The 57,288-nt window shown below is 54.5% G+C and carries 55 protein-coding genes, 1 other RNA gene and 2 pseudogenes (2 of these 58 running past the window's edge); 28 read left to right on the top strand and 30 right to left on the bottom strand.

Annotated features, from left to right (window positions below):
* On the bottom strand, positions 1-139 hold the 5' portion of the coding sequence (locus NM96_11905; protein ID AVR79934.1) for a YggS family pyridoxal phosphate-dependent enzyme. 569 nt of this gene lie to the left of the window's left edge; only the first 139 of its 708 coding nucleotides appear in the window; its start codon is at positions 137-139; its stop codon lies beyond the left edge, outside the window.
* A 179-nt stretch (positions 140-318) separates the two neighbouring features.
* Between NM96_11905 and NM96_11900 the strand changes: the two genes are divergently transcribed.
* On the top strand, positions 319-1,365 hold the full coding sequence (locus tag NM96_11900; protein ID AVR79933.1) for a type IV pili twitching motility protein PilT: 1,047 nt from the start codon (positions 319-321) through the stop codon (positions 1,363-1,365).
* 171 nt (positions 1,366-1,536) lie between these two features.
* A complete protein-coding gene (locus NM96_11895) occupies positions 1,537-2,769 on the top strand; it encodes a type IV pili twitching motility protein PilT (GenBank protein AVR79932.1) in 1,233 nt (410 codons plus the stop codon).
* On the opposite strand, the gene NM96_11890 is transcribed toward NM96_11895, so the two are convergent.
* Positions 2,733-2,957 carry a hypothetical protein gene (locus NM96_11890; protein AVR79931.1) on the bottom strand — a complete coding sequence of 75 codons (225 nt, stop codon included), beginning with the start codon at positions 2,955-2,957 and terminating at the stop codon, positions 2,733-2,735. The genes NM96_11895 and NM96_11890 overlap by 37 nt on opposite strands.
* A 223-nt stretch (positions 2,958-3,180) precedes the next feature.
* Here NM96_11890 and NM96_11885 point away from each other — a divergent pair, with 223 nt between their 5' ends.
* Complete coding sequence (locus NM96_11885) at positions 3,181-3,717, top strand: porin family protein (GenBank protein AVR79930.1); 537 nt, start codon at positions 3,181-3,183, stop codon at positions 3,715-3,717.
* Between the two features lie 381 nt (positions 3,718-4,098).
* Here the strand turns inward: NM96_11885 and NM96_11880 are convergent, their stop codons facing one another.
* The 3 genes from NM96_11880 to arsC all read right to left on the bottom strand — a co-directional run bounded on the left by NM96_11880 (position 4,099) and on the right by arsC (position 5,781).
* Positions 4,099-4,635 (bottom strand): peptidoglycan endopeptidase, encoded by a 537-nt coding sequence (locus NM96_11880; GenBank protein AVR79929.1) that lies wholly within the window; start codon positions 4,633-4,635, stop codon positions 4,099-4,101.
* A 92-nt stretch (positions 4,636-4,727) separates the two neighbouring features.
* A complete protein-coding gene (locus tag NM96_11875; protein AVR79928.1) occupies positions 4,728-5,399 on the bottom strand; it encodes a YdcF family protein in 672 nt (223 codons plus the stop codon).
* Between the two features lie 22 nt (positions 5,400-5,421).
* Entirely contained in the window at positions 5,422-5,781 is a 360-nt protein-coding gene (arsC, locus tag NM96_11870) for an arsenate reductase (glutaredoxin) (protein ID AVR79927.1), read from the bottom strand.
* 189 nt (positions 5,782-5,970) lie between these two features.
* Here arsC and NM96_11865 point away from each other — a divergent pair, with 189 nt between their 5' ends.
* Complete coding sequence (locus tag NM96_11865; protein AVR79926.1) at positions 5,971-6,453, top strand: TlpA family protein disulfide reductase; 483 nt, start codon at positions 5,971-5,973, stop codon at positions 6,451-6,453.
* On the opposite strand, the gene NM96_11860 is transcribed toward NM96_11865, so the two are convergent.
* On the bottom strand, positions 6,434-6,691 hold the full coding sequence (locus NM96_11860; GenBank protein ID AVR79925.1) for a hypothetical protein: 258 nt from the start codon (positions 6,689-6,691) through the stop codon (positions 6,434-6,436). The genes NM96_11865 and NM96_11860 overlap by 20 nt on opposite strands.
* Before the next feature lie 95 nt (positions 6,692-6,786).
* On the opposite strand from NM96_11860, the gene ftsE reads away from it, so the two are divergent.
* The 3 genes from ftsE (at position 6,787) to mutS (ending at position 11,079) form a co-directional block, all read left to right on the top strand.
* A complete protein-coding gene (ftsE, locus tag NM96_11855; protein AVR79924.1) occupies positions 6,787-7,437 on the top strand; it encodes a cell division ATP-binding protein FtsE in 651 nt (216 codons plus the stop codon).
* Positions 7,434-8,351, top strand: coding sequence for a cell division protein FtsX (ftsX, locus tag NM96_11850; GenBank protein AVR79923.1), 918 nt, complete (start codon positions 7,434-7,436; stop codon positions 8,349-8,351). Before ftsE ends, ftsX begins: the two co-directional genes overlap by 4 nt.
* A 106-nt stretch (positions 8,352-8,457) precedes the next feature.
* Entirely contained in the window at positions 8,458-11,079 is a 2,622-nt protein-coding gene (gene mutS, locus NM96_11845) for a DNA mismatch repair protein MutS (protein ID AVR79922.1), read from the top strand.
* Positions 11,080-11,561: 482 nt separating this feature from the next.
* On the opposite strand, the gene NM96_11840 is transcribed toward mutS, so the two are convergent.
* The 3 genes from NM96_11840 to NM96_11830 all read right to left on the bottom strand — a co-directional run bounded on the left by NM96_11840 (position 11,562) and on the right by NM96_11830 (position 13,302).
* Positions 11,562-12,146, bottom strand: a complete 585-nt coding sequence (locus NM96_11840) for a Holliday junction branch migration protein RuvA (protein ID AVR79921.1) — start codon at positions 12,144-12,146, stop codon at positions 11,562-11,564.
* A 201-nt stretch (positions 12,147-12,347) separates the two neighbouring features.
* Entirely contained in the window at positions 12,348-12,815 is a 468-nt protein-coding gene (locus NM96_11835) for a damage-inducible protein CinA (GenBank protein ID AVR79920.1), read from the bottom strand.
* Positions 12,816-12,939: 124 nt separating this feature from the next.
* On the bottom strand, positions 12,940-13,302 hold the full coding sequence (locus NM96_11830; GenBank protein AVR79919.1) for a cupin: 363 nt from the start codon (positions 13,300-13,302) through the stop codon (positions 12,940-12,942).
* 569 nt (positions 13,303-13,871) lie between these two features.
* On the opposite strand from NM96_11830, the gene NM96_11825 reads away from it, so the two are divergent.
* Entirely contained in the window at positions 13,872-14,111 is a 240-nt protein-coding gene (locus NM96_11825; protein ID AVR79918.1) for a hypothetical protein, read from the top strand.
* A gap of 508 nt (positions 14,112-14,619) precedes the next feature.
* Here the strand turns inward: NM96_11825 and NM96_11820 are convergent.
* Together NM96_11820 and NM96_11815 are read right to left on the bottom strand one after the other, a co-directional pair.
* A complete protein-coding gene (locus NM96_11820) occupies positions 14,620-16,797 on the bottom strand; it encodes a TonB-dependent siderophore receptor (protein ID AVR79917.1) in 2,178 nt (725 codons plus the stop codon).
* A gap of 83 nt (positions 16,798-16,880) precedes the next feature.
* Positions 16,881-17,204: a cupin domain-containing protein gene (locus NM96_11815; protein ID AVR79916.1), complete on the bottom strand. Its 324-nt coding sequence runs from the start codon at positions 17,202-17,204 to the stop codon at positions 16,881-16,883.
* Here NM96_11815 and NM96_11810 point away from each other — a divergent pair.
* Positions 17,199-17,399, top strand: a complete 201-nt coding sequence (locus tag NM96_11810) for a hypothetical protein (GenBank protein ID AVR79915.1) — start codon at positions 17,199-17,201, stop codon at positions 17,397-17,399. The two genes, NM96_11815 and NM96_11810, sit on opposite strands and share 6 nt — an antisense overlap.
* A gap of 494 nt (positions 17,400-17,893) precedes the next feature.
* Here the strand turns inward: NM96_11810 and NM96_11805 are convergent.
* Positions 17,894-18,087 (bottom strand): annotated as a pseudogene (locus NM96_11805) (hypothetical protein).
* An 81-nt stretch (positions 18,088-18,168) separates the two neighbouring features.
* Entirely contained in the window at positions 18,169-19,146 is a 978-nt protein-coding gene (locus NM96_11800; protein AVR79914.1) for an iron ABC transporter substrate-binding protein, read from the bottom strand.
* A 238-nt stretch (positions 19,147-19,384) separates the two neighbouring features.
* Here NM96_11800 and NM96_11795 point away from each other — a divergent pair, with 238 nt between their 5' ends.
* Positions 19,385-20,341 (top strand): AraC family transcriptional regulator, encoded by a 957-nt coding sequence (locus NM96_11795; protein AVR79913.1) that lies wholly within the window; start codon positions 19,385-19,387, stop codon positions 20,339-20,341.
* 113 nt (positions 20,342-20,454) lie between these two features.
* Here the strand turns inward: NM96_11795 and NM96_11790 are convergent, their stop codons facing one another.
* Positions 20,455-22,470, bottom strand: a complete 2,016-nt coding sequence (locus tag NM96_11790) for a S9 family peptidase (GenBank protein ID AVR79912.1) — start codon at positions 22,468-22,470, stop codon at positions 20,455-20,457.
* A gap of 62 nt (positions 22,471-22,532) precedes the next feature.
* Here NM96_11790 and NM96_11785 point away from each other — a divergent pair.
* Positions 22,533-22,610: pseudogene (locus tag NM96_11785) on the top strand (pilus assembly protein PilS).
* Between the two features lie 83 nt (positions 22,611-22,693).
* Here the strand turns inward: NM96_11785 and NM96_11780 are convergent.
* Positions 22,694-23,794: a UDP-N-acetylglucosamine-peptide N-acetylglucosaminyltransferase gene (locus tag NM96_11780; GenBank protein ID AVR80341.1), complete on the bottom strand. Its 1,101-nt coding sequence runs from the start codon at positions 23,792-23,794 to the stop codon at positions 22,694-22,696.
* Between the two features lie 619 nt (positions 23,795-24,413).
* On the bottom strand, positions 24,414-25,232 hold the full coding sequence (locus NM96_11775; protein AVR79911.1) for a DNA ligase: 819 nt from the start codon (positions 25,230-25,232) through the stop codon (positions 24,414-24,416).
* Positions 25,233-25,373: 141 nt separating this feature from the next.
* Here NM96_11775 and NM96_11770 point away from each other — a divergent pair, with 141 nt between their 5' ends.
* The 5 genes from NM96_11770 (at position 25,374) to NM96_11750 (ending at position 27,973) form a co-directional block, all read left to right on the top strand.
* Positions 25,374-26,006, top strand: a complete 633-nt coding sequence (locus tag NM96_11770; protein ID AVR79910.1) for a hypothetical protein — start codon at positions 25,374-25,376, stop codon at positions 26,004-26,006.
* Positions 26,007-26,342: 336 nt separating this feature from the next.
* Positions 26,343-26,873 carry an outer membrane protein assembly factor BamE gene (locus tag NM96_11765; GenBank protein ID AVR79909.1) on the top strand — a complete coding sequence of 177 codons (531 nt, stop codon included), beginning with the start codon at positions 26,343-26,345 and terminating at the stop codon, positions 26,871-26,873.
* A gap of 9 nt (positions 26,874-26,882) precedes the next feature.
* Positions 26,883-27,314, top strand: a complete 432-nt coding sequence (locus NM96_11760; GenBank protein AVR79908.1) for a L,D-transpeptidase — start codon at positions 26,883-26,885, stop codon at positions 27,312-27,314.
* A 163-nt stretch (positions 27,315-27,477) separates the two neighbouring features.
* Positions 27,478-27,600, top strand: coding sequence for a superoxide dismutase (locus NM96_11755; protein ID AVR80340.1), 123 nt, complete (start codon positions 27,478-27,480; stop codon positions 27,598-27,600).
* Between the two features lie 244 nt (positions 27,601-27,844).
* Positions 27,845-27,973 carry a superoxide dismutase gene (locus tag NM96_11750; protein ID AVR79907.1) on the top strand — a complete coding sequence of 43 codons (129 nt, stop codon included), beginning with the start codon at positions 27,845-27,847 and terminating at the stop codon, positions 27,971-27,973.
* A gap of 132 nt (positions 27,974-28,105) precedes the next feature.
* Here NM96_11750 and NM96_11745 read toward each other — a convergent pair whose 3' ends face one another.
* Positions 28,106-30,130, bottom strand: a complete 2,025-nt coding sequence (locus NM96_11745; protein AVR79906.1) for an oligopeptide transporter, OPT family — start codon at positions 30,128-30,130, stop codon at positions 28,106-28,108.
* Positions 30,131-30,613: 483 nt separating this feature from the next.
* Here NM96_11745 and NM96_11740 point away from each other — a divergent pair, with 483 nt between their 5' ends.
* Positions 30,614-31,978, top strand: a complete 1,365-nt coding sequence (locus NM96_11740; protein ID AVR79905.1) for a tRNA uridine-5-carboxymethylaminomethyl(34) synthesis GTPase MnmE — start codon at positions 30,614-30,616, stop codon at positions 31,976-31,978.
* 89 nt (positions 31,979-32,067) lie between these two features.
* Here the strand turns inward: NM96_11740 and NM96_11735 are convergent, their stop codons facing one another.
* Entirely contained in the window at positions 32,068-33,525 is a 1,458-nt protein-coding gene (locus NM96_11735; protein AVR79904.1) for an MFS transporter, read from the bottom strand.
* A 203-nt stretch (positions 33,526-33,728) separates the two neighbouring features.
* Positions 33,729-34,090, bottom strand: an RNA gene (rnpB, locus tag NM96_11730) — RNase P RNA component class A.
* Positions 34,091-34,305: 215 nt separating this feature from the next.
* Here rnpB and NM96_11725 point away from each other — a divergent pair.
* The 4 genes from NM96_11725 to NM96_11710 all read left to right on the top strand — a co-directional run bounded on the left by NM96_11725 (position 34,306) and on the right by NM96_11710 (position 37,946).
* Positions 34,306-36,261: a hypothetical protein gene (locus NM96_11725; GenBank protein ID AVR79903.1), complete on the top strand. Its 1,956-nt coding sequence runs from the start codon at positions 34,306-34,308 to the stop codon at positions 36,259-36,261.
* 133 nt (positions 36,262-36,394) lie between these two features.
* Positions 36,395-36,622 carry an exodeoxyribonuclease VII small subunit gene (locus NM96_11720; protein AVR79902.1) on the top strand — a complete coding sequence of 76 codons (228 nt, stop codon included), beginning with the start codon at positions 36,395-36,397 and terminating at the stop codon, positions 36,620-36,622.
* Positions 36,606-37,502 carry a geranyl transferase gene (locus NM96_11715; GenBank protein ID AVR79901.1) on the top strand — a complete coding sequence of 299 codons (897 nt, stop codon included), beginning with the start codon at positions 36,606-36,608 and terminating at the stop codon, positions 37,500-37,502. Before NM96_11720 ends, NM96_11715 begins: the two co-directional genes overlap by 17 nt.
* 27 nt (positions 37,503-37,529) lie before the next feature.
* Positions 37,530-37,946, top strand: coding sequence for a nuclear transport factor 2 family protein (locus NM96_11710; protein AVR79900.1), 417 nt, complete (start codon positions 37,530-37,532; stop codon positions 37,944-37,946).
* 76 nt (positions 37,947-38,022) lie between these two features.
* Here the strand turns inward: NM96_11710 and pgk are convergent, their stop codons facing one another.
* Positions 38,023-39,201 carry a phosphoglycerate kinase gene (gene pgk / locus NM96_11705; GenBank protein AVR79899.1) on the bottom strand — a complete coding sequence of 393 codons (1,179 nt, stop codon included), beginning with the start codon at positions 39,199-39,201 and terminating at the stop codon, positions 38,023-38,025.
* Between the two features lie 237 nt (positions 39,202-39,438).
* Between pgk and NM96_11700 the strand changes: the two genes are divergently transcribed.
* From NM96_11700 to NM96_11685, 4 genes are all read left to right on the top strand, one after another.
* On the top strand, positions 39,439-41,496 hold the full coding sequence (locus NM96_11700; GenBank protein ID AVR79898.1) for a methionine--tRNA ligase: 2,058 nt from the start codon (positions 39,439-39,441) through the stop codon (positions 41,494-41,496).
* A 57-nt stretch (positions 41,497-41,553) separates the two neighbouring features.
* Positions 41,554-42,018 (top strand): N-acetyltransferase, encoded by a 465-nt coding sequence (locus NM96_11695; GenBank protein AVR79897.1) that lies wholly within the window; start codon positions 41,554-41,556, stop codon positions 42,016-42,018.
* Positions 42,019-42,221: 203 nt separating this feature from the next.
* Entirely contained in the window at positions 42,222-43,475 is a 1,254-nt protein-coding gene (gene murA / locus NM96_11690; protein AVR79896.1) for a UDP-N-acetylglucosamine 1-carboxyvinyltransferase, read from the top strand.
* Between the two features lie 125 nt (positions 43,476-43,600).
* A complete protein-coding gene (locus NM96_11685; protein ID AVR79895.1) occupies positions 43,601-44,704 on the top strand; it encodes a peptide chain release factor 2 in 1,104 nt (367 codons plus the stop codon).
* A 300-nt stretch (positions 44,705-45,004) separates the two neighbouring features.
* Here NM96_11685 and NM96_11680 read toward each other — a convergent pair whose 3' ends face one another.
* Positions 45,005-45,895: a DegV family EDD domain-containing protein gene (locus NM96_11680; GenBank protein AVR79894.1), complete on the bottom strand. Its 891-nt coding sequence runs from the start codon at positions 45,893-45,895 to the stop codon at positions 45,005-45,007.
* Positions 45,896-46,104: 209 nt separating this feature from the next.
* Between NM96_11680 and NM96_11675 the strand changes: the two genes are divergently transcribed.
* Positions 46,105-46,590, top strand: coding sequence for a dihydrofolate reductase (locus NM96_11675; protein AVR79893.1), 486 nt, complete (start codon positions 46,105-46,107; stop codon positions 46,588-46,590).
* Between the two features lie 94 nt (positions 46,591-46,684).
* On the opposite strand, the gene NM96_11670 is transcribed toward NM96_11675, so the two are convergent.
* The 3 genes from NM96_11670 to NM96_11660 all read right to left on the bottom strand — a co-directional run bounded on the left by NM96_11670 (position 46,685) and on the right by NM96_11660 (position 49,786).
* Complete coding sequence (locus NM96_11670) at positions 46,685-48,097, bottom strand: transporter (GenBank protein ID AVR79892.1); 1,413 nt, start codon at positions 48,095-48,097, stop codon at positions 46,685-46,687.
* Between the two features lie 300 nt (positions 48,098-48,397).
* Positions 48,398-48,856 (bottom strand): aspartate carbamoyltransferase regulatory subunit, encoded by a 459-nt coding sequence (locus NM96_11665; protein ID AVR79891.1) that lies wholly within the window; start codon positions 48,854-48,856, stop codon positions 48,398-48,400.
* Between the two features lie 9 nt (positions 48,857-48,865).
* Positions 48,866-49,786 (bottom strand): aspartate carbamoyltransferase, encoded by a 921-nt coding sequence (locus NM96_11660; protein ID AVR79890.1) that lies wholly within the window; start codon positions 49,784-49,786, stop codon positions 48,866-48,868.
* On the opposite strand from NM96_11660, the gene NM96_11655 reads away from it, so the two are divergent.
* Complete coding sequence (locus NM96_11655; GenBank protein AVR80339.1) at positions 49,709-49,927, top strand: methionine aminopeptidase; 219 nt, start codon at positions 49,709-49,711, stop codon at positions 49,925-49,927. The two genes, NM96_11660 and NM96_11655, sit on opposite strands and share 78 nt — an antisense overlap.
* A 193-nt stretch (positions 49,928-50,120) precedes the next feature.
* Positions 50,121-52,268, top strand: coding sequence for a TIGR01666 family membrane protein (gene yccS / locus NM96_11650; GenBank protein ID AVR79889.1), 2,148 nt, complete (start codon positions 50,121-50,123; stop codon positions 52,266-52,268).
* Positions 52,269-52,360: 92 nt separating this feature from the next.
* Here yccS and NM96_11645 read toward each other — a convergent pair whose 3' ends face one another.
* The 6 genes from NM96_11645 to NM96_11620 form a co-directional block, all read right to left on the bottom strand.
* Positions 52,361-52,897: a suppressor of fused family protein gene (locus NM96_11645; GenBank protein AVR79888.1), complete on the bottom strand. Its 537-nt coding sequence runs from the start codon at positions 52,895-52,897 to the stop codon at positions 52,361-52,363.
* 69 nt (positions 52,898-52,966) lie between these two features.
* Entirely contained in the window at positions 52,967-53,356 is a 390-nt protein-coding gene (locus NM96_11640; GenBank protein AVR79887.1) for a hypothetical protein, read from the bottom strand.
* Between the two features lie 2 nt (positions 53,357-53,358).
* Positions 53,359-54,945 carry an adhesin gene (locus NM96_11635; protein ID AVR79886.1) on the bottom strand — a complete coding sequence of 529 codons (1,587 nt, stop codon included), beginning with the start codon at positions 54,943-54,945 and terminating at the stop codon, positions 53,359-53,361.
* 3 nt (positions 54,946-54,948) lie between these two features.
* On the bottom strand, positions 54,949-55,899 hold the full coding sequence (locus tag NM96_11630; protein AVR79885.1) for an adhesin: 951 nt from the start codon (positions 55,897-55,899) through the stop codon (positions 54,949-54,951).
* A 168-nt stretch (positions 55,900-56,067) separates the two neighbouring features.
* Positions 56,068-56,316, bottom strand: a complete 249-nt coding sequence (locus tag NM96_11625) for a methionine-binding protein (protein AVR79884.1) — start codon at positions 56,314-56,316, stop codon at positions 56,068-56,070.
* 97 nt (positions 56,317-56,413) lie between these two features.
* On the bottom strand, positions 56,414-57,288 hold the 3' portion of the coding sequence (locus NM96_11620; GenBank protein AVR79883.1) for a thiamine ABC transporter substrate-binding protein. It continues 127 nt past the right edge of the window; 875 of the gene's 1,002 nt are visible here — the last part of the coding sequence; its start codon lies beyond the right edge, outside the window; it ends in the stop codon at positions 56,414-56,416.

Below are 57,288 nucleotides of genomic sequence, written 5' to 3'. Positions count from 1 at the left end.
ATACCTCGCGGATGTCGTCTGAAGGGAAGGTTTTGCTGACGGCAATCAGACCCACTTCACCCGCCTGCCTGCCCGCCTTTTGCTCGGCTTCGGCAATGCGGCGGCACACCTCCGCATAATTTTGTTGCAATACCGACATGATTTCTTCCTTTATTACATCAATTACAGCGATTTTGAAAATTTTACTTGGTCTGAACGGTTTATGTATTTAAAATAATACAATTTATCGGAACCTGAACAGGGAAATGCCCGGCATTCCGCGTCCGCATTTTAAATCGGGTTCCGCCTCATTATTCTAAACTAAAACAAGGCCACATTATGCAGATTACCGACTTACTCGCTTTCGGCGTCAAAAACAAAGCTTCCGACCTTCACTTAAGCGCCGGAATGTCCCCCATGATCCGCGTTCACGGCGATATCCGCCGCATCAACCTGCCCGAAATGTCCGCCGAAGAAGTCGGCAACATGGTCACTTCGGTCATGAACGACCATCAGCGCAAACTGTTCCAACAAGATTTGGAAGTGGACTTCTCCTTCGAGCTGCCCAACGTCGCCCGTTTCCGTGTCAACGCCTTTACCTCCAACCGCGGCCCTGCCGCCGTCTTCCGTACCATTCCGAGTACCGTATTGACACTGGAAGACCTGCGCGCCCCGCGTATTTTCCAAAAAATCGCCGACAACCCGCGCGGCTTGGTATTGGTAACCGGCCCGACCGGTTCCGGTAAATCCACCACGCTGGCGGCGATGATCAACTACATCAACGAAACCCAACCCGCACACATCCTCACCATCGAAGACCCGATCGAGTTCGTCCACCAAAGTAAAAAAGCCCTCGTCAACCAGCGCGAGCTGCACCAACACACCCACAGCTTCGCCAACGCCCTGCGTTCCGCATTGCGTGAAGACCCCGACGTAATCCTCGTAGGCGAGATGCGCGACCCCGAAACCATCGGCCTCGCGCTGACTGCCGCCGAAACCGGCCACTTGGTATTCGGCACGCTGCACACCACCGGCGCCGCCAAAACCGTGGACCGTATCGTTGACGTATTCCCTGCCGGCGAAAAAGAAATGGTACGTTCGATGCTGTCCGAATCCCTGCGCGCGGTCATTTCACAAACCCTGCTGAAAACCCGCGACGGCAACGGCCGTGTCGCCGCACACGAAATCCTCATTTCCACCCCCGCAGTGCGCAACCTGATCCGCGAAAACAAAATCGCCCAAATCAACTCCGCGCTGCAAACTGGCCAATCACACGGCATGCAGACCCTCGACCAGGCGCTGCAAACCCTCGTCCGCCAAGGTACCATCAGCCCCGACGTAGCCCGCAGCAAAGCGCAAAACAGCGACAGCATGACCATCGTCTGATAAATACATTCCATTATCGGGAACAGACCAGGTCGTCTGAAAACGTAGTTTACACAACAAGGAAACCCGTTTCCCGTTTTCAGACGACCTCTGTAAGGCAGGCACAACACCCAATAACAAACAAACCGCCGCCGGTCTCAATATTCACTTACTTAATAAAGAGTACACAAAATGAGCGAAACAACTCCTTTACACGACTTACTCAGCGAAATGGTGCAAGCCTACTCGCAAAAAAACCAACCGCCACACATCCCCACCCCCGCTGAAATCGGCACACACCTCCATCCCCTGCTCGACCGCATGTGCGTCGAAGCAGAAAAACGCGGCGCATCCGACATCTTCATCAGCGCAGGCTTCCCGCCTGCCGTCAAAGTCAGCGGTACCCTGACCCCCGTCCCGCACAAAGCCCTGACCGGCGAAGACACAGCCGCCATCGTCGAATCCACCATGAACCCCGAGCAGCTTGAGACCTTCAACCGCGAATGGGAACTCAACTACTCCGTCCAATCCCGCAGCAACACCCGTTACCGTGTCAACGCCTACCACGAACAAGGCCGCGTCGGCATGGTCTTGCGCCGCATCAACCAAGAAATCCCCGAAATGGAGAGCCTCGGCCTGCCCGCCAAACTCAAAGACCTCTCCCTTTCCCCGCGCGGCCTGCTGATCCTTGCCGGTCCGACCGGTTCCGGTAAATCGACCACCATGGCATCCATGCTCGACTACCGCAACCACAAAATGCCCGGCCATATCGTCACCATCGAAGACCCGATCGAATTCATCTACAAACCCCGCCGCAGCATCTTCACCCAGCGCGAAGTCGGCATCGACACCAACGACTGGAAAATCGCCGTCCAAAGCGCGATGCGTCAAGCGCCCGACGTCGTCTGTATCGGCGAGGTGCGCAGCGAAGCCAGTATGGAATACGCCCTCCAGCTTGCCCAAACCGGCCACTTGTGCGTCTTCACCATCCACGCCAACACCGCCGCCCAAACCATCGAGCGTATCATCAACTTTTACCAAGAAGACCGACGCAAACAAGTCCTCATGGATTTGGCGCTCAACCTGACCGGCATTATCGGCCAACGCCTCGCCATCAAGAAAAACCGCAGCCAGCGTACCGCCGTCGTCGACCTTCTGCTCAACACACCCGCCATGCAGGATTTGATTTTCAAAGGCGAACTCATGGAAATCCGCGAACTCATGATGCGCTCCGGCACAGACGGCATGCAGACCTTCGACCAACACCTGTTCGAACTCTACATACAAGGTCAAATCGAATACGACGAAGCCCTGCGCCAAGCCGTTTCCACCAACGACCTGCGCCTGCGCATCCAAATGCACGAAGAAGGCAACGACCCCGACCGCCTCTACGACCGCATCAGCGATTTGAACCTGATTTCGTAAACACCCAATTTCAGGCAAAACAAAGGTCGTCTGAAAACCCCAAAAAACCCGGTTTTCAGACGACCTTTGTCGCGCTTATGGCAATAAAGCCACACCAACCAATGTAAACCGCCATTTAAGCCTTTATCATTTTCTCCGCACTCCGCCTCCGCTGCCAAACGCACCCCTCTCCACACAGCAAGGTTCATAAATCTTCATACTTTTCATCGCACTTTACGCAAATTATAAATCGCGCACCTCGATATTTCGGACGATACAAATTCAGCCGTTTCAATGAATTACAAACGTTAAGCACTTGAGAAGATGGGTAACGCCTCGGCAAAGGCGGTTGCGGCTCATCCGCAAGCATCCGATACTGGATTCGTCGGAAGCAGAAACACGCTTCCTGTTTATCCGTGAAGGAGCATTATCATGAAAAAAACCTTACTGACTGTTTTATTGGCTACCGCTTCCGCCATCACTTTCGCTGACGGTTCTTTTACCGGCGCAGGCTTGGAAGTCGGCGCGGGCGCAACCAAAAGTGATGTGCGCAACGTTAATCTAAACGAAAAAACCAAAGGCGACGTTGCCGTACGCGGCAGCTACAACACACAATTCGGACAAAGCAACTGGATTGGCGGCGTTGAAGCCGGTGTCAAACCGCTGCACCGCAAAATCGCGGGCAATGCGAAACAAAAAGTCGATGCCAACGTTTCCTACGTCCAAGGCTACCGCCTGACCGACAATGCGCTGGCTTACGGTAAGGTAGGCTACCACTACGGCCGCTTCGACAATTTGGGCGCGAAACGCAACAATATGAACGGCCTCGGCTACGGCGTGGGCGCGAAATACGCCGTTGCACCGAATGTCGAAGTCGGCGCCGAATGGGAGCAAACCCGTTATAAAAAAGACAATTTGAAAGTCCACAACAACAGCTACATGGCTACTGTCGGCTACCGCTTCAAATAATCTTTTTTAAACAGACAAAGGTCGTCTGAAACCGTAAATCTGGTTTCAGACGACCTTTTTTATCAGCATTTCCGATTTGGATTGACGATATAGCCGACTGCTTAGTTCATCATTCGTACGCGGGAATGACCGAGATAATAGATACCGTGAGATCTTTGCAATAACATGAGTTATTAAAATTTTATGTTCAATACCATTTTCAAAATGAAGAACCTCCCTGATTGCTTCTACTTTTTTCTCAATATCAAAAAGGTTTTAGCCAATTGAAAATTTTTTAGCACATTTTTATGCGTCAAATTTTGTTAACAGACTATTTTTGCAAAGGTCTCACCGTATCAAAAACCAAACGGATCTTTATACCGATTGCTGATTTGCTGTTTTTCAGTCGGTAAAGAAGGTATGCGCGCCCAAATAATTCTTCGCGTAAAACGGGCTGGAAAGTTTTTCGGTTTTAATGGTTTTGCCGCTGCTTGGCGCATGGATGAATTCACCGTTGCCGATGTATAGGCCGACGTGCGAATATTTGTTCGCGCCGCCTGTGTTGAAGAAAACGAGATCGCCTGCCTTAAGGCGGCTGTCGGGGATTTTACGGCTGGCCGCCGCCATATCGCGGGCGGTGCGCGGCAGGCTGACACCGAGGGCGTTTTTATAGACAAATTGAATCATGCCGCTGCAATCAAAACCGGTAGAAGTAGTGCTGCCGCCCCATTTGTACGGCGTACCGATAAGGCCCATGCTGTGCAACATCAGCTCTTGCGAACCTTGGGTGTGATCGATATTGCTGATGCGGACGAGTTGGACTTTTCGGGCAGAAGCGTGGGTTTTGGCCGTCGGACGGTGTTTGCCTGTTGAGAAGCCGCATGAGGCAAGAAAAGGGATTAAGGCGGCGGTCAGGATAGTTTGAAATATGTGTTTCATGATGGTTAACCTTTATGAGTAACACTGATTGTAGTCTTTTTGAGGTCGTCTGAAACCTGAATTTCAACGGTTTTCAGACGACTCTTTTTCATTTATTCGTCTTCTGTTTTACTCATTGTCAGCCAGTCCCAAAAGTTTTCGCTCCATTTGCCGATGCGGTAGAGGAAGAGGGCGTAGCTTTCTTGAAGCAGGAATTTGTTTTTTTCCTTGCTTTGATCGAACCGCGTGGTCGGCGTGGCGGAGATGTAGGCTTCGATGTCGAGGTCGGAGGCGATTTCGAGGGCGCGGGCGAGGTGGTAGGGGTCGCTGACGATGATGATGCTTCCGATGCCTTCGGCGCGCAGTATTGGGCGGATGTTGCGGATATTTTCGTAGGTGTTGCGCGAGGTGTTTTCAAAGAGGATGTTGTGCGCAGGTATGCCTTGTTTGAGGGCGTAGCGCCGACCGACTTCGGCTTCAGTCATGTAGCCTTTTTTGGGTGTTCCGCCGGTGAAAACGATTTTTTCGACACGGTGGCTTTGGTAGAGGGTGATGGCGTGGTTGATGCGTTCGCGGAAGATGGGCGAAGGCCGTTTGTCCCACGCGGCGGCGCCGAGCACGAGGGCGGCATCGGCGCGGATATGACCGGGCAGGGGCTGCGAGCCGGTGTGGTACACCTGCCATGCGCCCTCGCCGAATATGCCGAGTACCAACAGGATACTCAGGCCTATGCCGCGAAAGAGGTAGTAGCGCAAGCCGTTGCGGCTGCGGAACAGGGAAATCATGTAGGGACAGCCTTCCCGCGCTTCAGTCCAACAAGGCTTCGATGTTTTCGAGCGGTCTGCCGATGGCGGCTTTGTCCCGTGTGGTCAGGATGGGGCGTTCGAGCAGGGCAGGGTGGGCGGCGATGGCTTCGAGCAGGGCTTGGTTGTCGAGGTCGGGCTTGTCCAAACCGAGTTCTTTGTACAAGTCGTCTTTGACGCGCATCATGCCGCGTACGGACTCTAAGCCCAGCTTGGCGAAAATGTCTTTCAGTGTCGCCAAGTCGGGCGGGGTGTCGAGGTATTTGACGACTTCGGCTTTGATGCCGCGCGCTTCGAGCAGGTCGAAAGCGGCGCGCGATTTGCTGCAACGGGGATTGTGGTAGAGCGTGAATTCAGACGACATAGAGTTCTCCGATGTTTATAGATTTTGCTGATGGGCTTTATTATCGGCTGCATTGGAAATTTCCTCAACTTATCACCCGATAATCGTCATTTTTTACCGCTAAAATCCAACATCTTCATTTTCTCCATAGACAGCACGCTGAAAGGGGTTACAATGCCATCAATCTGATTGATGCAAAGGATGGAACTTATGAAAAAATTATTGCTTGCCTCTGTTTTGATGACTGCAGCCCTGTCTGCCCCTGCGTTTGCCGCCGATCCGCTGGCGGGCTGGAACGACAACAAGCCGCAAAGCCTGCAATCGCTCAAAGCTCCCGTGCGCGTGGTGAATCTGTGGGCGACCTGGTGCGGTCCGTGCCGTAAGGAAATGCCCGCCATGTCCGCTTGGTACAAAGCGCAGAAAAAAGGCAGCGTCGATATGGTCGGCATCGCGTTGGATACTTCCGACAACATCGGCAAATTCCTGAAACAAACCCCCGTCAGCTATCATGTTTGGCGCTATACCGGCGCGGACAGCCGCAATTTCATGAAGTCTTACGGCAACAACGTCGGCGTATTGCCGTTCACCGTCGTCGAAGCGCCGAAATGCGGCTACAAACAAACCATCACTGGCGAAGTCAACGAAAAAAGCCTGACCGCCGCCGTCAATGCGGCTAAAGAAAAATGTAAATAAGTCGGGCTGAAACCGATGTGGAAGGTCGTCTGAAAACGGATACGGCGGGTTTAATTGAAACGCCGAAATCCTTTTCAGACGACTTTTCGACATGTGGATAAGTATTTAAGCATTTTGCAAACGCGACAATCACACTTGTAATATTGTGTTGTAAAGCCGTCAGTCCGACGCTTTGCCTACCGCCGTCCATATCTGAGCAAACTATCAAAAAAACGCCGAAATCTTTATAATTCGGCACATATCCTATTTTTCAGACGACCTATCTCCGATAGCGCATCCTTTTGTGGATTAACTGTGGATAAGTTTGTCCTGACCCCTTTCCAGGAATACCTTATGATCCGTTTCGAACAAGTTTCCAAAACCTATCCAGGCGGTTTTGAAGCCCTGAAAAACGTCAGCTTCCAAATCAAAAAAGGCGAAATGATATTTATCGCCGGCCATTCCGGCTCCGGCAAGTCCACTATCCTCAAGCTGATTTCCGGTATTACCAAACCCAGCAAAGGCAAAGTGTGGTTCAACAACCAAGACTTGGGCGAATTGAGCGACAACCAAATCGGCTTCATGCGCCAGCATATCGGCATCGTGTTCCAAGACCATAAAATCCTCTATGACCGCAACGTCCTGCAAAACGTCATCCTGCCGCTGCGGATTATCGGTTATCAGCCGCGCAAAGCCGAAGAACGCGCCCGCATCGCCATTGAAAAAGTCGGCTTGAAAGGCCGCGAATTGGACGATCCCGTAACCCTCTCAGGCGGCGAACAGCAACGCCTGTGTATCGCCCGCGCCGTCGTCCACCAACCCAGCCTCCTGATTGCCGACGAACCCTCCGCCAACCTCGACCGCGCCTACGCGCTCGACATCATGGAATTGTTCAAAACCTTCCACGAAGCAGGAACCACCGTCATCGTCGCCGCCCATGACGAAACCCTCATGGCAGACTACGGCCACCGCATTCTGCGCCTCTCGAAAGGACGACTCGCATGAGCATCATCCACTACGTCTCGCTGCACGTCGAATCCGCGCGCACTGCGCTCAAACAGCTCCTGCGCCAACCCGTCGGCACGCTGCTCACCCTCCTGATGCTCGCCGTTGCCATGACCCTGCCGCTTTTCATGTATTTGGGCATCCAAAGCGGACAAAGCGTTTTAGGCAAGCTCAACGAGTCGCCGCAAATCACGCTCTATATGGAAACCGACGCATCCAAAGCCGACAGCGATACCGTCCGCAACCTGTTGGAACGCGATGCCCGCCTCAACAAAATCCGTTTCATCAGCAAGCAGGAAGGCTTGGAAGAGCTGCAATCCAACCTCGATCAAAACCTCGTTTCCATGCTCGACGGCAACCCCTTGCCCGACGCATTTATCGTCACGCCCGATCCCGCTACACCGCCCGCACAAATGCAGGCGATTTATCAGGATATGGTCAAGCTGCCCATGGTCGAATCCGCCACCATGGACACCGAATGGGTGCAAACGCTGTATCAAATCAACGAGTTCATCCGTAAAATTTTATGGTTTCTTTCACTGACGCTGGGTATGGCGTTCGTCCTTGTCGCGCACAATACCATCCGTCTGCAAATCCTCAGCCGCAAAGAAGAAATCGAAATCACCAAGCTGCTCGGCGCGCCCGCATCGTTCATCCGCCGCCCCTTCCTCTATCAAGCCATGTGGCAGAGTATCTTCTCCGCCGCCGTCAGCTTGGGACTGTGCGGCTGGCTGCTCTCCGCCGTGCGCCCGTTGGTAGATGCCATCTTCAAGCCCTACGGGCTCAACATCGGCTGGCGTTTCTTCCATTTCAGCGAAGTTTCGCTGGTGTTCGGCTTCGTCATCGCCCTAGGCGTCTTCGGCGCATGGCTTGCCACCACGCAACATCTTTTGGGCTTTAGAGCCAAGAAATAAAATCATTGGATTGAAGCAAAGGCAAAAAGGTCGTCTGAAACCTTGTTTTAGGGTTTCAGACGACCTTTTGCTACAATAAGGCTTTTCCGTTTTGCAAGGCATTCCCATGAGCAAATCCGCCGTTTCCCCGATGATGCAGCAGTATCTCGCCATCAAATCGCAGCACGCCGACAAGCTGGTGTTTTACCGCATGGGCGATTTTTACGAGCTGTTTTTGGATGACGCGGTGGAAGCGGCGAAGCTGTTGGACATCACCCTGACCACGCGCGGGCAGATGGACGGCGTGCCGATTAAGATGGCGGGCGTGCCGTTTCACGCGGCGGAGCAGTATCTGGCGCGGTTGGTGAAGATGGGCAAAAGCGTGGCGATGTGCGAGCAGGTGGGCGAAGTCGGCGCGGGCAAAGGGCCGGTAGAGCGCAAAGTCGTGCGCATCGTTACGCCCGGCACGCTGACCGACGCGGCGTTTTTGGAAGACAAGGAAACCAACCGCATCGCGGCGGTGAACGCGGATAAAAAACACGTCGCCATCGCGTGGGCATCTTTGCAAAGCGGCGAATTCAAAACCAAGCTGACGACGGCAGACAAACTCGCCGACGAGCTGGCGCGTTTGCAGGCGGCGGAAATCCTGTTGCCCGAAGGCAAAAGCCTGCCTAATGGTTTTCAGACGACCTCCGCCAACATCACGCGCCTGAACTCGTGGCAGTTTGCCGCCGACGCCGGCGCGAAATTGTTGACCGAATACTTCGGCTGTCAGGACCTGCACGGCTTCGGTTTGGACGGCAAGGAACACGAAGCCGCCGTCGGCGCGGCGGGCGCGCTGCTGAACTACATCCGCCTGACGCAAAACCTGATGCCGCAGCACCTCGACGGCATTTCGCTCGAAACCGACAGCCAATATATCGGCATGGACGCCGCCACGCGCCGCAATCTCGAAATCACGCAAACCCTCTCCGGCAAAAAATCGCCGACCCTGTTTTCCATACTCGACGGCTGCGCCACCCACATGGGCAGCCGCCTCTTGGCACTCTGGCTGCACCACCCCTTACGCAGCCGCGCCCACATCCGCGCCCGCCAAGAAGCCGTTGCCGCGCTGGGTTCGCAATACGAAACCCTGCAAGGTCGTCTGAAAAACATCGCGGACATCGAACGCATCGCCGCCCGCATCGCTGTCGGCAACGCCCGCCCGCGCGACCTCGCCGCCCTGCGCGACAGCCTGTTTGCCCTGTCCGAAATCGAATTGTCCGCCGAGGGCAGCAGCCTCTTAGAAACCCTCAAAGCCGTTTTCCCCGAAACCCTGCCCGTCGCCGAAACCCTCAAAGCCGCCGTGATGCCCGAACCCGCCGTCTGGCTCAAAGACGGCGGCGTCATCAACCAAGGCTATTCGGCAGAACTCGACGAGTTGCGCCACATCCAAAACCACGGCGACGAATTCCTGCTCGACCTCGAAGCGCGCGAACGCGAACGCACCGGCCTCTCCACCCTCAAAGTCGAGTTCAACCGCGTCCACGGCTTCTACATCGAGCTATCCAAAGTCCAAGCCGAACAAGCCCCCGCCGACTACCAACGCCGCCAGACCCTGAAAAACGCCGAACGCTTCATCACCCCCGAACTCAAAACCTTCGAAGACAAAGTCCTGACCGCGCAAGAACAAGCATTGGCATTGGAAAAACGCCTGTTTGAAGCCCTCCTCAAAGACATTCAGACGACCCTTCCCCAGCTTCAAAAAGCCGCCAAAGCCGCCGCCGCACTGGACGTACTTTCCACCTTCGCCGCCACCGCCGCCGAACGCGGCTTCGTCTGCCCCGAGTTCGCCGACTACCCCGTCATCCATATCGAAAACGGCCGCCATCCCGTCGTCGAACAACAAGTGCGCCACTTCACCGCCAACCACACCCGCCTCGACCACAAACACCGCCTCATGCTCCTGACCGGCCCCAACATGGGCGGCAAATCCACCTACATGCGCCAAGTTGCCCACATCGTCCTCATGGCGCACACCGGCAGCTTCGTCCCCGCCGATGCCGCCCAAATCGGCCCCATCGACCAAATCTTCACCCGCATCGGCGCCTCCGACGACCTCGCCTCCAACCGCTCCACCTTCATGGTCGAAATGAGCGAAACCGCCTACATCCTCCACCACGCCACCGACCAATCCCTTGTCCTCATGGACGAAGTCGGACGCGGCACCTCCACCTTCGACGGCCTCGCCCTCGCGCACGCCATCGCCGAACACCTGCTGCAAAAAAACAAATCCTTCAGCCTCTTCGCCACCCATTATTTCGAACTGACCAAACTGCCCGAAGCCCACGCAACGGCAGTCAACATGCACCTCTCCGCACTCGAACAAGGACAAGACATCGTCTTCCTCCACCACATCGAACCCGGCCCCGCCAGCAAAAGCTACGGCATCGCCGTCGCCAAACTCGCCGGCCTGCCCAACCGCGCCCTCAAAGCCGCCCAAAAACATCTGGACGAACTCGAAGCCCAAGCCGCCGCCGTCCGCCCGCAATTGGACATCTTCAGCACCCTGTCGTCTGAAAACGAATACAGCGGGTTTAGTCCAGACGAAACGGCGGATATAGAATCCCAAACCGCCGCCAGCCAAGAAAACCCTGCCCACAACTCACTCGCCGAGGCCCTAAACCAAATCCGCCCCGACGACCTCACCCCCCGCGAAGCCCTAGACGCACTGTACCGCCTCAAACAGATTGTTGAAGGCGGGGAGTAAGCGCGTTGGTTTATATAAAACAAGGTCGTCTGAAAAATTTCAGGCGACCTTAATTTGTATCCGAACCTGCCCCTCTCCCGTAGCGTGGGCTTTGCCCACTAAATAAATAACAGACACAGTTCCCGATTCAACAACCTGCCCCCTCTCCCGTCCAGCGGGAGAGGGCCGGGGAGAGGGTGGCTTTATGGACTAAACGAATCCGATTTTACCTAAACCCACAAAGCCACCCCCATCCTAACCTTCCCCTGCCGGATGGGGGAAGGAACAAGCTGCCTTACAGTCACCCGTAGCGTGGGCTTTGCCCACGAAAGGAAAACAAATTAGATTGTTGTCCAACAATGGATGGTTAGACGGCAGATTTCGTGGGCAAAGCCCACGCTACTTGAGTTATCCCAAACCCGCGTTAATTGAATAAAAGGTCGTCTGAAAACGAGTATGAACGAGTTTCTCTAAAAACCTTGATCTCAAAGTTTTCAGACGACCTATTTCAACAGGTTTTTTAAAGCCAAGCGCACGCCTTCGCCGACTTCCGTGCCTTTTGGAATGCCTTTGATGGCGGCTTTTGCCTCGCGTTCGTTGTAACCCAACGCAATCAGGGTGTTGACGATGTCGTCCGTTTCGTCGGCAGCAGGCGCGGCGGTGAAAAGCCCGTCGGCAGCGGTATGGGAAACCAGTTTGCCGCGCAGTTCCAAAACCATGCGTTCGGCGGTCTTTTTGCCGATGCCCGGGGCGAAGGAGAGGCGTTTGATGTCTTCGTCGGCAACCGCGCGGGCAAGCTCGTCGGCGGACATGGCGGAGAGTATGCCCAGCGCGGTTTTTGCGCCGATGCCGCTGACTTTGACCAACTGGCGGAACGTCGCCCGTTCGTCGGCAGTCGCAAAACCGAACAATAAATGCGCGTCTTCACGGACGACAAGCTGGGTGTAAAGCTGCACGGTTTCGCCCAAGGCGGGCAGGTTGTAGAAGGTCTGCATGGATACGTCGGCTTCGTAGCCGACGCCGTTGACGTCGATGACGATTTGCGGCGGGTTTTTCTCGATGAGCCTGCCGGTCAGTCTGCTGATCATGGGGGTTCCGTTAGGGAGTTGGGTAAAAAGGTCGTCTGAAACCTAGATGCCGACTGGCAACAGGGCTTCAGACGACCGTGATTGTAGCAGTTTCTCAAGGGCGTATCGGCCAAACTGCTTTGCGGCAAAGGTCGTCTGAAACCTGAATCTTGGTTTTCAGACTTGCATGAACGCGGTTTGCCGTTCTTGCGTTGGGAACCGTCAAACCAAATGTTCCGCCAAAAATTCAAGGGCGAAGGCGACGGCCTGATTTCTGACGGCCTCTCGGTCGCCGCTGAAGATTTTCATTTGCTCCAGCGATTCGGTCGGCGTGGACAACCCGAACCACACCGTGCCGACGGGTTTTGCCACACTGCCGCCGCCCGGGCCTGCGATGCCGGAAATACTCAGGGCGTAGTCGGCTTGTGCGACGGCTTTCGCACCGCGCGCCATTTCGTACACGGTTTCACGGCTGACCGCGCCGTGTTTCAGCAGCGTGTCGGGCATGACGCCGAGGCGTTCTTCTTTGGCTTGGTTGCTGTAAGTCACGAAACTTTGATGAAACCATTGCGAGCTGCCCGCGATGCTGGTGAATGCGCCCGCAAGCAGGCCGCCCGTGCAGGATTCGGCGCAGGTAACGGTTTGTCGGTGTCGGGTGAGGTGTTCGGCGATGGTTTGCAGCGCGGTCATGGGACTTTCTTTCTTCAATGGCGGCGGATTCGTCGGGGGTGGACGGGAAATAGATTATAGGTCGATTGCCAATGGTGGCGGAAGGTCGTCTCCAACTGCTTTTTCAGACGATCTGAAGGACATTCTATTCCGCACCCGCCTTCTTCCCGTCCTTCACCAGCACAATCACCAATTCGCTGTCGTCGGTTATTTTGATGGCAACGTATTCGCTGCCGTCCGCCTTCAGGACACTGCCCGGCCGCAATTCCTGCCTTTTTCCGCCGTCAAACAAAAATACCGAGCTGCCTTTGGTTTGGGTAACCAGCAGGGTGTGGCCGGGGTGGTTGTGGCGGGGGATTTCCTTGCCTTTGGGCAGGGTTTCGCGGATGACGGTGTAGTTTTCGCCTTCAAAGACTTTGCCCGTGCTTTGGGCTATTTCGGCGGCAGGCACGGCTGCGGCAGAGAGGCCGAGGAGAACGGCGAAAAGTTGGGTTTTGATGTTTTTCATGATGGTTTTCCTTTGGTTGCAGACAAAATTTATGGCAGATCAAAATTGCAATGATACGGCACTGCCAACGCCCTTATGTACTCTAGCTGTACACAGCGGGTATTACCGTCTTGTCTCATTTTTATTTTAATCCACTATCTTTTTCGGTCGGTTTGGGTCGTCTGAAAGTGGAATATGGCCGCGTTATTTGTTTTCGTAACCGGTTTGATTAGACTCCGTGTGGCGGTTTTCGTTTCGTTCTGAATGCAAACCTGCGGCTTACTGCCCTCTCCCTAACCCTCTCCCACGGGGAGAGGGGACGGGCTGCCGTAGCCTTGCTGTTTGCCGCATAAACTCGGGTGCGGACTGCCATCGGTCTGAATCTTTGATTCAGCCGCTCGATGCGTGTGCCTGCGGTGTTCCAAAAGGTCGTCTGAAAACGGAGCTTCTGAAGGAAGTAGAGTTTCTGCGAAGCTAAATCGCAGCTTCAACGAAGTTAAAAATCGCCTGAAGCTTAAAGCAGCCTGCAACCCAATCCCCTCTCCCCGTGGGAGAGGGTTAGGGAGAGGGCGGCAAACCAAAGGTTTGCTTTGGCGGTATTTTCAACGTGCAGGCTGCTTTTCGCTTCTTTTGCAGCTTCGGTTTTAGCTTCACAGAAACCCCGCTTCCTTCAGAAGCTCCGTTTTCAGACGACCTTTCCGTTTTCAGCGCACAGGCTTTGTGAAAGCGTTATCGGCTTTGATGCAAGCCTGCGGCTTACTGCCCTCTCCCTAACCCTCTCCCACGGGGAGAGGGGACGGGCTGCCGTAGCCTTGCTGTTTGCCGCATAAACTCGGGTGCGGACTGCCATCGGTCTGAATCTTTGATTCAGCCGCTCGATGCGTGTGCCTGTGGTACTCCACGAGGTCGTCTGAAAACGGAGTTTCAACGAAGTGAAAATTTGCCTGAACCTTAAAGGCAACCTGCCACCCAACCCCCTCTCTCCGCGGGAGAGGGCTAGGGAGAGGGCGGCAAACCAAAGGTTTGCTGAGCGGTATTTCCAACGTGCAGGCTGCTTTTTGCTTCTTTTGCAGCTTCGGTTTTAGCTTCACAGAAACCCCGCTTCCTTCAGAAGCTCCGTTTTCAGACGACCTTTCAGTTTTCAGTGCACAGGCTTTGATGCAAACCTGCGGTTTACCACCCTCTCCCTAGCCCTCTCCCACGGGGAGAGGGGGTTGGGTGGCAGGCTGCTTTTAAGCTTCAGGCAATTTTTAACTCTTGTTGAAGCTGTACTTTCAGAAGCTGCACTTTAGCTTCGCAGAAACTCTACTTCCTCCGGAAACTCCGTTTCAGACGACCTTATTTAAAGCGGTAGGTAAACGCCGCGTTCACTGTCCGCAGTGCACCGTAGCTGTGGCGGTCGGGCTGGGTGCGGTAGTGTTTGTTGAACAGGTTGTCCACGTTCAGCGACAGTTCGGCGCGCGGATTGAAGCGGTAACGCGCCATGATGTCGGCGACGGCGTAGGCTTTTTGGCGGCTGTTGGCGGCGGCGCGGGCTTTGGTGGCGGGATTGGGGATGCGGAGCGTGGCAGGGTCGGTGTGGGTTTCGCTCTGCCAGCGCATGCCTGCGCCGATGGTCCAGCCGCTGGGGGCTTCGGGGGCGAAGTGGTAGGCGGTGAAGAGTTTGAAGCTGCGTTCGGGCACGCTGTCGGAGTTCAGGCGGCTGCCGTCTTGGTCGCGGGTTTTGCTTTGGCTGTAGCCTGCCTGTATCTGCCATTCGGGCGTGATGCGGCCGCCGACTTCGATTTCCCAGCCGTGGGTTTTGGCTTGGTTGGCGGCGCGGTAGTAGGTGTTGCCGCTCGGGTCGCGTCCTGCTGCGGTGGCGAGGTTGTTTTTACGGGCGCGGTACACGGCGGCGGATGCGTTCAGACGGCCTTCAAGCCATTCGCCTTTGATGCCGGCTTCCAGATTGTTGCCGGTTACGGGTTTCAGGTAGCTGCCGTGTTCGTCTTTTTGCGATTGTGGGACGAACAGGCTGCTGTACGAGCCGTAAAGCGACAAGTTGTCGGTCAGGTCGAACACGATGCCTGTGTAGGGGGTGAAACGGTTGGCGGACACATAGGTCATGCCTTGTGTGCGGCTGTCGTAGCTGCCTGCGCGGTAGCGGCTGTATCTGCCGCCGAGTATCAGCGAAAGGTTGTCGGCGGCGCGGAAACGGGTGGCGAGATAACCGCCGATTTGCCGCCTGGTGCCGTATTGCGGGATGGTTTGGGCAAACGATGATGGCTGCGGGTAGGCGCCCGTGCGGGAAAATTCGTAGGCGTTGGGGATGGTGTTGGGGATGATGCTGCGTTCGCCGTATTTGTTGCTGGCGTATTTGTAGCCGTTGATACCCGCGATTAAATCGTGTTCGCGGCCGAACAGGCGGTATTTGCCGGTCAATGACACGCTGACGCTGTGGGTGCGCGGGTCGGCGTGCCAATAACCGGGAATCAGGTCGGTGGCGGCGGTGCTATGGTCGATGGAAAGCACGCCTGCCACGCCGTAGGGCTGGCGGAAGCGGCTGCGGGTGTAGTCGTATTCGGCTTTGAGTTTCCAGTCTTGGTTGAAGCGGTGTTCGATGCCGGCGAACAGGTTGAGCGCACGGTGGCGGCTGTTCGACCAATTTGTGGCGGGGTTGTCTTTCGGGCCGAAGGCGGTGGCATAACCTTGGCTGTCGTACACGGCGTAGCTGAGCGGCGCGTCGGCGGTTTCTTTCGCCTGCTGGTAGTCCATGCCTGCGTGGACGCGGGTTTGCGGTGCGATGTCGTATTCCAAAATGCCGTAGAGTTCGGCATCGCGGCTGCGTTCGCGCTGCCGCCACGAGTCGCCGCGTCCGAAGGTGGAAACCAGGCGGCCGCGCAGCGTGCCTTCGGCGTTCAGGCTGCCCGATACGTCCGTGCCCAGCCCGAAATGTTTGCGGTTGCCCGCTTCGGCGCGGACTTCAAACAAGGGATTGCGGGTCGGGCGTTTGCGTACCAGATTGACGGTGGCGGAAGGCTCGCCCGTGCCGTCCAGCAGCCCTGCCACGCCGCGCACAACTTCTACGCGCTCATAGGCGGCGGTGTTGGCATTGCCCGTATCGGCCAGCGCGTCGGCAACGGGGATGCCGTTGATTTGGTAGTTGGCGATGCGGCTGCCGCGCGCGAACAGGTAGTTGTAGCCCGCGCGGTCGGAGCCGTAAATCTGGCGGCTGGTGCCGGTCGCCTGCAATAGGGCGCGGTCGAGCGTTTTGATGTTTTGGTCGCGCATTTGTTGCGATGTGATGACGCTGACGCTCTGCGGGATTTCGCGCAGGGTCATGGGCAGCCCGAGCGGGGTGTGCGTGCCGGAAACGGTGTAGCCGCCGTTGGAACTCGCGGTGCGGTCGGCGGTAACGGTGATGGTCGGCAATTCGGTGCTTTCCTGCGGTTTGGGGTCGTCTGAAACAGAAACATCGGCCTGCGCGTACACGGGCAGCAGGGCGGCAAACAGCAGGGAATATTTGAAGCGTGTCATGGGATTTCCTTTGTGTGTTGGTGTGCGGTGGGGTTGTATTTTCGGCATATATTTTTGGCATATTGGAGGTGCAGGCTGCTTTTTCAGGCGGCCTCGGACGGGTCGGGCAGCTCAATCAGCACCACCGAGCAGCCGTTTTCCGAACGCGGGCGGTGCGACACCGACTTCGGCACGACCGCCATCTCGCCTTCGCGTATCGTCATGCTGCCGCCGTCGGCGAAGTCCACCGCCATGTCGCCCTCCACGGCAAACAGTACTTTGTCGCTGTATCCGTGCGTATGCCAGCCGTAATCGCCCAAAAGTTTGACCAGGCGGAATTGGAACCCGTGGCGGTTGATGATTTCGGGCTGCCAGTATTCTTTGATGGCGGCAAGGCACTGTTTCAGGTTGATGGTTTCGTTTTGCATGGGGTTCTCCTATGGGTTGGGTGGTTTACGATGCGGTTTGTCATTTTGGCTTCGTTGCAGGCTGCTTTCAGTGGGCGGGGTTGTAACGGAAGCGTTATCGGCTTTGATGTAAGCCTGCGGCTTACTGCCCTCTCCCTAACCCTCTCCCACGGGGAGAAGGGACGGGTTGCCGCAGCCTCGCTGTTTGCCGCATAAACTCGGGTGCGGACTGCTATCGGTCTGAATCTTTGACTCAGCCGATCGATGCGTGTGCCTGTGGTACTCCACGAGGTCGTCTGAAAGTGCAGCTTCTGAAAGTACAGCTTCAACAAGCGTTAAAATTTGCCTGAACCTAAAAGCAGCCTGCAACCCAATCCCCTCTCCCCGTGGGAGAGGGTTAGGGAGAGGGCGGCAAACCGTAGGTTTGCTTTGGCGGTATTTTCAACGTGCAGGCTGCTTTTCGCTTCTTTTGCAGCTTCGGTTTTAGCTTCGCAGAAACTCCGCTTCCTTCAGAAGCTCCGTTTTCAGACGACCTTTCCGTTTTCAGTGCACAGGCTTTGTGAAAGCGTTATCGGCTTTATGTAAGCCTACGGCTTACTGCCCTCTCCCTAACCCTCTCCCACGGGGAGAGGGGACGGGTTGCCGCAGCCTTGCTGTTTGCCGCGTAAACTCGGGTGCGGGCTGCCATCGGTCTGAATCTTTGACTCAGCCTATCGATGCGTGTGCCTGTGGTGTTCCACGAGGTCGTCTGAAAGTGCAGCTTCTGAAAGTACAGCTTCAACAAGAGTTAAAATTTGCCTGAACCTAAAAGCAGCCTGCAACCCAATCCCCTCTCCACGTGGGAGAGGGCTAGGGAGAGGGCGGCAAACCGTAGGTTTGCTTTGGCGGCATTTTCAACGTGCAGGCTGCTTTTTGCTTCGTTGAAACCACGATTTAGCTTCGCAGAAACTCCGCTTTCTTCGGAAGCTCCGTTTTCAGACGACCCCTACTCTTTCCCCGCCGCAACGGGTTCGGCCTTTTCAAACGCCGCCTTCAACTGTTCCGCCGCCTGTATCAACTGCCGCGCGCCGCCCGCGACAATGTAGTTCGCGGCAGGCATGACGATGATTTGTTTGCGCTTCCAAGCGTTCGTGCCGCGTACCAACGCGTTATCCAACACTTCGACGGCCGCCGGCCCTTCCTGCCCGATGGCGGCGGTACGGTCGATGATGAAAATCCAGTCGGGGTTTTTCTCTTTGATGTATTCGAAGGAAACGGGCTGTCCGTGCCCCTCGTTGCGTAAAGATTCATCCACGGGCGGCAGGCCGATGTCGCCGTGTATCCAGCTGGCCAACCGCGACTGTGTGCCGAAGGCGGACACCTTGTTGCCCGTAACCGACAGCACCAGCCCGCGCCCTTTGCCTTTGGCGGCTTCGCGCGTTTGGGCGAACAGCGCGTCAATCTGCGCCTTCAATTCCGCCGCGCGCGCTTCCTTGCCGAAAATCCGCGCCAGGGTTTCCATCTGCTTTTCGCCGCTGATACGGATATTGCCGTTGTCCACCGTCAGGTCTATGGTGGTTGCGTTTTTCGCCAACTGTTCATACGCTTCCGCGCCCGGCCCGCCGGTAATGACAAGCTGCGGATTGTAGCGGTGCAGGGCTTCGTAATCGGGCTCGAACAGCGTCCCCACCGTTGCCGCCTTGTCAAATGCAGGCTGCAAATAGTCCACGCGCACCGGTGCGGTGGTTGCGCCCACGTCCACGCCCAATTCGGTCAGCGTATCCAATGCCGCCCAGTCGTACACGGCGACGCGTTCGGGATTCTTCGGCACAACGGCATCGCCCCGTGCGGTCGGCACGGTCAGCATGGCGGCAGATGCGGATGCAGCTTGGGATGCGGCGGATACAGTTTTTTCGGCGGCAGGTTCGGGCGAACAGGCGGCCAGCAGGACGGCGCAGGCTGCAAGGCAAAAACTCGGTTTCACGGTGTGCGGTTCCTTTGTGTTGTGCGAATAGGAATGTTTATTATTAAATAAATAATTCGCAGAAACCATGCTGCCGAACGCAAAATTCCCGAAACGGCAAAACAAATTCCCGAAACGGGAAAGGTCGTCTGAAACACGCTTTCAGACGACCTTTCCCGTTTCAACCAATCCCTACGCTTGATTATTGGCAATAATTCCTATTTAATTCATTTGTTAGACAACCCGTTCCTATCCAAGCATGAACACCGCCGCCATCTACCGCCAGTACCAAACCTATGTCCGCTCCGATAAATCCGGCTGGGCGCTGGACGGCTGTTCCGACAGCGCGCTCATGGCGCAGGCAAAACAGCCCGGTTTGCATCTGGAAATGTGCATCAACCGCTTCGACTCAGGCATCACCCTGTCGCGGATGCGCGGCGGCGGAACGGGCGCGTTTCCCACCGAAATCCACAATTTCAGCCACAACTGCGCCTTGTTCGTCATGGTGTCGGGGCAGAACCGGTTACAAATGGGCGGCAGGGAATACCGCCCGTCTGCCGGCGAAATCTGGCTGGTACGCGGCGAACTGGCGGACGTGTCCGAAACCCTGCTGCCCGACAACGGCGGCATGCGCGCGCTGCATTTGGATTTTTCGCTGGAAAAACTGCGCCGCTGGCACGACGAAGGCTTGCTGGACGAACGCCTGTTTTCGCCGCAAACGATAGGCCGATTCGCCCTGCAACGGCTGGCGCAAAACGCGGCGGCACTGACGGCGGCGGCCTGCCCCCTGCTGCAACGCCCGTTCGAATCGGACGGCTTCGGCCTGCTCGCCGACGAAGCCGCCGCGCTGGAACTCTCCGCCCGATTATTGCGCTTCACCTTCCGCCGCCACGACAACGGCTACCGCCGCCGGCGCATAGACGAAGCCGCCGACATCCTGCAACACGAATTCGCCCGCCCGCTGACCATCGCCGAAATCGCCCGCCGAGTCGGACTGAACGAATGCTACCTGAAACGCTATTTCAAAGCGCAAACCGGCGAAACCGTCGCCGGACGCCTGCGCCGCCTGCGGCTGGAACACGCGCTCGCCCTCATCGAATCCGGCAGCACCGTCCAAGCCGCCATGCACTTTTGCGGCTACCGACACGCGGGACGGTTCAACGAAGCATTCAGGCGGCATTACGGATTTTTGCCTTCGGATGCGAAGAAGTGCTGATGGGGCCGGCGGCATAGATGTTTTGATTTGAAACAACCATTAAAAAAGGTCGTCTGAAAAAGCAGTTTCAGACGACCTTTTTTCATTCGCGGCGGCAGTGTCGCCCCCTGCCCTTACCCCAAAAATTCTTTCAAAAACAGCAACACGCAGGCAAGTTCGTCGGCGGATTCACGTTGCGTGCCGTTGCCGGTATGTCCGCCGCCGTCCGGAGCGTAGAGCCATGATTGCGCAGAGGTTTCGCGCAATTTGGCGTAGAACTTGAGCGCGTGGGCGGGATGGACGCGGTCGTCGGATAGACTGGTGGTGATGAGTGCGGGCGGGTACGGCACACCGTCTGAAAGATTGTGATACGGCGACAATTCACCCAGCCAGCGTTTGCAGACTTCGTATTTCTGCGGGTTGCCGTATTCGTCCGTCCAGCTTGCGCCGGCGGAGAGCAGCGGATAGCGGATCATGTCGGTCAGCGGCACTTCGCACACCAGCGCGCCTATGCTTTGCGGTTCGCGCACGAAGGCGGCGGCGGTAATCAAGCCGCCGTTGCTGCCGCCCTGCAAACCGATGTGTTGGGGCGAACTCATGCCGCGTTCGGACAAATCTCGCACAACGGCAAGCAAATCATCGACGCTTTTGTGTTTGCTGATTCCCTGCGCCGCCTGATGCCAGCGCGGGCCGAACTCGCCGCCGCCGCGTATGTTCGCCAATACGAAGGCGTGGCCCTCTTCCAGCCAGTATTTGCCGATGCTGCCCAAATAGTGCGGCAACTCGGGCACGCCGAAGCCGCCGTAGGCATAGACCAGTGTCGGCGTATCGGGCGCGGCGTTTTTGCCGACGTGGAAATAAGGGATGCGCTCGCCGTCGGACGAAACCGCCCAAAACTGCCGCACTTCGAGGTCGTCTGAAACAAACTGCTGCGGCTGGCGGCGCATGACGGTCAGTTCCATCACGTTCAAATCCAGCGCAAACAGCGTCAGCGGCGTGGTGAAATCGCTGGCGGCAAGGTAAACCACGTCGCCGCCCCAAGGCTGGTCGGTCATTTCCAACGCACCCGAAGGCAGGCGCGGCAACTCGGCTTCCTGCCATTTGCCATCGGTAAAGCGCCATGCTTTCAGACGACCCTGTACGTTTTCCAGCAGGCTCGCCACCACAAAACGCTTGGTCGTTTCCACGCTTTCCAATGCCTGCGTTTCATCGGGCGCAAACAAAAGCTGCGCCGCCCCGAGTTCGCCCCGATTCAGCTTCACCGCCACCAATGCGCCGCTCGGATAGCTTTGGTTCGCGCGGTTCCAGTCCTTGCGCAACGTCAGCAAAAGATGCCCCGCCAGATAGCCGACCACGTCGCAATCGGCGGGCAGGTTCAACGGTTTCGCCTCGCCTTCAGACGACACCTGCAAATACGTCTTGGTATAAAAACCGTCCGACGCTTCAATCAAATCAATCGGCGAACCCTGCGGATCGAGATAACGCCACGCGTTCACCATCATCCCGTCTTCGCCGATTTGATACACCGGCAGGCTTTCCTCGAAACTCTTGCCGCGCTCCACCAGCCACACCTCGCGCGGATAGCCCGATTCGGTCAACTGCCGTTCGTCCCAAGCCGGACACACCCACACGCTGTTTTCATCGCGCCACGACACATGGTTTTTCCCCGCCGGAAAATGAAAGCCGCCCTCAACCAGCCCGCCCGCCTCCAAATCCACTTCCAACGTATAAGCCGTATCGCCGCCCGATTTGCTCAAGGTCAACAGCGCGCGGTTGGGCTGCTCCACCAAGTGCGACACCCCACCCAAATACACATCGTCGCCGAGCAGCTCGTCGAAATCCGCCACCGAAAACAAGATTTTCCACTCAGGATAGCCCGAACGGTAGGTCGCCGCCGTACACACGCGGTACACGCCCTTCGGATATTCCGCGTCCTGATGGAAATGGTACATCCGCGCGCGGTGTTCCTGACAAAACGGAATCTGCCGCGTGTCCTGCATCTGCGCCAAAATCCCGTCCGACAGCGCACGCGCTTTATCGTTGTCCAAAAAACGCACACGCGTTTCGGCATGCGCTTCAGCGGCGAAATTTTGCGTTTCGGGGGCGTCGAGGTTTTCGAAATGGAGATAGGAATCGGGATAGGATTTCATAGAAAAGAGGTCGTCTGAAAATAGCGAAAGCGGGAATTATAGCGGGAAAGCCTTGCAGGCAGATGAAAAGGTCGTCTGAAAACCGAGCGGCGGGTTTCGCCATCGCTCCCGATACGCCGCTTAGCCATCAGCCGTCATTCCCGCCCCCGTCTACGCGAGGACAGGCTACGGCGGGAATGACGATTGACAATAAGCACCCATATCGAAAATTAAGCAAACCAATCTACTTATTCGGCGGATTAATCGGCAGCGTCGAGCGGGAGACTTTGACGTCGGGGCATTTTTCTTTCATCTGATAGCGGAACACTTCCGCCTTGCGTTGATTGCCGGTTTTTTCGTAATTCGTGCCCAAAATCACTTCGTCCGCCTGATTCCGTATATCGGCATAAGGGATATAGACGGATTGGGTCTTATCGCAAAATTTGATTTTCTTCGAATCGATCGGCTTGATGACCAACAGGCGGAACTCTTCTTCATCGCGGAAAGCGAAGTCTTTAAACAGATAGCGGATGTATTCCAAGGCTTTTTTATCTTCGTCGCTGACGGCGGATTTATCCTTGAAACACCCGATAAGCTCTTCCAACGCTTCTTTTAATTTTTCCAAGCGGAACTGATGCCATTCTTCATTTCCGACGGGTTTCAGGCGGATACCGAATCGATTGATATTTGCGTTTAACTTGAATCGAATGGACGAACCCGAATTTTTTTGTACTAAATTTTGATGAAGGTCGAATGGCTTATTTGACGCAGAAAGCCATATCCCGCATTTCTTGTCCGCAATATATTCATCTTTGTAAGCGATATAAGCGACTTGATAAAGCGGTAGCTTTATGTATGCAGAATCTGACATTTCGGCTTCCATCATCCGCTCGTTGAATCTTTGGATAAATGCTTCTACTTTTGTCTGTGACCTGCCTGATTTGTTGGCAAGACTACGGAATGGAACAGAAATATCTACTTCTCTCAACCAATCCCCATTTCTATTGAACACCAGGCAGCAGCCCGAAGCCTCTACGCCGTTTTCTTTACCATACAGGCGAAACTGGTTCAAATCGTTGACGCGGCTGGAGAAGCAGGCAAAAAAAGCATTGTAGGACGAGCTATCCGCCTTGTTTTCCAACCCTAAATCTTGCTGGTTTAGCAAGTCCAGCAAACTCTTGCCCTCGGACGGGTCGTTCATATAAGTAGAGCTGCCGAGCCGCATCTTACTGTCGATTTCGTTGCCACCAATCCCGAACAATATATGGCATACATGGGGTGAAGTGTAATGCGCCATCGGGGTAAAACCCAACTCTATCGGCGTAATATGGAGAACCGCCAACACGGTTGCAACGGCATCTTGCGGTTGTGAAGTTTCGCTTTTGAAAAGCGATTCCTGTATTTCTTGTTTTTTCTTCTCGAAATAGGAACTCCAGTCTTCATTGAGGTAATCAAGGTCTCTTAAACCCTGATAGATTATTTTCTCCCATCCTTTTTTTTCTGTTTCACCACTTAATTGTGATAATTGTGCATAAGCATCAGAAAAATATTTGTTAGCCTCACACTTAGCAAATTTTCCTACTTCGGATGTGCTGTTATTTCTCCTAAGCAGTTCAAGATAACAACTGCCAAGTTTAGATTGAATCAAGATTTGCTCTCTAATCAGGGTGCTTTTATCCGTAATCGCCTCCAAAGCATCAAGCAGTTTTTCAATCGCTTCATCGTATTGTTTCTCATCGAAAAATAGGAGACTTTCTTCAATCAAACCATCAACAATTAAAATATCAAAACCCATCATTTATCTCTTTATGAAACCAATCAAACGAAAATTGTACACCATATGCCAAAGCCACCCCTTCCCGCCCCCAAAGCAGAAAACCGATTCAGTATCCATCCATCTTTATAAAAAGGTCGTCTGAAAACTTAAAAATACGGTTTTCAGACGACCTTTCATCCATCCGCTTTCACCTGTCCGTCCTGACCCGCACAAACGTGGCAAATTTCGGCGTGCCTTTTTGTGTGAAGCCGCGGTAGCGGTATGTGATGACCGCGCCGATTTTGGGCGGGTTGTCGCGGTCTTTGTCTTTGAAGCCGCTTCCGATACGGAATTCGCCGTGTCGGTTTTTGCAGCCGACTGCGCCCAGCCGTCCGGCGTTGCGCCCTTTGCCTTCATAATGCCGCGTTACCGTGCATTCGTCGTCGTATTGGCTTTTCAGCTTCAATAATTGGCTGCTCCTGCCGCCGCTGTAACGCGATTCCGGCTGGCGCAGCATCACGCCTTCGCCGCCCTGCGCTTCGATTTGTTTCAAAAAATCCATCGCGTGCTGCCGGTCGCGCACTTTGATTTGCGGGATGATGGTGATCGGCGCGTTCGGATGCGTTTTCAGCCATTGCGTTGCGACTGCGAGGCGTTGGTAGAGATTGCCCTGCGCTTTGGGTACGTCGAAAACGTGCAGGCGGATGCCGCGCCAGTCGCCGGAAGACGAGCGCACGGCGGCGGAAATCTGTTCAAACTGTCCGCGCCCGCTATACAGCTCGCCGTCGAGCGGATAGGGCGGGAACTGCGCGGTAAAACCTTTGGGCGGCGTGAACGCGTAGCCCTGCCTGCTGATCAGTTGCCGCCCGTCCCAATATGCGCGCACGCCGTCGAGCTTCTCGCTCATCGCCCAGCCTGTAATGTCTTGGTCTTTGTATTCCTGCGCCAGCATCAAATCCGCGCCGAGCGCCGTTTGGATGAAAAAAGCGGCAAAAATCGGTATCATGCCCTGCATTGAAGTTCTCATAAACGTTCCAGTAATGTGAGTGATTATTTCAAATATAATAATGATACCGCATAAACAGACCGAAGGTCGTCTGAAAACATCGCTTCATCGTTTCAACGAAGTTCAATACCCGTCCAACCACTACCCAAGGAATCCCGCCTCATGGCACTTCAAGCCGAAATCATTGCCGTTACCCCTTTCCGCCAAAACTGTACCCTTTTGTGGGATGACGAAACCCGCGAAGCCGTCCTGACCGATGTCGGCGGCGATGTTCCCTACCTCCTGCAAGAGCTGGACGCGAAAAACCTCACCCTGACCGCCATTTGGCTGACCCACGGACACCTCGACCATGCCGGCGGCGTGGTGGAATTGCGGGAACACTGCCCCGTCCCCGTCATCGGCCCTCATGCAGACGACGATTTCCTGCTCCAAGCCCTGCCCGAAACGACCGCCCAATACGGCTTTCCCGTTTCCCCCGCATTCGAGCCGACCCGCTGGCTGACCGAAGGCGAAACGCTCAAGGTCGGCAGCCACGCCTTCCAAGTCCTGCACATCCCCGGTCACACGCCCGGTCACGTCGTTTTCTACTGCGCCGAAGCAGGGCTGCTCATCGCCGGCGACGTATTGTTTTACGAAACCATAGGCAGAACCGACTTTCCGCGCGGCAACCACGCCGACCTCATCCATAATATCCGCACCAAACTGTTCGTCCTGCCCGAAGACACCCGCGTCATCGCGGGACACGGCAGAATGACCGACATCGGGCATGAAAAACGGCACAATCCGTTTTTTTAAATCCTGAAAGCGAAAGGTCGTCTGAAACACGGATAAGCGTTTCAGACGACCTTTTTAAAAAATTGGCATAAAACTTGCATGGAATCTGAACAAGAAATTAACATTTCGCCTTAAATTTGATTAAACATCAAAATAAACAACCAGTAACGCGATTTTACCCGACCCGGACACACGCTTGCCTGAAGCCGATGTACCATCATTTCCAATTATATTCGTATGAAATTGTTACAAAGTGACAATAAACGGCATCTGCACAAAGGGCAGCGTGCGGGTAAATCGTATTTTTCCATGCGGCAGAGGCATAACCGAAGCCGCCAACATGAAAAAGGATTAACCATGAAAACGTCCCGCATCGCCAAAACCGCCCTTTACCTCGCTGCCGCAGCCGTATTGTCCGCCTGCGCCGGCAAAAGCCACGTTAAAGCCGACGGAACGACGGACAACCCCGTCTTTCCGAAACCCTACTCCGTAACCTTCAACAAAAACCAAGGCACATTCCCTACCGCCGATGAACTCGAACAGATGAAACCGGGTCTGAGCAAAGACGACATTTACAAAATCCTCGGCCGTCCGCACTACGATGAAGGTATGTTCGGCGTGCGTGAATGGAACTACCTCTTCCACTTCCGCACTCCCGGCGTTCCCGCCAATCCCGACATCGGCTCCGGCGTAGAAGGCATTACCACCTGCCAATACAAAGTCTTGTTTGACAAACATAAATACGCCCGCAGCTTCCATTGGAAAGCCGTCTTCCCGGAAGACGCCGTCTGCCCGCCCGTACAAGAAGTTGCCCCACAACCCGCGCCTGAACCTCAAATCATCATCCGCGAGGTTGCGCCCGAAACCCACCACCGCATCCGCAAATAACAGGAAAACATGTTTAAAAGAATCATCCTCGGCGTATCGCTGCTGGCAGGGCTGAACAGCTTTGCCGCAGCCGATGCCGCCAAAGAATACATGCAACGCAAAAAAGTCATCGTCAACACCGCCAAAGCCGAGCTGTGTTTCACCGACGATGCCCAGTGTTACCCCGTGCTCATCGGCAAAACCACGCCGAAAGGCACATTTGATATGCAGTTGATGAAGACTTCCAAACCCGGCTACGGCGGCGAAATCATCGGCTTCAAGCAGGAAAAAGACTTCCTCTTCGCCCTGCACCGCGTCTGGACGCTCAAACCCTCCGAGCGCCGTATGCAGCGCATCGCTTCCAACGTCGTCTCCGACCGCATCATCACCAACGGCTGCATCAACGTAACCGACAAAGTGTACGACAAATTGCGCCAATATTTTGTTTTGGAAGTGATTTGACGGGTTTCACCATAATATAGCAGGCATGAAAAAGGTCGTCTGAAACTTGAAATTCAAGGTTTCAGACGACCTTTTTATTGACTCGATACATACTTGGAGCAACCGAACCCGTAGCGAGGGCTTTGCCCACGAAATCTGCTGTTTAATAATCTGAATCAGTTATCTGTTTCCGTGTATTCATTTCGCAGGCAAAGCCCACGCTACGGATTGCTTCAACGGCAACCTGTCCCTTCCCCAGTCGGGCGGGGGAAGGTTAGGATGGGGGTGGTTCTATGGCTCTGGGTAAAATCAAATTCGTTTGCCCCGTAGAGCCACCCTCTCCCCAGCCCTCTCCCGCCAGACGGGAGAGGGGGCGGTTTTCGGATAAAAACGAGGTCGTCTGAAACTTTAAGATTCGGGTTTTAAAGAAACAAACCCGTTCATACCCGTGACCCGTGTATTCAATCAATACAGATTTTGGATAACTCAAGTAGCGTGGGCTTTGCCCACGAAATCCATCATTTAAGTAATCAAAATCAGACAATAGCCGAATGTGCTTTCATTTTGGCATTCATATCGCGGGCAAAGCCCACGCTACGGTTTGCTTCAACGGCAATCTGTTCCTTCCCCCGTCCGGCGGGGGAAGGTTAGGATGGGGGTGGTTCTATGGCTTTGGGTAAAATCAAATTCGTTCAGCCTGTAGCCCCCCTCCCCAGCCAGACGAGAGAGATTGAAGACCGCAGATAAAAACAAGGTCGTCTGAAAACCTGAATCCCAAGTTTTCAGACGACCTCTTTATTTTCAAACCCAACTTACTTGACGCGTCCTGCTTTCAACACGCGTTGGGCGAAGAACACCATGCCTGTGATGAAGAATGCCAGTCCCAGCCAGGATGCGGTGGTTTCCCAGTTTTCTAGACCCAGCGCGAGCGGGGCGTCGGAGCCGCCGTTGGTCACGGAGAAGGCGATGATGAATGCCATCACTACGCCGACCAGGCTTTCGCCGACAATCAAACCGGCGGAGAACAAGGTTCCGATACGCTCGGCGTTTTTCAGACGACCTTCACGGTTTTCCGCTTTCTTGCCGATGATGTGTTTCAACACCGCCGCCAACACTGCGCCGATCACGATGGGCATATTGACGGACGGGGGCAGGTAGATGCCCATGCCGACGGCGAGGACGGGCAGTGCGCGTTTGCCGCCGGACGATTTTTTCAACACCAAATCGACGACGATCAACACCGCGCCGATCGCGATTCCGGTGAAGATGTACGCCCATTCGAGGTTGTGGGCGAAAATGCCCGAGGCGATGGTCGTCATCAAAGTCGCTTGGGGAGCCGCCAAAGCCTGCGCCGCGTCCATGCCTTCGCGCGGCATTGCGCCGGTAAAGCCATAAGCTTCGTAGAGCAGTTCCAACACGGGCGAGATGACGAATGCGCCTACGATACAGCCGATAATCAACGCAATCTGTTGCCTCCACGGCGTTGCTTTGAGCAGGTAGCCGGTTTTCAAGTCTTGCAGGTTGTCGTTGGAAATCGAAGCCACACAAATCACTGCTGAGCCGCAGAACAAGGTCAGCGCCAGCAGGAATTTGCGGTTGGCTTCATCCGCCATCAAGCCGCCGGATTCGCCCACGACCAACAACACCAGCGAAATGATAACGATGGAAACGATGCCCACGCCGGAAATCGGGCTGGAAGACGAGCCGACCAAACCTGCCATATAACCGCAGGCAGCGGCGACCAAAAAGCCGATGACGGAAGCCAAAAGCGTGCAAACGACCACCAAAAGCCAAGCCATGCCACCCGTAATGTGCGAATCGCCGATAAAGTGATAAAACGATACGCCCAAAATCAGCATCATGGACAATACCCAAAAAATCATGGCTTTAGGTGACAAATCCTGTTCGGCGCGTTCCGCAGCGGGCGTACCGCCGCCGAAACTCTTGAACGACATTCTCAGGCCTTCGAGCATCGGCTTGAGCAGCATCAAAAGCGTCCAAACCGCCGCGATACCGATGGTACCCGCGCCGATAAAGCGTACTTTTTCCTTCCACAGCTTCATCGCAAACGCTGCCATTTCCATATCGGCAGGCTGCGGAATGTGCGATGAAAAATACGGCACGGCAATGCCCCAAGCAATCGAAATGCCCAGCAGGATGGCGATACCGCCCGTCAGTCCGACCAAGTAGCCCGCGCCCAACAATGCCAGCGAAAAGCCCATCGGCAGTTGGAAAATCGCCGTGCCGCTTTTAAACCAATAACTCGCGCTGTCGGCAATCACGCGCAAACCGTTGGAACAAAAGCTCATAAAGCCCGCCAACGCGCCGCCTGCCGCCAGCTCTTTAATGCCGCTGCCGCCCTGACGGCCTTCCTCTTCCTCGTGGCTGCCGACTTTCAAAATCTCCGCTGCCGCCACGCCTTCGGGATAAGGCAACTCGCTTTTCACCACCATCGCGTAACGCAGCGGAATGGTGAAAATCACCCCCAAAATCCCGCCGGCAATACATAAAAGCGTCGTCTGCCAAAACGGAAAACCGCTCCAGTAGCCCGCCATCAGCAAACCGGGCAGGACGAAGATGATGGTCGAAAGCGTACCCGCCGCCGAAGCCTGCGTCTGCACCATATTGTTTTCCAAAATATTGCTGCCTTTGCAAAACTTCAAAACCGCCATCGAAATCACCGCCGCCGGAATCGACGAAGCAAAGGTCAGACCGACTTTCAAACCGAGGTAAACGTTCGACGCGGTAAAGATAACGGTAATCAGCGCACCGAGTATCATGCCCCGAAGCGTCAGCTCGCGGTAATCCGCGTAAGGATCGTGAGTGGATTGTGTCATCGTAGATAGCCTTTCGGTTGATAAAAAACACGACGGCAGGCTCGAACCGGCTGCCGAATCTGCCTTTATGGTGTTGCGACAGCAAGGAAATGTCAAGTTAGACAAAGAATATGCAAAGAAAGCGGAAAGGCAAAAGGTCGTCTGAAACCTTAAATCTCCCTTTTTCAGACGACCTTTTGTCCTTCTGAAATATTATTTATTCTTAATGTAAGCATGATATTATCCCATGCAGACGTTGGAAAAGCGGTGAAAATCTCGATACCGCAGCCTACCCGACAGGGTGTCCGAGAGCGCGTGCAAGTGATTTCGAGCCTTGCCCGGCGTCTGTTCCACACTTCTTTCCAGAAGTTCGACAATTTCTTTCTTTTTATCGATTCGGTACGGTAGCAAATAAACCTCGCCTGCCTCTTGTTTTCAGACGACCTTTATCATTGTGAAATCACTATATAATACTGCTCATCAAATTCCCGATACGAGCCAGCCATGTCCGCATCCCAACCCACCATCGCCGCCATCGCCACCGCCCCCGGACGCGGCGGCGTCGGCGTTATCCGCCTTTCCGGCAAAAACCTGCTGCCTTTGGCACAAACACTCAGCGGCGGCAAAACGCCCAAACCGCGCACCGCGCTTTACACCGACTTTCTCGGCGGCGACGGGCAGCCGATAGACAACGGCATCCTGCTCTACTTCGCCGCCCCCGCCAGCTTTACCGGCGAAGACGTGATTGAATTGCAGGGACACGGCGGCCCCGTCGTGATGGACATGCTGCTTTCGCGCTGCCTCGAACTGGGCGCGCGTATGGCAGAGCCGGGCGAATTTACCAAACGCGCCTTCCTCAACAACAAACTCGACCTTGCCCAAGCCGAAAGCGTCGCCGACCTCATCGACGCCTCCAGCAAGTCCGCCGCACGCATGGCGTTGCGTTCGTTAAAAGGCGCGTTTTCCCGACACATACACGAGCTGGTGGACGACCTTATCACCCTGCGGATGCTGGTCGAAGCCACGCTGGACTTCCCCGAAGAAGACATCGATTTTCTCGAAGCCGCCGACGCGCGCGGCAAGCTCCAAGCCCTGCAAGGTCGTCTGAAAACCGTCCTTGCCAGCGCGGAACAAGGCGCGATTTTGCGCGAAGGCATGAACGTCGTCCTCGTCGGCGCGCCCAACGTCGGCAAATCCAGCCTGCTCAACGCCTTGGCGGGCGACGACATCGCCATCGTAACCGACATCGCCGGCACCACCCGCGACACCGTGCGCGAACAAATCACCCTCGACGGCGTGCCCGTCCACATCATCGACACCGCCGGCCTGCGCGAAACCGACGACGTGGTCGAACAAATCGGCATCGAGCGCAGCCGCAAAGCCGTCTCCGAAGCCGATGTCGCCCTGATTCTGATTGACCCGCGCGAAGGCGTGAACGCCAAAACCCAAGCCATTTTGAACAGCCTGCCCGAAGGTTTGAAAAAAATCGAAATCCACAACAAAGCCGACCTGACCGGCGAACCCGTCGCCGTCCGTTCAGACGGCCTCGCGCAAACCGGCGCGGACACCGTCATCAGCCTGTCCGCCAAAACCGGCGCGGGTCTCGATTTGCTCAAACACGCACTGTTGCAGGAAATCGGCTGGCAGGGCGAAAGCGAAAGCCTGTTCCTCGCCCGCAGCCGCCATCTCAACGCCCTGCACGAAGCCGAAGCCGAGCTGGAAAACGCCGCCCTCTGCGACAACAACCAAATCGAGCTTTTCGCCGAACACCTGCGCCTCGCCCAAAACGCGTGCAGCGAAATCACCGGCGAATTTACCGCCGACGATTTGCTAGGCGTGATTTTCTCGCGCTTCTGCATCGGCAAATAAGATTAAACCTTATCCATACGCGAAAGGTCGTCTGAAAACCAAGATTCAGGTTTCAGACGACCTTTTGTATGTCTTGCTCAGAGCGGTTTTTAATCCGCGCCTTTGAGCATTTTATTCAAAACGGGAACAAGCAATAACAATACCACACCGGTTATCACGCCTATGCCGCAAAGCATCCAGTAGAAATCCAGCGGTGCTTTATCGTTGAATCCTTCTTTAAACAGCACGCCGCCCAAAGTGAAGCCCAATGAGAGCCCTAAGAAATTGAGCGCGACCATTTGGGTTTTGAACATGGGTGGGGCGATTTTGGTGGAAACGGAAAGCGAAATCGGAGAGATCATGAGTTCGCCTATGGTGATGGCAAGCAGGATCAGCGCGAAAACGATGATCGGCATGGGCGTGCCGGATGAGATATACGGTACAAACCCAAGATAGGATACGCCGACGACAATCATCGCCAATGTAAATTTCAATGGGGTTTTCGGCTGGTGTTTGCCCATTTTCGTCCAAATCGCCGCCATCACGCCGGAAAAGAGAACGACCCACATGCTTTGGATGGAATCTTTCCAGGCAACGGGGACAGTCCAGCCGCCTATGGTTCGGTCAACCGTTTCGTCAAAGTACACCGTTGCCACAGTATAAACTTGGAACCAGACAGCCCAAAACAGGCAGATGGTCAGAAACAGCGGAATATAGGCGGTGATGTAGCGTTTGTTTTCAGACGACACATGGCTGCTGCCGAGCAGTCGCGCGAAATAGGCGATGACGGTGAGGATGACCGTGCCGAGCAGGAATTTGGAGAAGTTGTCCAAATTGAGCGTGTCTGACGCAATCAGGCTGCCGACAATTAAGACAATCAACACACCTATTGCCGCAGCGGTTTTCACTTTTTCAGGACGCAAAGGATTGGGCGCAGGCGTGTGCGGCAGCAGTTTGCGCCCGACGGAGTAACGCCACAGCCCCAAAGCCATACCGACTGCCGCCGCGCCGAAACCATAGTGGAAACCCATCTCGGTTTGCAGCAAGCCGGTCAGGAGCGGGCCTAAGAAGCCGCCGATGTTGATGGAGATATAGAAAATCGAAAAACCCGCATCGCGCAGGGGCTTCATATCGTCCGCCTCATAAAGCGAGCCGACCATCGAGCTTGCCGACGATTTCACGCCGCCGCTGCCCAATGCGATAAGTACCAAGCCGCACAGCAGACCGTAGAGACCCGGTGCGATTGCCAAAACGATGTGTCCGAGCATGACCACGATGCCGGAAATAAACAGCGTTTTTTCCGCGCCCCAAATCCGGTCGGCAAGCCATGCGCCGAGTATGGTGGACAAATAAACACTGCCGCCGTACGCGCCGACGATGCCGCCGGCGAGCGACTTGTCTATGCCCAAACCGCCTTTGTCGGCAGTGTAATACAGATAAATCAATAAGATACCCTGCATACCGTAAAACGAGAAACGTTCCCACAATTCGATGTGGAACAGAGTAGAAAGCTGGATGGGATGCCCGAAGAAGGTTTTTCCCTTGCGGGCGGAGTAGTTGTCAGACATAAAAGTTCTCCAAAGGCGTTGAAACCGCCTTTTATTTTCAGTTGCGGCACATTTTGCACCGTCCATTTTTCAGCCATATATGGCATAACCTTTTTTAACGTAATATTAAAAAACTGTCAAACTGATAGATTGCCCGGATAAAGCAAAAGGTCGTCTGAAAAACAGATTTCTATTTTTCAGACGACCTTTTTCAATAATCGGGACATACAGGCCGGACGGTAAGCCGGGTTCTGTCTCGGACAGTCATTCCTCTAGGCACACCATTACTGATGCACTCCAGCAACCTACCCGAACGCTCGGCGAGCAGCGTCAATGCGTTCTGTTTGGTCTTGCTCCGGATGGGGTTTAGCCTGCTGCGCCTTGTTACCAAGTGCACGGTGCGCTCTTACCGCACCTTTTCACCCTTACCCGTGCCGCCCGAAGGTGGCCGTCGGCGGTATTGCTTTCTGTTCCACTTTCCGTCGCGTTTCCGCGCCCGGCCGTTAGCCGGCATCCTGCTCTGCGGAGCCCGGACTTTCCTCCCCGTATGCCTTACGCGATACGCGGCGACTGTCTGTCCGACCTGTATGAAGTGCGGATTATAACACAATAAAAACATACCGTTTGAGTATAAAAAACGACCATTTATCACGCTTTTTGCATATTTTACACTAAAAAAATGCAAATAAAATAAACCGTTTAACTAAAAATGATACCTTTCGTCGCAAAAATCAGATGACATAAAAATGAAACACGCATAGAATGATTTTCACATAACTACTTTAAATTGAGAACATTACGATGAAAACGCCTTACCCTCATATCTTATCTTGTATTGCCGTTTCAATATTAACAGCCTGTGGAGGAGGTGGCGGAGGCGGTACACCGTCTGTCGCTCCAACCCCGACTTACCCGATTGTCCAGCCGGGCAATATTCCGAATCCATCCGGACAAACGGAAAGAACGGCAACCCCTCCTGCCGGTAATCAAGCTGATGCAAATAATGCTTTAGAAGCATCTGAAGAAAATATCCATAAAGAAGTCGAAGATTCCGTAAATTCAACACAAACGTCGTCTGAAAACCAGAATCAAGACGTAAAAGCGGATAGCAACGACAAAGCCGAAGCGGAACGAAAAGCTGCGGAAGAAGCCGCCAAAGCTAAAGCCGAAGCCGAACGTAAAGCTGCTGAGGAAGCTGCAAAAGTTAAAGCTGAAGAAGAACGCAAGGCCGCTGAAGAGGCTGCCAAAGCTGAAGCCGAACGTAAAGCGGCAGAAGAGGCTGAAAAAGCTGCAAAAGCCAAAGCTGAAGCTGAACGCAAAGCGGCTGAGGAAGCTGCAAAAGCCAAAGCTGAAGCCGAGCGCAAAGCTGCCGAAGAAGCTGCCAAAGCTAAAGCTGAAGCTGAACGTAAAGCTGCCGAAGAGGCTGCTAAAGCCAAGGCAGAGGCTGAACGTAAAGCCGCTGAAGAAGCTGCTAAAGCCAAAGCTGAAGCGGAACGTAAAGCTGCGGAAGAAGCTGCTAAAGCTAAAGCAGAAGCCGAGCGCAAAGCTGCGGAAGAAGCTGCTAAAGCCAAAGCTGAAGCCGAACGTAAAGCTGCTGAGGAAGCTGCAAAAGTTAAAGCTGAAGAAGAACGCAAGGCCGCTGAAGAGGCTGCCAAAGCTAAAGCCGAAGCTGAACGTAAAGCTGCTGAAGAAGCTGCAAAAGTTAAAGCTGAAGAAGAACGCAAGGCCGCTGAAGAAGCCGCTAAAGCTAAAGCTGAAGAAGAACGCAAAGCTGCCGAAGAAGCTGCCAAAGCTAAAGCCAAGGCTGAAGCGGAACGAAAAGCTGCGGAAGAAGCTGCAAAAGCCAAAGCTGAAGCCGAGCGCAAAGCTGCCGAAGAAGCTGCCAAAGCTAAAGCAGAAGCCGAACGTAAAGCTGCTGAGGAAGCTGCAAAAGTTAAAGCTGAAGAAGAACGCAAGGCCGCTGAAGAGGCTGCCAAAGCTAAAGCCGAAGCTGAACGTAAAGCTACTGAAGAAGCTGCAAAAGTTAAAGCTGAAGAAGAACGCAAGGCCGCTGAAGAAGCCGCTAAAGCTAAAGCTGAAGAAGAACGCAAAGCCGCTGAAGAAGTTACCCCAAAAGCGGAGGTTGCTCCGGCTATGCAATCAATCGGCGGTTTTTACACCATGTTGTCGGTTGACGGTGCCGATAACAAAGTGATTAACAGAGTGGGTAATCCTGATGTCCTCGAAGTCAACGGACAAAAAATCAACCTGCTGCCACAAACATTTGACGCGGCAAACGGTATGCTGTCCTTATCGGATAACAAAATTATCCGCGCCATCGGTACGCATCTGCAATACGGCCATTACGGTTTTTACGGAAGCAAAAAGGACAACGGCGAGCTCAATTCATCCCTGGTGTTCTACCAAGGCCTGATGACGCCTGTCGAAGCCATGCCGCAAACCGGTTCGGCTATCTACCAAGGCAATGCGTTCTACAATGACGCATCCAACATCAACACTGTCGGCTCATCCTTGTTCAATGTTGATTTTGGTGAAAAATCGCTGACCGGCGGTGTTTATTCGGCAGAAGGACGTTTTAACCCCGTAATGCTCCAGGCCAATATCGCCGGTAACCGTTTTGTTTATGTGGACGGGACAACTAAAAACAGTATGTCGGGCATTTTCCTGGGTCCGCAGGCGGAAGAAATGGCCGGCCGCTTCGACCATCCGAGCGAAGGCAAGAGCGGTACGTTCGGCGCCGCCATGCTGAAAGACTGATTTTTACCGTATCATCAGCTCAAAAGGTCGTCTGAAAACTTGGAAATCAGGTTTTCAGACGACCTTTTTCCGTTCCTGACCAAGAAGCAGCCCATAAAATGCTACAATACCGCTTTGATTTTTTGCCCGCATCATCATGAAAAAAGCCCCCAAATCCTTTGAAGAAGCCCTCGCCCGCCTCGAAACCCTGACCCAGTCCATGCAAAGCAGCGAAATGCCGCTGGAAGATGCTCTGGCAGCCTATCAGGAAGGCAACGAGCTGGTCAGATACTGCCAAACCAAGCTGGCGGAAGTCGAACAAAAACTGCAAGTATTGGACGCGGGCGAACTGAAGGAGCTGAACCTTGAACCCGGCGAATGAATTGAAAGCATGGCAGCAAAAAGCCCAAGCGCAGACAGAATTGCTGCTGGAGCGTTTCCTGCCGTCTGAAAACCAAGTGCCGCACACGCTGCACGAAGCCATGCGTTACGTTACCCTCGGCGGCGGCAAACGGCTGCGCCCGCTCTTGGTGCTCGCCGCGTCCGAATTGGACGATGCCGACCAAAACGCCGTCGAACAAGCCATGGCGGCGATTGAAATGGTGCACGTCTATTCCTTGGTTCATGACGATATGCCCGCAATGGACAACGACAGCCTGCGGCGCGGCAAACCGACCTGCCATGTGAAATACGACGAAGCCACCGCCCTCTTGGTCGGCGACGCGCTGCAAACCCAAGCCTTCGACGTATTGAGCCGTCCGACCGGACTGCCCTCCGAACGCCAAATCGCCATGTTGTCTACGCTCGCCAAAGCATCCGGCAGCCTCGGCATGGCGGGCGGACAAGCCATCGACCTTGCCAACGTCGGCAAAGCCATGAATCAGGCGCAGTTGGAACAGATGCACAGCCTCAAAACCGGCGCCCTCATCCGCGCCGCCGTCGTATTGGGCGCGCTTGCCTGCCCCGATTTGGATTCAGACGACGTCCGCACCTTGGACAACTACGCCGCCAAACTCGGCTTGGCGTTCCAAGTCATCGACGACGTGTTGGACTGCGAAGCCGATACCGCCACCTTGGGCAAAACCGCCGGCAAAGACAGCGACAACGACAAACCGACCTATGTCAAACTGATGGGTCTGCAAGCCGCCCGCGCCTACGCCGAAACCCTGACCGCCGAAGCCGCCGCCCTGCTCGAACCCTTCGGCGCAAAAGCCCTGCATTTGCGGCTCTTGGCGGAATTTGTTACTGCGCGGAAAAATTAGAGTCCGGCAGACCGAAAAACGACCTTTATGAACGATTTCGAACGCATTTACAACGACTGGCACGAGTTTGCCAAAAACCGCGACACCGCCCGACTGATCAGCCTGTATGACGACAACGCCGTTTTCGAAAGCCCGCTCGTTCCCCTTATCATGCAGCGGCAAAGCGGCATTTTGCGCGGCAAAGCCGACATCCTGGCTTTTTTAGAAGAAGGAACGCGCCGCCGACCGAATGAATTGGTACGCTGGTATCGTAACGGCACGCATTTCACGACGGGGGACACGCTGGTTTGGGAATACCCGCGCGAAACGCCCGACGGCGATCAAGTAGATATTTTGGAACTCATGCAGATTGCCGGTGGAAAAATTGTCCATCACCGCATTTACTGGGGCTGGTTCGGCACGCAGATGCTGATTCGTTCGGCACTGAACCGTGCAGCGGAATAATCCGCGAAAAGAAGAAGAGGTCGTCTGAACCCCCAAAAATAGGTTTTCAGACGACCTCTTTTTTACGTCAAACCGCTTACGCGCCGCGTTTTTCCAAAGCGGCTACGGCAGGCAACTCTTTGCCTTCCAAGAATTCGAGGAACGCGCCGCCGCCGGTGGAGATGTAGCCGATTTGGTCGGTAACGCCAAATTTGGCAATCGCCGCCAGCGTGTCGCCGCCGCCCGCAATCGAGAACGCTTTGCTTTGGGCGATGGCTTCGGCAAGGGCTTTCGTGCCGCCCGCGAACTGATCAAACTCGAACACGCCGACCGGACCGTTCCACACCACAGTGCCTGCGGCTTTAAGCAGTTCGGCAAGTGCGGCGGCGGATTTCGGGCCGATGTCCAAAATCATATCGTCTTCGGCAACGTCGGCAATGTCTTTCACGACTGCTTCAGCATCGGCGGCAAAGGCTTTGGCAACGACGACATCGGTCGGCAGCGGTACGGAGCCGCCTTTGGCCGCCATTTTCGCCATAATTTTTTTGGATTCTTCCACCAAATCATGTTCCGCCAAAGATTTGCCGATGGCTTTGCCTTCCGCCAACAGGAAGGTGTTGGCGATACCGCCGCCGACGATGAGTTGGTCGACTTTGTCCGCCAGCGATTCGAGGATGGTCAGTTTGGTGGACACTTTGCTGCCGGCGACAATCGCCACCATCGGGCGTGCAGGCTGTTTCAGGGCTTTGCCTAAAGCGTCGAGTTCGCCCGCCATCAATACGCCGGCGCAGGCAACGGGCGCGGCTTGGGCGACGGCTTCGGTCGAGGCTTGGGCGCGGTGGGCGGTGCCGAACGCGTCGTTGACGAACACGTCGCACAAGGCGGCATAGGCTTTGCCCAGTTCCAAATCGTTTTTCTTCTCGCCTTTGTTGATGCGCACGTTTTGCAGCATGACGACATCGCCCGCGTTCAGGGCGGGTTTGTTTTCACGCCAGTCGTTTAATACTTTCACGTCTTTGCCCAACAGGCTGCCCAAGTGCGCGGCAACGGGGGCGACATCGTCTTCGGGGTGGAACTCGCCTTCGGTCGGACGGCCCAAGTGGGTCATCACGATAACGGACGCGCCGTTGTCCAGGCAGTATTTGATGGACGCGAGCGAGGCGCGGATACGGGTGTCGTCGCTGATTTTGCCGTCTTTGAACGGCACGTTCATATCGGCGCGGATGAGGACGGTTTTGCCCTGCACGTTTTGTTCGGTCAGTTTCAGAAATGCCATGATGTATCCTTTGTCAAAGTTGGAAACGGAAATGGGAATGTTCTCAATTATCCGCGAACGGGACGCATCGGTAAAGGCGGGATTTGCCTGCGCTTGATTTGCGTCAGCGGCAGCGTCGATATAAAAAGTCGTCTGAAACCTTAAATCCCCTTTTTCAGACGACCTTTCCCCCGTCTCGCCCGCACGATTTACGGTATAATTCCCCATCTTTATCCATTGTTTTCCCAAGCATAAACCATGACACGCAAAATCCTCGTTACCTCCGCGCTGCCCTATGCCAACGGCAGCATTCACCTCGGCCACATGGTCGAACACATCCAAACCGACGTTTGGGTGCGCTTTCAAAAACTGCGCGGCCACGAATGCCACTACTGCTGCGCCGACGATACCCACGGTACGCCCGTGATGCTTGCCGCGCAAAAACAAGGCATTGCGCCCGAAGACATGATTGCCAAAGTGCGTGAAGAGCACCTCGCCGACTTCACCGGCTTTTTCATCGGCTACGACAATTATTACAGCACCCATTCCCCTGAAAACAAACAGTTTTCCCAAGACATTTACCGCGCGCTGAAAGCCAACGGCAAGATTGAGAGCCGCGTCATCGAGCAGCTTTTCGACCCCGAAAAACAAATGTTCCTGCCCGACCGCTTCGTCAAAGGCGAATGCCCCAAATGCCACGCCCAAGACCAATACGGCGACAACTGCGAAGTCTGCGGCACGACCTATTCCCCGACCGAACTGATTAACCCGTATTCCGCCGTTTCCGGTGCCAAACCCGAATTGCGCGAATCCGAACACTTCTTCTTCAAACTGGGCGAATGCGCCGACTTCCTCAAAGCATGGACTTCCGGCAACAACCCGCACGACGGCAAGCCCCATCTACAACCCGAAGCCCTCAACAAAATGAAAGAATGGCTGGGCGAAGGCGAAGAAACCACCCTGTCCGACTGGGACATTTCCCGCGACGCGCCGTATTTCGGTTTCGAAATCCCCGACGCGCCGGGCAAATACTTCTACGTCTGGCTGGACGCGCCCGTCGGCTACATGGCGTCGTTTAAAAACCTGTGCGACCGCATCGGCGTCGATTTTGACGAATACTTCAAAGCCGACAGCCAAACCGAGATGTACCATTTCATCGGCAAAGACATCCTCTATTTCCACGCCCTGTTCTGGCCCGCCATGCTGCATTTCTCCGGCCACCGCGCCCCGACCGGCGTGTACGCACACGGCTTTTTGACCGTGGACGGACAAAAAATGTCCAAATCGCGCGGCACGTTTATCACCGCCAAATCCTATCTGGAACAAGGCCTGAACCCCGAGTGGATGCGCTACTACATCGCCGCCAAACTCAACAGCAAAATCGAAGACATCGATTTGAACCTGCAAGACTTTATCTCGCGCGTCAACAGCGACCTCGTCGGCAAATACGTCAACATCGCCGCCCGCGCGTCAGGTTTCATCGCCAAACGCTTTGAAGGTCGTCTGAAAGACGTTTCAGGCAGCGCATTGCTGGCAAAACTCGCCGCCGAAAGCGACAACATAGCCGAGCAATACGAAAACCGCGAATACGCCCGCGCCCTGCGCGACATCATGGCATTGGCAGATGCCGTGAACGAATACGTCGATGCCAACAAACCGTGGGAACTCGCCAAACAGGAAGGTCAAGACGAACGCCTGCACGAAGTATGCAGCGAACTCATCAACGCCTTCACCATGCTGACCGCCTACCTCGCCCCCGTGTTGCCGCAAACTGCCGCCAACGCCGCGCGTTTCCTCAATCTGGACGCGATTACCTGGGCGAACACGCGCGAAACCCTAGGCGAACACGCCATCAACAAATACGAACATTTAATGCAACGAGTGGAGCAAAAACAAGTGGACGATTTAATCGAAGCCAACAAACAAAGCATTCAGACGACCCCCGCGCCTGCCGCCGAAGACAGCAAATACGAAAAAGTCGCCGAGCAGGCAAGCTTCGACGACTTCATGAAAATCGACATGCGCGTCGCCAAAGTATTGAACTGCGAAGCCGTCGAAGGAAGCACCAAACTCTTAAAATTCGACCTCGATTTCGGTTTTGAAAAACGCATCATCTTCTCCGGCATCGCCGCATCTTATCCCAACCCCGCCGAATTGAACGGCCGCATGGTCATCGCCGTCGCCAACTTCGCCCCGCGCAAAATGGCAAAATTCGGCGTATCCGAAGGCATGATTCTCTCCGCCGCCACCGCCGAGGGCAAACTGAAGCTCTTGGATGTCGATGCAGGCGCGCAGCCCGGGGATAAAGTGGGCTAAACGTTAAAAGGTCGTCTGAAAACAGTTTCAGACGACCTTTCTACACGATAACACGTCATGAACATCACCCCCTTGCAAGCCTGCCACATCGAGCCGCTCTCCCGTGCGCTCTACCAAGAGTGGCACGACTTCGCCCCGTGGTCGTCGCTTGAAAAAATCCGTGCCTATTACCGAAAATGTCTGGACGGGGACGGTTTGCCGCTCGCCTTTGCCGCAGCTTCGGAAGACGGACGGCTGCTCGGTTCCGCCGCGCTCAAACGCTTCGACATGGAAGAATTTCCGCAATACGAATACTGGCTGGGCGACGTATTCATCCTGCCCGAATATCGAGGCAAAGGCATCGGACGCGCGCTCATCGCCTATTGCCTGCAAACCGCCCGCTCCTTACGCCTGCCAGCCCTTTACCTCTATACGCCCGACGTACAGGCGGTTTACGCCAAATACGGCTGGCGGGAAATCGCGACGCAATGGCACAACGGCGAAACCGTCTCCGTGATGAAACTGGATTTACAGGTCGTCTGAAAACGTAGAAACAGACATTGCAAGGTTGCGCCCGATATGTTCAGACGACCCTTCCGACCATTCGTACCCCGTAAACACCCTTCGGAAGAATTCTCCCCGCCCGCCCGCAAAAACCGTCAAAATCCCTTATAATTCCGAATCTAAACGAATCCCGTCCTGCCGGCAACGCCGTCGGGACTTGTCTTAACAACGAAAGAAACACTGTGGACAAACTCAAAATCACCGCCAACGGCCCGCTCAACGGCGAAATCACCGTATCTGGCGCGAAAAACGCCGCCCTGCCGCTGATGTGCGCCGGACTCTTGACCTCCGGCACCCTGCGCCTGAAAAACGTACCCATGCTCGCCGACGTCAAAACCACCCAAAAACTGCTGCAAGGCATGGGCGCGCGCGTTTTGACCGACAACATTCACGAATTCGAAATCAACGGCGGCACCGTCAACAACACCTGCGCCCCCTACGAACTGGTGAAAACCATGCGCGCCTCCATCCTCGTGCTCGGCCCGACGCTGGCGCGTTTCGGCGAAGCCCAAGTCAGCCTGCCCGGCGGCTGCGCCATCGGTTCGCGCCCCGTCGACCAGCACCTCAAAGGCCTCGAAACCATGGGGGCGGAAATCACCATCGAACACGGCTACGTCAAAGCCAAAGGCCGTCTGAAAGGCTGCCGCGTGGTGATGGACGTCGTTACCGTCGGCGGTACGGAAAACCTGCTGATGGCGGCAACCCTCGCCGAAGGCACGACCATCCTCGAAAACTGCGCCATCGAACCCGAAGTCGTCGATTTGGCGGAATGCCTCGTCAAAATGGGCGCGAAAATCAGCGGCATCGGCACATCAATCATGACCGTCGAAGGCGTAAAAGAGCTGCACGGCTGCGAACACAGCGTCGTACCCGACCGCATCGAAGCCGGCACCTTCCTCTGCGCCGTCGCCATGGCCGGCGGCAAAGTCGTCCTGCGCAACGCTGCTCCCAAAACCATGGAAGCCGTGTTGGACAAACTCGTCGAAGCGGGCGCCATCATCGAAGCAGGCGACGACTGGATTTCCATCGACATGCAGCAACGTCCCAAAGCCGTGGACATCCGCACCGTCGTCCATCCCGGCTTTCCGACCGACATGCAGGCGCAGTTTATGGCGATGAACGCCGTTGCCGAAGGCGACAGCCGCGTCATCGAAACCATCTTTGAAAACCGCTTCATGCACGTTCCCGAACTCAACCGCATGGGCGCAAACATCACCACCGAAGGCAACACCGCCTTCGTCAAAGGCGTGGAAAAACTCTCCGGCGCCGTCGTGATGGCGACCGACCTGCGCGCCTCCGCCAGCCTCGTCATGGCAGGCTTGGTCGCAGGCGGCGAAACTATCGTCGAACGCATCTACCACCTCGACCGCGGCTACGAACACATCGAGAAAAAACTCGGCCAAGTCGGCGCGAAAATCGAACGGGTACGCGGTTAAGAGCCTTGTGTCAAAAAGGTCGTCTGAAAACTTGAGATTCAGGTTTTCAGACGACCTTTATCATAGAAAAAAGCCCGCAAATCCCTTACAATACGCACCTAAAATTTTGAAAGCACACAAGAATCATGGAAGCCGAAGTAATCAACCAGCTCAACAACACCCTGAACGATTTGGAAAAGCGCAGCGAAGACATCCGCGTCTATATGGACTATCAGGGCAAGAAAGACCGATTGGAAGAAGTCATCGGCCTTTCCGAAGACCCTGAGCTGTGGAACGACCCGAAACGCGCCCAAGAAATCGGCAAAGAGCGCAAAATCCTCGAAGGCATCGTGTTGACGCTCGACAACATCGCGTCGGGCATCGAAGACAACCGAATGCTGATTGAAATGGCTGTTGAAGAAAACGACGAAGAAGGTTTCGCCGCCGTGCAGGAAGACGTGGCGGGACTGGAAAAACAGATGGCGGATTTGGAGTTCAAACGGATGTTCAACCAGCCCGCCGACCCGAACAACTGCTTTATCGACATCACCGCAGGCGCGGGCGGTACGGAAGCGGAAGACTGGGCGGGCATGCTGTTCCGTATGTACAGCCGCTACGCCGAACGCAAAGGCTTCAAAATCGAAATCCTCGAAGAAGACGACGGCGAAATCGCGGGCATCAACCGCGCCACCATCCGCGTGGAGGGCGAATACGCCTACGGTTTGCTGCGCACGGAAACCGGCGTTCACCGCTTGGTGCGCTACTCGCCGTTTGACTCGAACAACAAACGCCATACGTCGTTCTCATCCGTGTTCGTGTACCCCGAAATCGACGATTCCATCGAAATCGAAATCAACCCCGCCGATTTGCGCATCGACACCTATCGCGCATCGGGCGCGGGCGGCCAGCACATCAACAAAACCGACTCCGCCGTGCGTATTACCCACGAGCCGACGGGGATTGTGGTGCAGTGTCAAAACGACCGTTCGCAACACGCCAACAAAGCCGCTGCGATGGAAATGCTGAAATCCAAACTGTATGAATTGGAAATGCGCAAACGCAACGAAGAGAAACAGGCATTGGAAGAAGGCAAGTCCGATGTGGGTTGGGGCAGCCAAATCCGCTCATACGTCTTGGACTCCTCGCGCATCAAAGACTTGCGCACAGGCTACGAAGTCGGCAACACCAAAGCCGTATTGGACGGCGATTTGGACGGCTTCATCGAAGCCAGCCTGAAACAAGGCGTGTAAAACCTAAAATACAAAAAGGTCGTCTGAAAACCAGAGATTTCAGTTTTCAGACGACCTTTTTGTTTCCTATCCGTCAAATTAGCCACGACACAAAGTCATGGCATAACCGACCACAACACATGGGATTTCCCTGCGAAATAAATGCGCATAAAACCCAATTCTTGTCGGCATGGCAGGCCTTCGGCAAAGCCTACACTGAATATTCAGATCATCTCCAACCGACATCTATTTAATCATCAGACCGTCAATTCAAACAAGCAATGCCCATAGTCTTTAAGATATGACTTTGCTTTGAAATTTTCAGACAGGGGCTGCAATGCGTTCCACCATTCCCACGCCGACGCCGCAGATACCGACGTGCGCAGCGACAACGGGGGATACTGGTACGCCCTGCCCGAGCCGCCTTCCGGTTTTTTCAAAGAAACGTTCGGCAAACAGTTGGTAACGTTCTTCATCGCCGGTATAAAGGCCACCGAGGATAAATTGGTCTTTCGGCTTGTCGTTCATCAGGCTGACGGTATTGGCAATAATGGAATCAAACATTTTGACATCGTCGGTAACGGTTTCCAAGCGTTCCAAATTGTCTTGCGAAAAGTGCAGGACGTTACGCAATCCGAGCCAATCGCCGAAAGACGCGCCGACGCGGGAAAGCGTGCCGCCCAAAGAAAGGGACTTGAGCGAAGAAAGTCCGAATACGATGTGGCAATAAGGCTTGAGGCTTTCCAAGTGTGAGACGACCGTTTGGGGAGGCAGGCCTGCCCGAAGCAGCCGTTCCGCCTCCATGGCGAAAAAGCCTTCCGGCATACAGCAGGTACCTGTGTCGATAACATGGATTTTCAATTGTGGAAACTGCGCCGCCATTTTGCGGATAACATCCGCCGAGTCGCTCAATTTGTGACTCAACGTCGTAACGATGGCTTCGTAATAGCCCTGCTCCACCAGATAATTGAATGTTTTGAACAATTCGTCTTCGCAAGGTGGCAGCGTGCTGATCGGGTCATCCAGATGATTGGTGCGCCAGTCGCAATATTCTTTGTTGTTAACATCTGAACCGTCTGCATGCCATTGATGATTAAACGAAATGTTTAAATGCAGAATATGTATGGTGCTGTCGCGTCCGGCCATACTGTCAACTGAACCGCTGGATGTCGATAAAACCGCACAGCGGTACAATGCATAAGAACCCGGCATACTTTCTCCCTCGAATATCCGACAATGAAAATCTATCCCTTAATATGATTTAACCGTTAAGACAAACGGTATGTTTAAATGATAAACGGTATGTTTATTATTGTCTATATGATTATTACCGTAAGTCATATTTTAGGATGCCAAGAAGAAAACCGCCTATACGCCATATCGTTTACAATACTGGCTTTCAGCCTCAAACAAGGATGCTCATGCAAAAAATCACTCTGATTGCCGCTTATGCCGCCCACCGTTGTATCGGCATCAACAACACCATGCCTTGGCATCTGCCCGAAGACTTTGCCTTTTTCAAAACCTATACCACGGGCAAACCGGTCGTCATGGGGCGTAAAACATGGGAATCCCTTCCTAAGAAACCCTTACCCGGCCGCCGCAATATCGTTATTACCCGTCAGTCGGATTATCTTGCCGAAGGGGCGGAAACCGTTTCCGAGCTGGAAGAAGCATTGGCATTGTGTGCGGATGCCGAAGAAATCATCATCATGGGCGGTGCGCAGATTTACGCCCAAGCCCTACCGTATGCAACCGATTTGCGCCTAACCGAGGTGTCGCTCGATGTATCCGGAGACGCTTTTTTCCCTGAATTTTCATCGGATGAATGGAAAGAGCAGTTGCGTGAAACACACATAAGCGCGAAAGGTATCGGATACGCCTTTGTCCACTATGTCCGCCGTTGACCAAGCATTTCTTTGAGTCCGTATATTAAAAAAGGTCGTCTGAAAACCTGGATATTGGTTTTCAGACGACCTTTTGATGTCGGCGCAAAACAGTTTACTTGAATTTGTAAGTGTATTGCAATCCAACGATGTCGGCGTGGTTTTTGAAACGCGCGCCGGATGCGCCTTTGCTGTCCACATCGCTGCCGGTCGCGCGGGCGGTGTGGTAGCGGGTGTCGTTGATGTGGATGTGGCTGTAAGCGGCATCGAGGACGTGGTTTTTGCCGATATGGTATTTCGCGCCGAGCGAGAACCAGATGCGGTTGCCGTCGGGCAGGCTGTTCATGCGGTAGCCGGCGTTTTTGACGGGCGAGCGGTCAAAGGCGATGCCTGCGCGCAGTTGCAGCGGGTCGGTCACTTGGTAAGAACCGCCGAGCGCGACTTTGTAAGTATTGCGCCAGTTGGGGGTGATGACGGTGCGGTCGGATTTGCCGTTGACGACGTTTTTGGTGTTTTCAAAAACCAGTTCCGCTTTGTTGAAGCGGCTGTGGCGCGTCCAAGTTACATCGCTGAACAGGTTGAATTTGTCGGTGGCTTTGTACATGCCGTGAACGGACAAGGATTCGGGGGTTACGATTTTGACGCTTGCTTTTTCATGCGGAACGTAACCGCGGGCGGCAAGCGCGCCCAAATCCCAAGCGCGGCGGGCGTATGCGCCGTCGGCTTCCCATTCTGCCGAGCCTTTGAGGGTGTGTGATACTTTGGAGCGGTAGTTCACGCCGACCCGTGCGCGGTCATTGATGTCCCACATCCAGGCAAGTTGATAGCCGAAGCCCCAGTCGTGGCCTTTAACTTCGGCGTGTCCGTCAGATTTGCCTTGCGCGCTGACGGATACAGGGCGGCCGGCGGCGCGTGAAGCAAGGCCGCTGGCGAGTTGGCTAATAGCGCCGGAGGCATCCCAGTCGGAATATTTGCGCAATTCGGCTTTGGAATATTGGGCGATCAGGCCGGCACCGAAAGCATGATTTTCATTGGCTTTCCAAGCGACGACCGGCTCGATGTCGATGCTGGTAAGGCCGAGTTTGTTGATGTTGTGGCGCAGCACGGAATCTTTTTCGTATTCGGTGACAGAGCCGAAAGGGACGTAAACGCCCAAGCCCAAAGTTACGTCGTCATTGACTTTGTATGCGCCGTAGAGGTGCGGAACGACGGTGGTTTTGGTGATTTTGCCGCTTTTCGAGCCGGAAACATCGCCGCCTTGATAGTATTGTGCGGAATCGGCTTCGTAGTGGATGCTGGGGAGGACGATGTTGGCGTTGACGGAAACTTGGCTGCTGTCGAGTTTGGACAGACCGGCGGGGTTGTAGAAGATGGTCGATGCGTCGGCGGCTTCCGCGCCGGAAGAGTTGGCAGTGCCTTGCGCGTTGACCGACTGCGTACCGAAATGGTAGCCCGAAGCGTGGACTGCGCCGGAAAAGAAGACTGCGCTGAGTAAGATTACGGTTTGTTTAATAGGTGAGTTCGTCATTTTCTTAAAACCTACATTCAAATAATAAAGAGGTCGTCTGAAACAAACGCCTCTATCCGATTAGTATAGGTGCTCGATTCTATACCACCTTACCGTTTTTGCCTAATCTTTTCGATTCTTTGCACGGTTTTAATCCTATTCGATTGTTGCAGGGAAGTCATTTCTCTTTCATGCCTTTGAATTATCGTTTGTTGTGAAACCGACAACACTTCCCAAATGTAAAGAGGTCGTCTGAAAACCTGATTTTCAAGTTTTCAGACGACCTTTCGCATTTATGCTGGTTCAGCTTTATAACTAAAACTAAGCCTCCGTCACAGAATCACGGCTGAAGGTTTTTTCGCAGTAGTGGCATTTGAGCTTGGTCTGTCCGCTTTGTTTGCGGACGTAGAAGCGGCTTTTCACCGGCTCGCCGTGGCTGGCGCAGTTGGTGTTTGGGCAGCGGAACACTTCGGCGATTTCTTCGGGCAGGGTGAGCCGGCGTTTGTTGATGACTTTGAAGTGGTCGATGGTGTTGACGACGGCTTCGGGGGCGAAGAGGGCGAGGCGGTTGGCGGCGTTGTCGTCCAGCCAGACGCCGGTGATTTTGATGATGTCTTTGCTGCCTTGGGTTTTGCTGGGCAGGTTGAAGCCGACGGTGACGGCGCTGCCGTAGTGCAGCAGTTTGAATTGGCGCAGGATAATCAGGCCTTTGCCGGCGGGGATGTGATCGATGACGGTGCCTTTTTCGATGGCTTCGACGCTGAGTTTGGGGGTTTCCATATTTGCTCCTTATACTTCTTCGTTCAACACCAGCGATAAAATCGCCATGCGGGCGTAAACGCCATTGGTCGCCTGCTCGAAATAGTAGGCGTGCGGCGTGGCATCGACGTCGGGGTGGATTTCGTCAACGCGCGGCAGGGGGTGCAGCACGCGCAGGTTGGGGCGGGCGTTGGCGAGCATGGCGGCGTTGAGGTTGAATTTGCCTTGGATTTTGGCGAACTCTTGTTCGTCGAAGCGTTCGCGTTGGACGCGGGTCATGTATAGGATGTCCGCCCATTCGACGGCGGCTTCGAGGTCGGGCAGGATTTGGTAGCGGCAGCCTGCGGTTTCGAGTTCTTCGGTGATGTATTCGGGCATGGCGAGGCTGGGCGGGGAGACGAAGGCGAATTCGCAGTCCCAGCGTTTGAGGGCTTGGCAGAGGGAATGGACGGTGCGGCCGTATTTGAGGTCGCCCGCCATGGCGATTTTGAGCTTGTTCAGACGACCTTGGGTTTCGTAGATGGTCACGAGGTCGAGCAGGGTTTGGCTGGGGTGTTGGTTGGTGCCGTCGCCGGCGTTGATGACGGGGACTTTGGAAAACTCGGCGGACACGCGCGCCGCGCCGTCTTTGGGGTGGCGTTGGATGATGGCGTCGGTGTAGCTGGAGATGATGCGGGCGGTGTCGGCGAGGGTTTCGCCTTTTTTCGCGCTGGTGTTGGCGCCGTCGGAAAAGCCGATGACTTTGCCGCCTAAGCGTTGTACGGCGGTTTCAAACGACAGGCGCGTGCGGGTGGAGGGTTCGAAAAAGCATGAGCCGATGAGTTTGCCTTCGAGCAGGTCGTCGCGCGGGTCGGCTTTGAGTTTGAGGGCGGTTTGCAGGAGCAGCTCGAGCTGTTCGGTCGTCAGGTCGGAAATGGAGATGACGTGTTGTCGGTAAAGCGGGTTGGGCATTCGGCTTCCTTTCTTCAATTCGGCAAAAACCCCGCTGAGGCGGGGTTTTACGAAACAACGACGGACGCGCCGCGGCGTGCGGTACGGGCAAAACGGGCGGGGCGGGCGTTAAGGCGCATGGGTCGTCTGAAATCGGTTTGAGGTGGCGGCATTATCGCATATTTGACGGGATGGGGTTTCGGATTTTCGTGAAAAAAGGTCATCTGAAAATGGTGACAGTTTGCGTTTTCAGACGACCCCATAGCCCCCGTCCCGCCCTAAAATCCTGTTAGAATACCGTTTCATTTCATTCATAATAATCAAACCATTCCCATTTAAAGCCGCGCCCAATACGATGAAACTCCCGCCGCTCAAACCCCTCATCATCACCTCGCTGCCCGTCTTCGCCAGCGTCTTTATCGCCGCAACCCTCGTCTGGCGGTTCGGCACGCCCAAGCTCGCCATGCCTTTCGTACTCGGCATCATCGCGGGCGGCCTCGTCGATTTGGACAACCGCCTGACAGGTCGTCTGAAAAACATCATCATCACCGTCGCCCTGTTCACCCTCTCGTCGCTCGTCGCCCAAAGCACGCTCGGCACCGGCCTGCCCTTCATCCTCGCCATGACCCTGATGACGTTCGGCTTTACCATTTTGGGCGCGGTCGGGCTGAAATACCGCACTTTCGCGTTCGGCGCACTTGCCGTCGCCACCTACACCACGCTCACCTACACCCCCGAAACCTTCTGGCTGACCAATCCCGTCATGATTCTGCTCGGGACCGTGTTATACAGCACCTGCACGCTCGTTTTCCAAATCATCCTCCCGCACCGCCCCGTTCAAGAAAGCGTCGCCAACGCCTACGAAGCGCTCGGCGGGTATTTTGACGCCAAAGCCGACTTTTTCGATCCCGACGAAGCCGCCTGGCTCGGCAACCGCCAAATCGACCTCGCCATGAGCAACACCGGCGTCATCAGCGCCTTCAACCAATGCCGCGCCGCCCTGTTTTACCGCCTGCGTGGCAAACACCGCCACCCGCGCACCGCCAAAATGCTGCGCTACTACTTCACCGCCCAAGACATACACGAACGCGTCAGTTCCGCCCACGCCGACTACACCGAGCTGACCGACACTCTCAAAAACACCGATCTCATCTTCCGCATCCGCCGCCTGCTCGAAATGCAGGGGCAGGCGTGCCGCAACGTTGCCGCCGCCCTGAGGAACGGCAAAGACTACACATACAGCAAACGTCTCGGACGCGCGATGGAAGGCTGCCGCCAATCCCTCGCCCACTACACCGACGACCACCCCGAAAGCCGCAACATCCACCACATCCGCCGCCTGCTCGACAACCTCGGCAGCGTCGACCACCAACTGCGCCAACTCCAACACAGCGATTCCCCCGCCGAAAACGAAAACAGCAGCGACACCCGCATCGCCGCCCTCGAAAACAGCAGCTTGAAAAACGTTTGGCAGACCGTCCGCAGCCAGCTCAACTTTGAGTCGGGCGTGTTCCGTCACGCCACGCGCCTCTCCATCCTCGTTGCCGCCTCCTGCACCATCGTCGAAATCCTCCATCTCAACCTCGGCTACTGGATACTCCTGACCGCACTCTTCGTCTGCCAACCCAACTACACCGCCACCAAAAGCCGCGTGTACCAACGCATTGCCGGCACCATCCTCGGCGTCATCGTCGGCTCCCTCGTGCCTTATTTCACCCCCTCCGTCGAAACCAAACTCTGGATCGTCATCGCCAGCACCACCCTGTTTTTCATGACCCGAAGCTACAAATACAGCTTCTCCACCTTCTTCATCACCATCCAAGCCCTCACCAGCTTCTCCCTCGCCGGGCTGGACGTCTATGCCGCCATGCCCGTCCGCATCATCGACACCATCGTCGGCTCCGTCCTCGCGTGGGCAGCCGTCACCTACCTCTGGCCGGACTGGCGTTACCTCACCCTCGAAAAAACCGCCGCCCAAACCGTCGGCGGCAACGGCGCCTACCTCAGAAAAATCCTCGACCAGCTCCAATACGGCATCGCCGACGACGTCGAATACCGCACCGTCCGCCGCCAAGCCCACGAGCGCACCGCCACCCTCAGCAGCACCCTCTCCGACATGAGCAGCGAACCCAAAAAATACGGCAACAACCTGCAAAGCGGCTTCACCCTCCTCAAAACCAGCTACGCCCTGACCGGCTACATCTCCGCGCTCGGCGCATACCGCAGCGAAATGGACGGCGCGTGCAGCCCCGACTTCGTCCGCAAGTTCTACCAAAGCGGCTACCGCATCGCCGACCTGCTCGAACGCCTCCCGCAAACAAGCGAACAAGATTTTCAGACGACCCTCTCCCAAATCCGAACCGACTTGGAAGCCTTACAAACAGAGGCAGGCGACGAACGTCAAAGCCACATCCTCCACCGGCAGCTCACCCTCATCGCCAAACAGCTCGATCCCTGCTACCGCAGCCTGCACGACATCGAAGCCATTCCGCAGGTTGCGTAATATTAATCGGCAGATAAACGAAAGGTCGTCTGAAAACCAGAAACAAGGTTTTTCAGACGACCTTTTGATTGTTGGGTTTTTAATCTACCCTGCTATATAGTACTTGCACGATTTATATCTAAATAATCAATACCTAGCTCATCAAATCTTGTTTCCAATTCTTCTACCGAATGAGTATCTAAAAAAAGCCTCTCTTGATGAGTAATCGGCAATAACCAAAAAAATCGGACATTATCCATATATTCCAACTCTTGCCCATAAGGATAAGGCAGAGAAATCAGAAAATGCTGGAAGGATGATTGCTCAACCCACGGTCTGCCGATATTGACGGTTTTCCCTAATTGAAATTGATCAGGATAATGCATACTTGCAGATGCCAGCATTGCCAAGGTCTCAATATGTTCAGGCGTTTCAAACGGGCTGACGATAAAAAACTCCTGTCCTAAAAATGGACCTATCCCGGAGCTGACATAAACCCAAGGCTCATCTGCATGGTTAGGAATCACTTGGAAAACTTGGAAATCGGGAAGTTCTTCAACAATTCTTCCTAAAGCCCAAGTAAATCTTTTAATATCATGATGTTTCCAAAATCTTTGCAAGTGAGATAAAACAGTTTGGTTGTAGTCCATGCTTTTTAGCCTGTTTTCAAAGGTCGTCTGAAAAACCAAAGTTGGTTTTTCAGACGACCTTTTTACCCTTTAAAGCGGAGGCAGTTCTACAAACGGAAAGAAATGCTGAAACTTCTGATAAATTTCAGGATATTTCTCTAAGGCTTTTAATGCTTTTTCTTTTGAAACGGGAGGGTCATAGACATCTATCCCCCTTAAGAAGGCAATGCCTGTCAAGGCATTTTTTTTCGATTTTGATAGGCTGTAACTCGAAATAAAACCTACAATATTGTCAATATCGGCAATTACCCCATCGAAATCCGCCAAGTCAAAAATATAAAAAGGGATGTCCTCGATGGGCATATCTCTTATTACTTGCTCAATCCATAACTTGAATTCATTTAAATCAATAGATTGAGAGAATAAGCATTTAATTGCAAATCCTAAATCATAACTATCTTCTTTTATGATTTTCCACATAGTTACCTTCCTTTGTTCATCGCTTCCCAACCAATATGGCCGGTATCATGATGCAAGTCTTCACCAATCAATTGCATCCTTCCTGTATCTTGATGATGATGCCAAGTATAGCCGGGAATTTTGGCTTTGCCTTTTTCGATTGCCCTTAATTGTTCTGTGTTAAAGCTTGACTTGCGAACCTGTCCTTTTTGAATGGCTTCCGCCAGATCCTTGGTCGCCAGCCTCATTTGCCCTGTCGAACCCTTCGATCTGAACTCCTTGGTATTAATTCTTGTATCGTATTTTACGTCTTTTTCAAAATTCGGAAATCCTTTACTGTCAAACGGCACCCCGGTCTTCGGGTGGCTTTGGTTTGCCAGTTTGACATTTTTGCCGTTTGACGGCGGTACTGTCGAGGATTTGACATTTTGTTTGCCGTAACGCTGTTCCAATTCCGTTCTGACAGTGCGGGAGTGGTACGGTGAATCATAACTGTACCGTCCTTGTTGGGCTTGGGAAAAATTTTCCCCGACAGGTGCTTTCCCTTTCGGCAATGCAACTGCGCCCATCTGCGACTGTTTGACGGTGCTTGCACCTATACCACCCCAGTCGTATCGGGTTTGAGCATATTCCGCCCCTTTGGTAACAGGGACAATCGCTTTGGCGATATTACCAAGTGCTTCTGCTCCTTGTGCCGCATTCGGGTTTCTGACCGCCCAATCACGGACAGTTTCTGTGGCATTGTTCTGGAATTGCGACAAACCACCCAAATTGCTGACAGCTTTAATTTTGTTTTCGGTGGAAAGCAAATCTAAACCGTGCATGGTAGCAATGTCTATGCCTGCGCCTATACCTTGTACAGCATCGCCTGCTCCGATAATCTCGCCTGCTGCACCGATGACATTTTTAATGATGTCTGCCGAACCATTAATAGCTTCGGCGGCATTGCCTAATTTGTTCAATGCGGGATTGTATTCGGTTGCCCTGCGGTAGCCATCGCCTATGCCTTGCGTCAGCATTCTGCCTGCATTGTCAAAACGATCAGTTAGTCGCTGTTGTGTACTACGATTGTCCGTTATGTTCAGGCTGATGTTTTGCGCGATACCTTTTACATCATAGCTGTATATATCACGTGCACCTTTGGGAGCAGGATAGCCACCGCCTTGAGGTCCGTCGTATCCGTCGGCAGGATGGTGTTCGTGTCCGCTCCACTCGAGTTTGTACAAGGTAAATCCGTTGACAGGGTTACCCTGCTCGTCTGAAGCAGAACGGCTGGCATGATTGTCGAAGGGAGAGTGGACTTCGTGTCCGTGTCCAGAAAAACGGACGGTATAACCAAGATTGCCTTTGATCGTTGCTTGTTGAATAAGCAGGTTACCCATTTGGTTGCTTTGGATACCTTCCAAACCGATGGAGCCGGTACGTTCGGCTAAAGCCCCCCTACTGCCAAAAAGATGGTATTTCCCGCCGGGCTCGAAATTTTCCCGATTGATATTCTGTTTGATGAACGGATCTCCCGCTAATTCCGCCGCGAGGGCGGGCTGCCCGAAGGCAGCCGCCGTTACGGCGCAGGCGGCAAGGAGGTTTGTCAGTCTGCGCAGCGGTTTCACGGTTTATTCTCCTTCACGGCGGCGGATGACTTCGTCGCTGACATCAAGGTTTTGGGCATTGCCTTGTTTGAAGTCGGGACGGTTTTGGGCGGTTGTGTCGCCGTAGGGGGTGATGTCGGAGAAATCGACCATCAGGCCGTCTGAAGCTTTGACGGTTTTGCTGACTTTGTAAGGACCGGTCCAAAGGGCGTATTTTTCTTTGTATTGGGATTCGTAGGCGGCGGAAGTGGGTTTGATCAGCAGTTTTCGGCTGTTGCGGTCAACGGCGAAATATTCGAGCTTGGTCTGGGCTTTAAGGGTTTCGGCGTTGTAGATGTGTAGTTCGGTACGGCTGCGGATGGTGCCGAATACGTCAACGGTTACGAATACGTCGGTGTCGGCGTATTCGGGCGGTACGACCTCGATGCCGCGCAGGTAGAAGATGGTTTGTACGAGGTTGGTCAGGAAGGAAACGTCGCGGGGGTTGGTAATCAGGGTTTCGTTGCGGTAGTCGCCCATGCCGTTGACGGACAGTCCGGCAGACCGTTCGCCTTTGCGTCCGTTGTTTCTGGTCAGGGCGGCAGCGGGGGCGTTCAAAAGCGATGTGGAAGTGGTAACGCTGGAGAGCGCGTCAGCTTTGGTAGTGGCAGTAGTATCGTAGGTGGGATAGGTGTATTGGGTGGCGCTGTCGGGGTTGTTTTGGTAGCCGCCGCGAATCAATGCGTCGATGGAGTAGCGTCCGCCGGTAATGTTGCCCGATCCTTGATCGCCCATGGTAGAAACGTAAAGGGCGACTTTTCGGCCTTTCAGGGCAGACAGATCCATTTCTTTGACGGCGGCACGGGACGAGGCGGCGACGAGTTCTTGTTCGACGGCAAAGCGTTTGCCGCCGCCGTGTGAAGGAATGCCGGTCAGTGTACCGCAGCCGGTGAGCAGGAGGGCGGATAGGGTAAGTGTAGAGAGAAGAATTTTCATGTTGTTCCTTAGATTTGCGTATTAAAAAAACTGAGGTTGGTTAACCTTCCTTAGTTTAATTTAATTTTAAACAAAAAATGTAAAGAACAACTTAAACGGTATATTTGAAGGACAAAAGGATAATGTCGTCTGAAAGCAGAAATTAATTTTTCAGACGACCTTTTGATCTTAATAAATCCGACGCGCGGGATACGGGCGCGGGTAAGGTGGGTAGGGATAGCCGTAGCGGTGTACCGGCTCGCTGTCCTGATAGATGACGGTCGTTCCCGGCGGGGCGTTGACGGTAACGGTTTTGTTGATGGTGGTTTGGGAATGGACGGGCAGGTCGAGGACGGCGGTGCGGCCGTAAGGGGTTTCGGTGTAGAAACAGCCGCCAAGTGCGGTCAGCGTGAAGGCGTAGAGTAGGGGCTTCTTCATGGGATTCCTTCATTCAAAACGAAACGGTAAGGGGTCGTCTGAAACGTGGTTTCGATCAGTTTGAAACCGTTTTGGGGTTTTCAGACGACCTTTCCGCTTACCTTAACACAGTCTTCGTCCAGCGGCTGACCCATTGTTTCTGCTTGGTGTCGATGTCGTTGCGGCTGGGCGAGTCGGTGTGTTTCGGGGCTTGGGCGAACTCGAAGACTTTGGGCAGCGGCGTGTTTTTCACGGCGGGATAGACCCACATTTCGGTCGGCAGGGCTTTTTGCACTTCGCCGCTTTGCAACCACTGTACGAGTTTCGCCGCCAGCTCGGGCTGTTTCGCGCCTTTCAAGACTGCCGCGCCTTCGACTTGGCGGAACACGCCGCCTTTGAGGAAGAGGTTGCCGGTCGGCGGCACGCTGTATTTGCCTTTGGAGTAGTGGACTTCGGCGGCGGGGCTGGCGGCGTAGCTGACGACGAGCGGGTAGGCGCCGCCGTTTTGGGTGAAGTCGGTGTAATAAGCTTCACTCCAGCCTTTGGCGACTTTCACGCCGTTTTGACGCATCTGCGCCCACCATTTGAACGCGCCCTCTTCGCCCATGCCGCCGATGTTCGCCATCAGGAAGGCAAGTCCGGGCGAGGACGTGGCGGGCGAGGGCGTAACCAGCAGGTTTTTATATTCTGGGCGGGTCAAGTCCTGCAAGGTTTTGGGCAGCGGCAGTTTTTTCTGTTCAAACCATTTTTTGTCGTAGTTGAGGGTAACGTAGCCGTAATTGACTGCCGCGATGACGGGCATTCCCGCTGAAACGGGCGCGGATTTGGGCTGCGCCGCCGCCAGTATGCCTGCTTCGCGCGCTTTGCCGATGTTGGCGTTGTCCAAACCGTAAACCGCGTCGGCAATCGGGTTGGCCTTGCTGAGAATCAGCTTGTTGAGCATTTCGTTGCCGCTGCCCGCTTTGATAACGGAGACTTTGGCGTCGTTGGCTT

The sequence above is a fragment of the Neisseria mucosa genome (assembly GCA_003028315.1).
Taxonomy (GTDB): Bacteria; Pseudomonadota; Gammaproteobacteria; order Burkholderiales; family Neisseriaceae; genus Neisseria; species Neisseria mucosa.
The sequence above is the reverse complement of the archived record's forward strand: the minus strand, read 5'-3'. Positions and strand labels throughout refer to the sequence as shown.

Excerpts from the sequence above, each read along its gene's own strand:
- NM96_11735 (AVR79904.1), bottom strand. The coding sequence starts at position 33,525 with ATGTCTGACAACTACTCCGCCCGCAAGGGAAAAACCTTCTTCGGGCAT.
- NM96_11840 (AVR79921.1), bottom strand. The coding sequence starts at position 12,146 with ATGATCAGCAGACTGACCGGCAGGCTCATCGAGAAAAACCCGCCGCAA.
- NM96_11645 (AVR79888.1), bottom strand. The coding sequence starts at position 52,897 with ATGGACTACAACCAAACTGTTTTATCTCACTTGCAAAGATTTTGGAAA.
- NM96_11770 (AVR79910.1), top strand. The coding sequence starts at position 25,374 with ATGGCACTTCAAGCCGAAATCATTGCCGTTACCCCTTTCCGCCAAAAC.
- NM96_11815 (AVR79916.1), bottom strand. The coding sequence starts at position 17,204 with ATGCAAAACGAAACCATCAACCTGAAACAGTGCCTTGCCGCCATCAAA.
- NM96_11900 (AVR79933.1), top strand. The coding sequence starts at position 319 with ATGCAGATTACCGACTTACTCGCTTTCGGCGTCAAAAACAAAGCTTCC.
- NM96_11670 (AVR79892.1), bottom strand. The coding sequence starts at position 48,097 with ATGACGAACTCACCTATTAAACAAACCGTAATCTTACTCAGCGCAGTC.
- NM96_11885 (AVR79930.1), top strand. The coding sequence starts at position 3,181 with ATGAAAAAAACCTTACTGACTGTTTTATTGGCTACCGCTTCCGCCATC.
- NM96_11830 (AVR79919.1), bottom strand. The coding sequence starts at position 13,302 with ATGAAAAACATCAAAACCCAACTTTTCGCCGTTCTCCTCGGCCTCTCT.
- ftsE (AVR79924.1), top strand. The coding sequence starts at position 6,787 with ATGATCCGTTTCGAACAAGTTTCCAAAACCTATCCAGGCGGTTTTGAA.
- NM96_11765 (AVR79909.1), top strand. The coding sequence starts at position 26,343 with ATGAAAACGTCCCGCATCGCCAAAACCGCCCTTTACCTCGCTGCCGCA.
- NM96_11680 (AVR79894.1), bottom strand. The coding sequence starts at position 45,895 with ATGCCGGGTTCTTATGCATTGTACCGCTGTGCGGTTTTATCGACATCC.
- NM96_11795 (AVR79913.1), top strand. The coding sequence starts at position 19,385 with ATGAACACCGCCGCCATCTACCGCCAGTACCAAACCTATGTCCGCTCC.
- NM96_11750 (AVR79907.1), top strand. The coding sequence starts at position 27,845 with ATGTGCTTTCATTTTGGCATTCATATCGCGGGCAAAGCCCACGCTACG.
- NM96_11820 (AVR79917.1), bottom strand. The coding sequence starts at position 16,797 with ATGACACGCTTCAAATATTCCCTGCTGTTTGCCGCCCTGCTGCCCGTG.
- NM96_11685 (AVR79895.1), top strand. The coding sequence starts at position 43,601 with ATGGAAGCCGAAGTAATCAACCAGCTCAACAACACCCTGAACGATTTG.
- NM96_11875 (AVR79928.1), bottom strand. The coding sequence starts at position 5,399 with ATGATTTCCCTGTTCCGCAGCCGCAACGGCTTGCGCTACTACCTCTTT.
- NM96_11675 (AVR79893.1), top strand. The coding sequence starts at position 46,105 with ATGCAAAAAATCACTCTGATTGCCGCTTATGCCGCCCACCGTTGTATC.
- NM96_11710 (AVR79900.1), top strand. The coding sequence starts at position 37,530 with ATGAACGATTTCGAACGCATTTACAACGACTGGCACGAGTTTGCCAAA.
- NM96_11740 (AVR79905.1), top strand. The coding sequence starts at position 30,614 with ATGTCCGCATCCCAACCCACCATCGCCGCCATCGCCACCGCCCCCGGA.
- NM96_11835 (AVR79920.1), bottom strand. The coding sequence starts at position 12,815 with ATGACCGCGCTGCAAACCATCGCCGAACACCTCACCCGACACCGACAA.
- NM96_11880 (AVR79929.1), bottom strand. The coding sequence starts at position 4,635 with ATGAAACACATATTTCAAACTATCCTGACCGCCGCCTTAATCCCTTTT.
- NM96_11865 (AVR79926.1), top strand. The coding sequence starts at position 5,971 with ATGAAAAAATTATTGCTTGCCTCTGTTTTGATGACTGCAGCCCTGTCT.
- NM96_11725 (AVR79903.1), top strand. The coding sequence starts at position 34,306 with ATGAAAACGCCTTACCCTCATATCTTATCTTGTATTGCCGTTTCAATA.
- NM96_11640 (AVR79887.1), bottom strand. The coding sequence starts at position 53,356 with ATGTGGAAAATCATAAAAGAAGATAGTTATGATTTAGGATTTGCAATT.
- NM96_11895 (AVR79932.1), top strand. The coding sequence starts at position 1,537 with ATGAGCGAAACAACTCCTTTACACGACTTACTCAGCGAAATGGTGCAA.
- NM96_11625 (AVR79884.1), bottom strand. The coding sequence starts at position 56,316 with ATGAAGAAGCCCCTACTCTACGCCTTCACGCTGACCGCACTTGGCGGC.
- NM96_11665 (AVR79891.1), bottom strand. The coding sequence starts at position 48,856 with ATGGAAACCCCCAAACTCAGCGTCGAAGCCATCGAAAAAGGCACCGTC.
- arsC (AVR79927.1), bottom strand. The coding sequence starts at position 5,781 with ATGTCGTCTGAATTCACGCTCTACCACAATCCCCGTTGCAGCAAATCG.
- pgk (AVR79899.1), bottom strand. The coding sequence starts at position 39,201 with ATGGCATTTCTGAAACTGACCGAACAAAACGTGCAGGGCAAAACCGTC.
- ftsX (AVR79923.1), top strand. The coding sequence starts at position 7,434 with ATGAGCATCATCCACTACGTCTCGCTGCACGTCGAATCCGCGCGCACT.
- NM96_11630 (AVR79885.1), bottom strand. The coding sequence starts at position 55,899 with ATGAAAATTCTTCTCTCTACACTTACCCTATCCGCCCTCCTGCTCACC.
- yccS (AVR79889.1), top strand. The coding sequence starts at position 50,121 with ATGAAACTCCCGCCGCTCAAACCCCTCATCATCACCTCGCTGCCCGTC.
- NM96_11760 (AVR79908.1), top strand. The coding sequence starts at position 26,883 with ATGTTTAAAAGAATCATCCTCGGCGTATCGCTGCTGGCAGGGCTGAAC.
- mutS (AVR79922.1), top strand. The coding sequence starts at position 8,458 with ATGAGCAAATCCGCCGTTTCCCCGATGATGCAGCAGTATCTCGCCATC.
- NM96_11790 (AVR79912.1), bottom strand. The coding sequence starts at position 22,470 with ATGAAATCCTATCCCGATTCCTATCTCCATTTCGAAAACCTCGACGCC.
- NM96_11695 (AVR79897.1), top strand. The coding sequence starts at position 41,554 with ATGAACATCACCCCCTTGCAAGCCTGCCACATCGAGCCGCTCTCCCGT.
- NM96_11775 (AVR79911.1), bottom strand. The coding sequence starts at position 25,232 with ATGAGAACTTCAATGCAGGGCATGATACCGATTTTTGCCGCTTTTTTC.
- NM96_11745 (AVR79906.1), bottom strand. The coding sequence starts at position 30,130 with ATGACACAATCCACTCACGATCCTTACGCGGATTACCGCGAGCTGACG.
- NM96_11700 (AVR79898.1), top strand. The coding sequence starts at position 39,439 with ATGACACGCAAAATCCTCGTTACCTCCGCGCTGCCCTATGCCAACGGC.
- NM96_11660 (AVR79890.1), bottom strand. The coding sequence starts at position 49,786 with ATGCCCAACCCGCTTTACCGACAACACGTCATCTCCATTTCCGACCTG.
- NM96_11890 (AVR79931.1), bottom strand. The coding sequence starts at position 2,957 with ATGAACCTTGCTGTGTGGAGAGGGGTGCGTTTGGCAGCGGAGGCGGAG.